Origin of the sequence: Pseudomonas sp. gcc21 (assembly GCF_012844345.1) — a bacterium.
GTDB lineage: Bacteria > Pseudomonadota > Gammaproteobacteria > Pseudomonadales > Pseudomonadaceae > Halopseudomonas.
Genome location: NZ_CP051625.1, coordinates 168,193 through 225,178, shown reverse-complemented (window position 1 = coordinate 225,178; position 56,986 = coordinate 168,193). Strand labels below are relative to the sequence as shown.

Sequence of the window (56,986 nt, the reverse complement as noted above, 5' to 3'; positions counted from 1 at the left end):
CGCTACGTGAAAACCGCAGACGACGAGCGCACCCTGCAGGCCAGCATCTTTGGCGTAGAGAAAAAGCCGCTACCTCATCTGCTGGCCACCACCAATATGATCCTGCACGGCATCGAAGTGCCCAGCCAGATCCGCCATGACAATACCCTGGCCAAGCCTCTGATCAGCTGGGGACCAAAGGATCGGGTACATTGCATCGTCGCCAACCCACCCTTTGGCGGCATGGAAGAAGACGGCATCGAGACCAACTTCCCAGCCGCCTTCCGCACCCGAGAGACTGCAGACCTGTTTCTAGTGTTGATTATGCACCTGCTGAAAGACGGTGGACGCGCTGCCGTGGTGCTGCCTGACGGATTTCTCTTCGGGGAAGGCATCAAGAGCCGCATTAAAGAAAAGCTGCTCACCGAGTGCAACCTGCACACCATCGTTCGCCTGCCCAACGGCGTGTTCAACCCTTATACCGGTATCAAAACCAACCTGTTGTTCTTTACCAAGGGCACGCCCACCAAGGACATTTGGTTCTACGAGCATCAGTATCCGAAAGGCGTCAAGAATTACAGCAAGACCCGCCCGATGCGTATCGAAGAATTCGATGTCGAAGCAGCCTGGTGGGGTAGCGAAGCCGATGGCTTTGCCGCGCGGGTGGAAAACGAATACGCCTGGAAGGTCAGCGTCGATGAGCTGCGGGCACGCAACTGGAACCTGGACTGTAAGAACCCCCATATCGGCGAGCATGTCAGCCATGACCCGGATGAACTGCTGCGCAGTTACGCCGCCCTGCAAAGCGAGATTAGCGATCTGCGTGACCAGCTTAAAGACGTGCTAGCCGAAGCGCTGGAGCGCCACGTATGACTGCATTGCTCACCGACAACCTGCTACTGCTGGCCGGTGCGCCGAATGGTATCAAGAAGCTGCGTGAGCTGATTCTTGAGCTGGCGGTGCGCGGCAAGCTGGTGCCGCAAGATCCGATTGATGAGCCGGCCAGTGAGCTGCTAAAGCGGATTGCCGAGGAAAAGGCGCGGTTGGTGGCTGAAGGGAAGATCAAGAAGCAGAAACCGCTGCCGGAGGTTGAGGAAGAACCATTTGAATTGCCAGCTGGTTGGAAGTGGAGTGCATTAGCGCAAGTGGCATTTGTTAATCCCCGTAATGCTGCAGCAGACTCACTAGAAGTCTCGTTTGTGCCTATGACTTTTATCGGCACACGCTTCGATGATCAGCATGCGCAAGAGCCTCGTCTCTGGGGTCAGGTGAAACAAGGTTTCACGCATTTTGCCGAGGGCGATATTGGTGTGGCGAAAATCACACCATGCTTTGAAAACAGCAAAGCATGCGTCTTTTCCAATCTCGTGAATGGTTTGGGCGCGGGTACGACTGAGCTGCACATTGTGCGCCCTATTAGTGGAACTCTTAACCCTCGGTATGTGTTGGCCTATCTGAAATCGCCGCAATTCTTGCTTGTTGGCGAAACCAAGATGACAGGCACTGCGGGGCAGAAACGATTGCCCAAAGGCTTTGTCGAGGCAAACCCGTTTCCAGTGCCCCCGCTCGCCGAACAACACCGCATCGTCGCCAAAGTCGATGAACTGATGGCCCTGTGCGACCGCCTGGAAGCCCAGCAGGCCGACGCCGAAAGCGCTCACGCCCAACTGGTGCAAGCGCTGCTCGACAGCCTGACCCAAGCCAGCGATGCAGTCGATTTCGCCACCAACTGGCAGCGCCTGGCCGAACACTTTAACACCCTGTTCACCACCGAACCCAGCATCGACGCCCTCAAGCAAACCCTGCTGCAACTGGCCGTGATGGGCAAACTGGTGCCGCAAGATCCTGAAGAAGATGAAGCGCGCAATTGGTTGGAGCGTATTCAGCTTGAAAAGCAGCGTCTTCTACAGAATCGGCAACGTCAAAGCGCAAAGCGAGCCGCAAACGTCGAGATTGCAATTCCTACCAAAGATGTACCTTTTTCATGGTGTTGGGTATCGCTCGCAGATATCACGCTTGGTATGGATTCTGGTTGGAGCCCAGCTTGTGAGCCAACGCCATCGCCAAGTGATAGTGTCTGGGGGGTCCTTAAAACTACAGCGGTTCAGGTGATGCAGTATCTCGATGGCGAGAACAAAGAGCTTCCCTCTCATCTTGAGCCTAGGCCGGATGCTGAAGTAAAGATCGGAGATATTCTTTTTACCCGTGCCGGCCCAACCAATAGGGTGGGAATTTCCTGCTTAGTCGAACGTACGAGACCTCGGTTGATGATCTCGGACAAGATAATTCGTTTTCATCCTGTCGAGGTCGGTGCATTTGGTCGGTACATTGCCTTGTGTCTCAACACCGGTGGTACTGCTATGTACTTGGAACTAGCAAAATCCGGTATGGCTGCCAGCCAAGTGAACATCTCTCAGGAAAAGCTGAAGCGCGCGCCCATCCCTTTCCCACCGTTGCCTGAACAACACCGCATCGTCGCCAAAGTCGAACAACTCATGGCTCTTTGTGACCAACTGAAAAGCCGCCTAACCCAGGCTCGTGAGGTCAAGCAGCAACTGACCAGCGCACTGGTCGAGCAAGCAACAGCCTGAAATACCAACCGAGAATCAAGGAGCACGGATGCACAACCCAGAACTGTCCCTCACAGGGAAACTAGATAATGGCCTAAGCAAAGGTTTCAACCTGATACTAAGCGCCCTTAAAACCGGATTTATCTGGTTGAGCGGCCTTATGATGATCGCCCTTCTACCCGTCCTCGTCTTCGAGTACGGCGACGGACTTGCCGATCTTTCAAGGATCGAGTGGGCCTTTATGGTGCTGATGGGACTGCTGATCTGGCGCCATGTACGGTACTGCCGACACTTTGGTCTCGGCTTTCTACGAGGATTCAGTCGTCTGCTGATTTACCAGGGCTTACTGATGATAGTCGAAGTGGTACTAATTGGCTTGGTCGCCAGCGTGCTGGTAGGGACACAATCAGTGGATACAGCGACCGATCACCTGCGCGAATTCATGCAGGCTTTGATGATGGACGACCCCGTATCGAAAATTCTCGGGTTCAGTCTTATCCTCTTCGCAACCTACCTGGCGGCCCCCTCCAGCCATAGACTGCCCCGCACGAAGCCGGCAACCGAGCCGAGATTTCGACCGGAAATACATTCGGCCACTCCAACCACGGAGCCAGGCCTATGAAGTCGGCTCTTGTATGCATCGCCCTGCTGCTGGCACTCGCCCTGCCACAGGTGTCCACTGCTGCCGACGACTCGACCAGGCTAGTTCAAGGTTGTAAGGAGCTCACCGCCATTTACTCCAGCCATGAGCAGCAGCGTTTGATGGCTGCTGCCACGACGAGCCTGTCTGAGGCGATGTTGGCCGGCTACTGCATGGGCGTAGTCAGCGAGTATCAGCGCAGAAGTTACTGCGGTGCAACAAACTGGCATGAATTGGCGAGCCGAGTAGCCGCACTTTCCGGCTGGGACACCGGTAACGACAACATCGATTCCGTTTTAGGCAAAGCCTGTGATCACTGATCGTTCCGGCTGGCCCGAGCAATCTGAAGTTTTCGAGCAAATATTGTGCGTCGAATTTGGACTAGCTAAGCCACTCTCACAGCACGGCAAGCTACTCGATAGCCTCAAGACCTTGGCCAACGCACTATGCCCGTCCTTCCACGGGAAGCATGACGTGCATCGGCAGATAGACCGCACCAAGCCGGTGCTCCTTGAGCTTGATTGGGCCCCGCTCGCCTACAGTACCGGGAGTCGCAATCGGGTTCGTATGAACCCAGCCCATATCACGCTGTTCCGTAACGCCATCCTGCTTCAAGGGGTGTTTGGTGAGCCAAAAATCGTAGTGGAGTTTCTCAGTTCCGATAGGCATCGGGAGGAATACGCCAACTGGGCGCGCGAGCTGTTTTTCCACCGCCAAAGCCTGGCCGGACTCGGTTTGCTGCGTCAGGAGCTGGTGAGCTTCCTGGACTTACTTCCGACTGCAGACCTCGGTACCACCCGACTGTCAAACCCTTTTGCCGACGCGTTGCCGCAAATGGGACTTGGGCCGCATAAGGGCAACCTATTGAAAGCGCTGGCCGCTCAGACTGCCGCGCTTTCAGTGGGGGACGGCATGATGATTCACTATCTCAACCGGGATCTGGAGCAAGCCCATGCCTGTGCTGCGCAGCTGGATACCGACAATCCGTTACTGCAGAAATATAGCGCGTTAATTTTGCGCGAATATCAGCAGGCAAAGGACTTCGACGACCTATTGGATTCATTTCGCTAGAACCCTTGGTTGTGGATTCCACAGATTAACACTGCGTTCCTACTTACACGGGAGCGCAGTGTCATGTACGACAACCTTATCCATTCCACCCGCAACGCCCAACCATCCCGCAACGTCGTCCTAGTCTCGATTGACTGGCGCCGGAAAGGCGATGGCAAGACCAGTCTGGGCATTGCGTCTATCGCAGCCACTTTAAAATCCGCCGGCATCCGCTATCGGTTGGTGGAGTCGACCATCAATGATCAGGCTTTCGACCTTGAGCAGTTGCAGCCTCGCATCCAGCACGCCCTGAACGAGATGGGGCCTGGCTCGCTGCTCGGTTTTGGGGCATTCGTCTGGAACGACGATGCAGTCTGCAGAATAATCAAAAATCTGCAGCTTCCGGAAGGGGCCCGTGTGGTTCTCGGCGGGCCGCAGATCAGCTATATGCCTGCTGGAAAGCTTGAAGCTGCCTATCCCGAAGCACATCTGTTCGTCCGTGGCGCCGGTGAAAGGGCCATGCTACACCTCGCCCAAGACGTGCCATTGGATCAATGCGGGGTGCACGCAGCCGGCGACCCAGATAAGGGCCTCCATGCCACACTTCCGCTCGACGGCTTGCCGTCGCCCTTCGTTGAGGGTGTGGTGCGAATTGCTCCTGAAATGCGATGGGAGACTCAACGCGGCTGCAGATTCAAATGTGGCTTCTGCCAACATCGCGACGCGGACGGACGCATGCCAACCAGAGCGTTCGACCTGGAACGCTTGCAAGCCGAGGCAGAGCTCTTTGCCCGACACGGCGTCAAACGTATCTCGGTATTGGACCCGATTTTTCATACTGAAGACTCCCACGCTATCGCTGTCCTAGATCTACTCAAACGAGCGAGGGTCACTGCGAAGATTGCCCTGCAGTGCCGCTTCGAGATGCTGACTGAGGCGTTCCTGGATGCGCTGAAAGGCCTTGATGTCACGCTGGAGTTCGGTTTGCAGACCACGAGTGCGCTCGAAAGCCGGGTCATCAATCGCCAGAACAACATGCCGAAGGTGGAACAGAAGCTGGCGATGGTTAGACAGCGTGGCCTCGACTTCGAGGTATCCCTGATCTACGGCTTACCGACCCAGACTCTGGCCAGCTTCAAGGAGTCGGTGGATTGGTGCAGACGCCAGAGATCACCTCGCATCATGGCCTGGCCTCTGATGCTGCTTCGTGGCACTCCCATGTACGAGCAAAAGGATAAATACGGTCTGCGTGAAAGCGTAGGCAAGGCTATCCCCATCGTAGTCGCCAGTAACAGCTTTTCCGAAGCAGACCACAAAGCCATGACGCAGATTGCGGAGGCCCTGTGATGACTACTGTCGCGCGCTTTATCGTATTGGAAGGTCTGGACGGTGTAGGAAAGTCCACACTAGCCAGAGTTCTGGCGTCGAGACTCGACGCCCAGTTCATGAGCACACCCGGGGACAGCTTCAAAGACATTCGCGGTCTGGCAATCGCGGCCTTCGGTGATGATCAACTGGCCAAGGCGCTGTTCTATACAGCCACCGTTTCCTGCGAAGGTCGCAAGGCGCATATGACGGTGAATCAAGGCCGCTCCGTGGTAATGGACCGCTACTGGGCTTCGACAGTCGCCTACGCAAAGGCTCGGGGCGTCGCCGCGGATCTCGACGCAATCGGGCCTCACTTGGTTTCACCTGACATCATTGTCTTGATCACCCTGGACGAAACAACCCGGCTGGCACGGCTGGCCCAACGTGGCATGACCGCCGAGGATTTAGAAACCATCAGCGAGAGCTTTAAACAGACGGTGCTGCAAGAGCTGGAGGCACGCACCACCATATCGGTAGATATAACAGATCTGAATCAGGCGAGTGCCGCCGAAAAGGTTGCCTCGGCGATAGCGAACTACTTCGCGCGTACGCTCCGCCCGGGAGGGTTACGGCCATGAATACGATCGACGAAGTAATTGCAGCGTGCCCCCATCAGCTTGAGCCGTGCTATCAGAGCAAGGCCCGGGCAATCGACCAACGACTAAGGACTGGCATCCCCTATACGGCACTAGGCGGCAAGCCCATCCGTTGTTGTAAAACCCTGCTGCGCTTCAAAATCGGACTGTCGTTTCGGCTCATTTATCAGATAACGAAAGGTGGCTACACCCCGTGCGCTCTGATCACACGTCAGCGTCTGGACCGCGAGCTGAAACGAAGACGTCCTTCTCTGCCCATGCTCGCTGACCAAAGGAAACAAAACTTATGAGCCACGTCGCCCCAGTAATTAACTCAAAGCTAGTCGGTAAAGGTTCGGAATCGCAGGTCATGGGTATCGATCTGGAACGCCTGAAGCACAAGTACACGGCGTCTCTTGGGGCCACGATGAGCGTGGCGGAATGGGACAAAGCGGAGCGGGAGTATCGACGCTTCCTCACACTTAAACAGCTATACCCTTCCGTCACGCTGGTACCGAGCAAAGAGGCACATGCCATTTGGCATGCACACATCCTTGATACCCGAGCCTATCGTCTGGACTGCCACGCCGTGTTTGGGCGCTTTATTGATCACTATCCCTACCTCGGCATATATGGCGAGGAGGACTACAACGAGTCTGAAGCGGCATTAGCCGAAACTGTCGAGCTATACGAAAAACATTTCGGGTCTTGTCCGGATTTTTGTACCTAGCCGCAATCGCCCACAGGTCTGGCGAGCGATCATCCAACCATGCCGCAAAGGCGGGCTGTTTGAATACTGGGGGCGATTCGGTTCGCCCATAATCTTTTCAGATGCCGATGACGTCACTCCATATCCGCCAGCGCCTCGTCGTATACCTCTAACGTCTTCTCGGTCCAACGCGTGACACCTTCAATCTTTATCGGCTTTGGGAATTTACCCTTCCTTTGCCAACGCCAGATCGTCGATGCATTGACCTTGTACCGCTCTGCGACCTCTTTCACCGTGAAGAACATGACCTTTTCCTGCTTTGGGTTTGTCAGCGGAGTTTGAAGGATCACAGCGCTGCCTGGGGTTGGCTAATTCAGCAAATTCGGCGTTTGAAGCTCCGACGGGAGCGCGCAGCCCGGACCTTGGCCTGAGAAGCTGACGATCAGCATTTGGAGCGCGAGATTTTTTTAGGTTGGCGAACGGATGGTCTTCGAATGACGAATCGACAGCGCCTAGAGGTGTCGGAACGGGAGGCATGCGATAGATTTGAGGATAGGGCATGTCGTCAAAGTGGACATGTTTCTGGAACACCGCTGGGAAGAATCGCTGCTTTACCTTTCCACGTACGACCTTGCGCACTAGATAGCTTTTAGGTACGCGCTGGATATAGCGCATCTGCATCTCGGCAGACTCTTTGGCGGCGGGAGCCTCAATGAGGCCTGTCGCGGCGCAACCCTCAAGAACGCTTTCTTCTGCCTCGATCGGCGAGGCGCCCATGTCTGCTTCGGACACCCAAGCTGCGGCGTCGGATTTCCGCTTCTCGATCCATGAGCCTGCGATACGATCCATCACCTCGGTTGGGATGGCTACGATCACGCTCTCCTTTTGATTCTCCGAACACCGCTCGAAGGCGATCCCTCGTGGATATTCGATCTTGAGAAACACCTCTGCGTTGTCCTGAGAGAAAAGCTCTTCCCAGAGATGAAACTAAGGCCCGTCGCGAAGGAGATTTTAGTGCTCATAACATGTTCCTACGGTGTTTCTGACGGATGCTTTGAGATGTTCCCGTGTCTGCGCGCTCTGGATCCTCGAAGACGGGGCCATTCATCAAAAACAACTCCACGCTCTGGTCATCAAGCGCCGCCGAACTCAACTTCGCGTAAACGTTCGCCACGGACGCCAAATGGCGCCGGTCGGCGTAAAGCCTCAGTATTGCCTTCGCCTTTCGCCGTACCTCGTCCGGCACCGCTACGTTCTGCGTTATGCCCGATAGAAATTCTCTCGTCTCCAGTACGGCTCTGGTCCGCTCATCTGGCATAGTCGGGGACGAGCTCCTCATCGCTCATCATCGTCGTCCACAAAAGCCACCGGCTTGGACTTCGTATTCAGATAGATGGTTTTAGGGCTTAACGAGGCCGCTTCCTCGTCAGTCCCTGGAACGTATGGCCAGGATCCATGTATTGCTTACCTCCTGAGCAGGTAAACAACCGTGAAACCCTACCGTCTTTAGTTTTGCCTACTTTGACTCGCTCAATGAACCCGAGCGCCATATCATAACTAGCGGATGCCGGCCTGGGCAGCAGGATGCTTATCGCACGACTCTCCATGCCGGGTTGAACCAGTCTGAGCGCGTCGTCAAACTGGCTCACAAGAAACCGCTGCCAATTCGCATCTCCTTCCCCACGTCATAAAGAACCTCGACTACGTAGATCGGGATATTGAGGCCCAACTCGATCATCGCGTAAAACCGCTCGCCCAGCGGAAGCACGCCTTCTTCAAAATAGCTATTGATCAGCCAGTTGGCGTGGGTGGTGAAGATCATCGTGCGGTCCTCGCTTCGAATTTTTGAAGCTGGACGAGCCTACACCAGCCATACGCCCAATTTTTTGCACACTATAGCTTGTAGCGCTATAGTATTCAGCGAGGCCTCATACTTCCTTTTACGGAGCAATCGTATGGAAGATCATGAAGCGTTCGGAACCGTCCTCAAGCGATTCAGGAAACAGCGCAAATTGGCCCAAGAAGACTTTGATACGATCAGCAGCCGGACTTACCTCAGCGCACTGGAACGGGGTCTAAAAAACCCGACCATAGACAAGGTTGGACAGCTAGCTTCGGTGCTGGACGTGCACCCGCTTTCGTTGCTTGCGGCTACGTATCTTCAAAAAGACAGTACGCTCAGCCTCGATGATCTGCTGCGTCAGGTGCGCGAGGAAATTGAAGCGCTGGGTGGGCAGCGATAGCTGCTTGTAGCGCTGGCCGACCAGCCCTCCAAACGAAGCTAATCCGGAATTAGAGCGCCCCCCGCCCCTGCCACCTCACCGTACGCTTCCCATCCTGGGGGGCGCTTGCTGCTTTGACGTTTGTTGAGAGAATCCCCTAGTACACGGTTGCTAGGCCTGACGAATCGGAACTTGGCGACTCATACTTAACCTGCCGGTTCCTGATTGATGCCCCGTATCGCCAAAGAACTATCTGCCACCGAAGTTAGACGATTAACCTTTCCGGGTCTCTACGCCGTCGGAGGTGTTCCGGGGCTTTTGCTCCAGGTCGGCTCCGGACAGTCGCGCTCCTGGATACTGCGCACCATGGTCGGAAGCAGACGCCGAGACATCGGCTTGGGCGGTTATCCCGCAGTGACTTTGGCCGGCGCTCGACTCACCGCCCGGGAGATGCGAGAGTCGATTCGTTCCGGCATTGATCCCATCGAGGCGCGCAAGGAGGCTAAGGCTGCTCTTGTCGCTAGCCAGGCCCAGAGGCGAACCTTTGTCGAGCTTGCACGCGAGGTCTACGCGGTCAAAAAACTGGAGTTTAAGAACGCAAAACACTCGGCTCAGTGGATCAACACGCTCGAAACCTATGCTTTTCCTCATTTCGGAGACCGCGCCATTGCAGAAATAACGGCAGACGATGTTCTTGGCGCCCTTCGTGACTTGTGGTTGACCAAAAACGAAACCGCCACGCGCGTCCGCCAGCGGATGGACAACGTATTCACCTACGCGATTCAGAACCGCTACTGTAGCGGTCCGAGTCCGGCATCTTGGCCCGAATCGCTGAAGGGCCGGCTCCCTGATCCCTCCAAACTGGCCAGGAAAGCCGGAGGGAAGAAACACCATCCGCGAGTTTCAATCGAGGCGGTTCCAGGCTTTTTGGACGATCTCTTGAACCGAGAATCGGTCAGCGCGCGCGCCCTCGCCTTCGCCGTTCTAACCGCAGCGCGATCGGGTGAAATCAGAGGTGCCACCTGGGACGAAATAGACTTTAAAAGTCGGGTCTGGACCGTGCCAGCCGAACGAATGAAGTCCGGTCGGCTGCACCGGGTGCCGCTATCGAGCGACGCCGTTAATGTGCTTGAATGCTGCTCACGCGCGTCGAGGTCAAAACTGATCTTCCCCGGCAAGAATGGCATGGCCTTGTCAGATAACACGCTTTCCAAACTGATTAAAGACATGCATCAGCAGTCGATCAACAAGGGCGGCAAGGGATACCTGGACAGAGAGCAACAGCGTATAGCCACGCCACATGGCACAGCTCGAAGCACGTTCAAAGATTGGTCTCGTCGCAACACCAGCTACCGCATGTCCAGCGGCGACCTCACCAGTTTCCCTGATGAATGGGCCGAGCTGGCGTTAGCTCACGTCAACGATGATGCCACTCGTGCGGCCTATGCTCGGGATGAGCTACTTGATGAGCGCCGCGTGCTGATGCAGGCGTGGGCAGATTATCTGACATCAGGCGGCGGGACGTGGTGCTGAGCACGAGCTCTTTCATCTATCCCGCCAGCGACCCAGACGGTCGGATCGCCTGAACACAGCCGATACCTACGTGGAAGTTAACATTGTGGAAACTATCGTGCCCCCAACAGGGGCGTTAATCTAAAGAAACGAGCCTCACTTTCCCGGTGGAAACTCGTCGCGTACGTCATGTGTACATCCCGTGTAAGAGTACAGCTCCGCCTCCAAAAAAACTTCAGCTCGCCCTTGCGAATTGGCATTTCACGAGGTGATTCTCCAATCACCAAGAAAGCCTACCCGGTGACGGGTTTGAGCGCAGCGTTGCGGTCCGTGGATCAGGAACGTCAGTATCCGGTCTTATCGTCAAAATAAGCCTGCCAAAGCGCGAGAATCGGTGGAGCTGGATCGCCCAGGGCCATGCCCTGCACGACCTTTTCCATCTTTGCTAGCAGCATGATTCCGCGAGGCTCAGGGTAATGCCGCAATAGCACCTCAGCCTGAGCGCGCAGCTCCGGCGGCAAATCCGGGTTCAGCGTTAACTCCTTCAGAAACTGATGGGTTTGGACCACAGCTCGGCTGCGCTCATAGGGCAATGTCATCTGTATACCTCCGAATATGAAGAGCTAACTCGAGCGCAGAACGATCAAGCCCGGAATTCCCATCTCCTGTCCCAACCTTGGGCTGGGAGCTGGTGGAGCGATGGGCTTCGCTAAAGGTCACATCCAGACAAGAAGGACTTCGAGTTACCGCATTTTAAAACACATTTGCTCCTCAAGGAATGAATACTATAGTATTCATTCCATCAAAAGGAGTTTCAATATGTTCACGTCTGACTTATGTCTTGGTAAGGCCGAAAATCACCCTGGCTGGACGTTACACGACAGGTTTTATCTAGAGGCAGCGACGCCTTTCTTCCTGATAGGCTTCCAGTTCCTCGACGGAGAAATCAGAACAATCGAGTACGTTATCGTATCGTCTGCCGTGTTATTGGCGGGTCTCTTATCGAGGCGGAATGCCTCGTCTGGGGTTGTAGACCTCCAAGTGTGCAGCCCCCCACGGATTAACGAGAGTCTGTATTGGCAGCTCGAACCCCTCGTTGCCCTCTCCGTCTCCATAGGCACGGAAAGTGGAGCTCAGTACTTTTGCTATAAGACCGTGTCGGGAAGGATTTTCGCAGATGAACCGCATGAACAATGCACCGAGCCTTACATAATGTTCACCACTGAGGCTCTCGTCCCTCCGGCCTGAACAGCCACGCGAATGGGGCTCGCGTATAGCCTTTGGATGCGAATGACCCGTGGGCAGAGCCTGACTTAGACGCTGGGAATTCGTCCAATTTCGCTTTGGTGGGCGACTCAGCCTAGAAAAGCCGGGGGTTTTTAGGACCTTCCAATTCGCAGATTGAAGCTGAACAATGATTACTAAGTTTCATTAAGATGGCAGATCCTAATATGACAGTTAGATTGGAGTTCGCAACTCAGGATCCGCAAGAGATTGAGTTGGCTAAGCGGTACTGGGCAATGGATGAAGATGGGATCTATGTCGAGCGTGTAGCCGACTTGGTGCCGTTTCGGGAGGTTAGCCAGCCTGGCGCTTTAGCTAAGTATGTTCGCCAGTTCTGTCAAGCTTACGACGAGAACCAAGTCTGCCATGTGTGCAACGGTGAGGTGCGGATCAGCGGTCGTAGCGAAGCCAAGAAGTTTCCTCAGTGCTCCTCGCGCCCCTGTGACGATTGTCAGGAGCTGCTACGCGAAGAGGAGGAAAGGCGAGTGGCTGCAAACAGAGCTGAGTTGAAAGCCCGGCTAGCGCCCCATATCGAGAGAGCTCGGAATGAGGTGATTTGCTATGGCGATCTACCAGATGACTCCGTGCTCATCCTGCAAGCGATTGAAAGCTTGATAGGCCCTAGGCTCCTAGGAGACACATTTAGTCGCGGAGATTGCGCTGACCTGACGCCCATGGGGGCAGATGACTTTATCGATCGCTTGGTTGGCCAGGGAGTGCTGGTTGACGATCCTTCAGCTGCGGGCCCCAATGTCTATTACCTCCAAGACGGGGAGCTCTGGCACAAAAAGGCCTTAACGCGTTACCTCCTGCCTCCAGACACTAACATGGGGCGCGGTGAGGAGGCATTCAGTGTCCTGCGGGATCGAGAGTTCACCGACGTTGAGGCTTTGACCAACCTTTGGTTGGACTACTCCGCTGCTGACGTTATGCACTACTTGCATTATCAGTGTTCAACGCATGGTCAAGACCTTAGCCCTGAGGCCATCGAGAAGATCGAAGGAGTAGTTCGTCACGGGTTGCGCAGGTACAGCGTTGCGCAGATGTGGTTCATAATGTGGAAGGTTTCCAAAGACGCAGCGGCTCTGGCCTCCCGCCCCTACTACAGCCGTGAGAGCGCGGCTGCGACGATTCCCACTAAGATCCGTAAGCAATTGGAAATCGCAGATCAAGGGAGTGTCCTTCGCAATGAGTGGACACGCCCAGAGCCCCATATCTCCGGCTCGCTGGGTATGGTGTTCAATTCCTTATTCGGGCTGGATGAATACTCTAAGGGGGCAGATGTGCTTGAGCTGTTTGTCAGCTTGGGTAGTCAAGGACACGAAGATGTCGAGCTCTCTGAGTTGGCTGCTACGTTCATGAAGGTCACCTTAGATGGTGAGAACTCGCTCCCAGCGTTGGAGACCTTTGCCGATATGATCCGTGCGGGGCTGTCAACGGAGGATGCGCTGTGGGAGGCGGTCAATCGTCACCCAGCCCTGTTCGAGTAATCCAAGCCTTATAATCAAATTTTGCTTTTGTGTTGACCGGTACAGGCAGGCCGAATTGCCTTGTCCCCAGTTTCGTAAACACCGCCAAGCTTCGTACAGATGCCTTTCAGCTGGGATGATATCGGTTCACTTTTGGCCGACAGCAGCCGCAAGCGTACGTCCGCGTTCAGCCAGAAGCCGTCATCCAGCGAAGGAAGCTTCGATCCTGTGGCGCTACAAAGATCAATTTAAGCCTAACAAACTACACGAATTCGGTAGCCCACCCATGGCCCGGCAGTCGGCTATAAAAATTCTTAAACAAACGTGTAAATTACAAAATTCTCGTAACTTCTGTAGGAAATTCTCGATGCGGCAACCCATTGAGCGAGCCGGATACAGCTGGCTGATCAACGCACTCAATCTTCGCTGCGCTCCGCTTGATCATGAGTGGGTCATAGGCTCGCGTCCTGCGCTCTCTCAGTCCGCCAGTGGTACGAAGGTAAGAGTCTTCCCCACGGGGGACGCCATGGAACATCACGCCGTCGACCAGATGCTCTTTGCGCTCTCATATGAAGGAGTAAATCTGGGTGTTCTGGACCGTGCCTTTCAGATTCACGCTGTCCGGCATGATCTGACTGCTGCGATCGTTGAGCAACCAGCCAACGGCTATCTCCGCCGACTTTGGTATATCTGCGAAAATGTTGCAGGCCACCAATTGCCTCTGCCCGACACCGCCCAGAACATTCCCTATGAGCACTTACTCCCGCCCGAAAGATATTTCACCGGGCCAGAGGAGATGTCGCGCAGACATCGGGTGCGGATGAATCTCTTGGGGACGCCCCAGCTCTCAGCTTTGATTACACGTTCGTGCTGGACAGACGAGAGCCTTGTTAACGCGCGAATAATCGAGCGTATGCAGGACCAGATGGCCGATTTCTCAGCCACCGAGATTGCCAGGGCGACGCAAAGCCTATTAAAGACCGAGGCTCGCAGTTCGTACGAGATTGAGCAAGAACGCCCAGCTCCTGACCGCCTCTTGCGCTTTGTGCGAGCGCTAGAGCGGGCGGGCCAAAGCCTGGTAGATGAGGAACTCCTTTTCGACATCCATCGGATCGCCCTCGGCACGGGTCGCCCCGATCCTTCCATTGGTGCGTACAGGCATTTACAGAACTGGCTCGGCCGCGGAAATCTCATCCACCTGATCCCCCCGGCGCCGGAGAAAGTTCCTGAGATGATGGAGCAGTGGTTCGAAATGCGTGAGCGCGTCATGCGCAGTGACGCACCAGCGCTAGTGAAACTTAACGCGGTCGCGCACAGCTTCATCTACATACATCCTTTCATGGATGGTAACGGCCGGTTGTCCCGTTTCATCATGCAGGTCATCCTGGCCAATGAAGGTCTCAAGCTGCAGGGCATCATCATGCCTATCTCGGCTGGCCTTCTGGTCAATCTGGACAGTTATATCGGCGCGCTCGACGCGTTATCGCGGCGGTTGCTTAGCGCTACGCAATACCATCGGAGGGACTTGGCCAACGACCCTGAACTGGATGAGGCGCATGCCCATCTGTTCGCCCACCTAGATTTCACTGAGCTGCAAGGTGAGATCAATAAGAGCGTCGCACGGGTTCTGGACGGGGTCATGCGTGACGAAATCAACAATTTCGTCCGGCGTGATAGATTTAAGGAGCGGCTGAATCGCGAGCTGGACCTGCCTAACCGAGATATTGAGCTTCTTATCGCAGTGATCTATGAAAACAGTGGACGCGTCTCAAAGCGTAAGCGGAGGGGCTTGTTCCAGCACCTGACGGATGAAAATGTTGCACTAGCAGAGAACATTTACGCTGAATTGCATGCGCCGGAGGCACCGGTATCTGCGGTGGCTCCGCTATCAGGGTTGAATTGAATCTTGAGGGGTTTGTAGACAAACTCCGAGTTTCTGTTTTTGGCCGCAAGGCCACCTCAGCACCGGCCCGTTTGGGAAAACTTCTGCGCCTGCGCATGTCAATCGCGTTTCTTGTCACCTTAACCCTGACGCTCATTGTCAGGGTCAGACTGTGCGAGTTCGGGAAGATCGATACTGTCACTTTCCCAAAAAAGCGATGAAAATCCGGCACGCTGCGCACAGCAAAACCCGGTGAACATCGGAAGCTCCGGATCGCGTTACGACACAGCGCGGAAGGCTGGCATACACCGCCAAAGCAGTAACAAGACCATATATATACGAACCATTTCCGCGCCTCGATAGCTGGCTCAAAATTTCATGCCTTGCCTGGAGCTCCCCGAAGGGGCTGGAGTATTTTGCGTTTGCCCTTTGCCGATACAGTTCGATCGTATGCTTCTAGATCCTCGATCAGCCAGCGCGTGCAACGAACACCAACAGTGCCCGGCTGCGGGAAAGGGTCATCAGGATCACCCGCCCATCGGTAAACCGAACTCCTGCTAGCCTTATACCGCTCCATCACTTCTTTCAATGTCAGAAACATAACCACTCCTCGTCAAGGGTTGAATATGTCCATGATGCCCAGAGGCGGCACTGGAGCGAGCGGTCTAATTGATCAAAAATTGAAGTTAACGTTGCTGGAGACTGATGGCGACGAACGGCTGTTTCGTTATCACGCAGCGCTCACTCCTTTGGTATGGCGTGAGCAAGTCCTGATGACAGAGTCCGGAAAATACCTGGTTGAAGGGGGCTGAAGCCCGGCAAGACAGTCACGCCGATTTCGAGGCATGTCGTCACCTTACTAACTATTTGGCGACATGTACCAAGTCGCCAATAGTGGAGCGCAAAAAAGAGCTTGAGACCATGTCGTCAATAATCTAATTGACGACATGCCTCCGAACGAAGGCTCGTAAGCGATACGACTGACGGGCGCCCCCCCTTCTCGTCAATTAACTATTTGACGACATGCCCCGAACGAAGGCTTGTAAGCGATACGACTGACGAGCGCCCCCCTTCTCGTCAATTAACTATTTGACGACATGCCCTCTTTTGCCAGCTCCCTGGGCCAAAAACGGAGAATCTGATTGGGCCTTCGGGACGGCAGTCTGCCTGCGGGGGCTCTAGTTCGTCGTAGAATGCAATCGATCGGGACGTAGACGACGGAAACGATGCGGCTAACGGTAGCCTAACGTTTCCTGCTTGATTACCGTTGAAAGCACCAGACTCCTGCACCCATGCGGGCATTGATTGGCGTCGCCCGCTTCCTTCACTTACACCGCACTGTCCAGAGTTCTTCCCACCGCGTGGTGAAGCTTGGGCTTTTCATTTCGCGCCGCATTCCCCATTGCGGAGCGCGCGGCACGCTCGACTACGAAACTACGGGCGATTCAGAGGGCCCAGATGGCGAAAGTGCTACAGCCCGCGAACCATCGATTCTCGCCGCCGCTGATCACCCCATAACAACAGGCTGACGAATAGGTAAGCGAGGATGGTGAAGGAAGACCTCTTCAAGGCCAAGATCAGATAATCCCTATCCATTGCTCTCGACTCCCTTGTTCTACCATCTCAAGTTACTGAGCTTTCCCTTTTGTCTGGGTAAAACCATCTGTTACCCACGCGTAGGCCCAAGCTATAGCATGCACGCCCCAAAAAGCCGCTGCTGAAACCCCTAGCCACACCGGTACATAGACGAAGTAGAAGAAATCAGGAGAGTCAAAAGCCACCACAAAAAAAACACCAATAGCTATTAGCGCCGGTGGGGCGGCGGCGACAAAACGTAAAATCTGCAAGATTCGCCAGTAACCTTCATTGTTAAGCCACTGTGGCTTAGTTTGTATCAACCCGATCAGATGCTTCATGAACAATCCCTTGCTTGAGGTTTGAGCCAGGCAGCGTAAAGGAACAGGTGGCAACAAGCTACCAGTCATCCGAGGATCGAGATCCGATTATGCCGACCGGCTATTCATGAGCCTACTTGAGTTGGGTGAATCGCCCTAGTTTCGTAGACACGTTGAACGGCTGTTTCGTTATCACGCAGCGCTCATTCCTTTGGATATGGAGTGAGCAAGTCCTGATGACAGCTTCCGGAAAATACCTGGTTGAAGGGGGGGCTAAAGCCCGGCAAGACAGTTACGCCGATTTCGAGGCATGTCGTCACCATACTAACTAATTGGCGACATGTACCAAGTCGCCAATAGTGGAGCGCAAAAAAGAGCTTGAGACCATGTCGTCAATAATCTAATTGACGACATGGTCTTGGACAGGGGCTCGCTAATTCTAAGCGAGCGACATGGATACGATTGACGACAAGCCCTCCATGCCGTCAATTAACTATTTGACGGCAAGCCCCCTTATGCCAGCGTCAATCGATCCGCGCACGCTGCAAGCGCAGCGCATTGAACACGACCGAGGCCGAGCTTAAGCTCATCGCTAATGCCGCGATCATGGGGGAAAGTAGTAGACCCGTGAACGGATAAAGCACACCCGCTGCGATAGGAATGCTGAGGCCGTTATACATAAAGGCGAACAGCAGGTTCTGCCGCATGTTCCGAACCGTCGCTACCGACAATGTGCGGGCGCGAAGGATTCCCATTAGGTCGCCCTTCACCAGAGTGACCTGCGCGCTGCTCATCGCTACATCCGTGCCGGTCCCCATGGCTATTCCCACGTCCGCCCTGGCCAAGGCAGGCGCGTCATTGATTCCGTCACCGGCCATTGCTACAAACTCGCCTTCACTTTGCAAACGTGATGCAAGTTGCTCCTTGTCCTGCGGTTTGACCTCACCATGTACCTCATCGATATTCAGGTCCTGGGCTACCGCACGAGCCGTGGTCAGACCATCCCCAGTCGCCATGATGACTCGAATGCCCTCAGCATGAAGGCGCGAAACTGCTTCTCTGGAGGTCGGTTTGATCGGATCTGATACGGCCAGCAGGCCTGCCAGACGGTTATCTACCGCGAGAAACATCACGCTACTACCACGCTGCCTCAGCTCTTCAGCCTTTGTCTTGAGAGGACCGACGTCCACTCCTGTGTCTTCCATCAACGCAGTGTTACCCAAGTGAAGCTGGCGACCTTCAACTTGACCGCTTACGCCGATTCCTGATGCAGACTCAAAGCTGTCAGGGGTCACCAGTGCGATGCGTCGGGAGCGTGCATGGTCCACGATTGCGTGAGCTAACGGGTGCTCGCTTCCCTGATCGAGGCTGGCGGCCAACCGAAGTACTTCGTCCTGACTGAAAGAATCGAAACCCACAGCCTGCTCGAAAACCGGCCGGCCCTCGGTCAATGTTCCGGTCTTATCCACGATAAGAGTAGTAACTTTCTTGAAGTTCTCGATGGCGGCGGCATCGCGAAATAGCACGCCGCTGTTTGCAGCCTTGCCGGTGGCAACCATAACCGACATGGGCGTGGCCAAACCGAGTGCGCACGGACAGGCAATAATCAGCACCGCTACAGCGTTGATCAAACCAAACACCCATCCCTGCTCCGGGCCAAACAGACCCCAAGCAAAAAATGTTGTTATGGCAATGGCCACCACTACAATCACAAAATAGCCGGCAACCGAGTCGGCCATGCGCTGCATCGGAGCCTTGGAACGCTGCGCGTTGGCCACCATCTGCACAATCTGCGAAAGCATGGTCTCTGATCCGACATGGGTCGCCTCGACAACCAGCGCACCGTGCACATTGAGTGTAGCGCCGATAACCGTATCGCCAGCTCGCTTGGTAACCGGAACCGGCTCGCCTGTCAGCATGGCTTCATCAACCGCACTTTCTCCTTCCACAACGAGACCATCCACCGGGACTTTTTCACCCGGGCGAACCCGTAGTTTGTCGCCCAGGTGCACATGTTCCAGTGGAACATCTTCCTCGCTACCGTCGCGGTTGATCCGCCTTGCGGTTTTCGGAGACAGTCCCAGCAGAGCTCTGATCGCCGAAGAGGTCTTCGATCTCGCGCGCAGTTCCAACATCTGTCCAAGCAGGGTTAGCGAGATAATCACGGCAGCTGCTTCGTAGTACACGCCGATCCGGCCACCAACGTTGAAAGAGGCTGGGAACAGTTCAGGTAGCACGGTCGCCACAACGCTATAGCCGTATGCTGCAGCGGTCCCTAGACCAATCAGGGTCCACATGTTGGGGCTACGCTGCCGAACCGAGGCCACCCCCCGCACGAAGAAGGGCAAACCACCCCACAGCACAACCGGCGAAGCGAGAGCGAGCTCGATCCAGTTTTGCGATTGCCCGTGGAATAGGGCTAGGCCATGGCCGAACATTGCAAGGGCTGTGACGATGACAGTGAAGGGAAGTGTCCACCAGAAACGCCGGCTGAAGTCTTCGAGCTCTGGATTACCTTCATCCTCCAGATCAGGCAAAACCGGCTCCAGTGCCATTCCGCAAATCGGACAGCTGCCTGGCCCCATCTGTCGCACCTCAGGGTGCATTGGGCAGGTATATTCGGTATGGGTGTCGCCTTTGGGAGCTGAACGCGAAGCAGGCGGTTCGGGAGCCAGATATTTCATCGGCTCGGCGTTGAAGCGAACCTGGCATTTGTGGCTGCAGAAGTTAAAACGCTTCCCTTGATAATCCGCCTGATACGGACTGTCTGGTTCTACCACCATGCCACAGACTGGATCCTGCAATCCTGACTCGTGTTCGTCACTCTCTGGATTATGCGAATGTTGATACATGCTAACTCCCTTAGGTCGGGCCTGAACGGCGTTGAATGAGCTCATTGTGCAGCGCACCTGCCAACCGCAAACTGATCCAGCTCAACGATTCGTATTGAATGGCAAGCACAAATCACTGTGCCAATCCATGCCCTAACGATGCCAACCTGAGCAGGACTGGTGCCTGTTAAACCACCGTGTCTACTCCGCTTTGCACTCGTACCAACCGAGATATCCGATATTCAAACCCTGCTGGAGAGAGAAATGCAGTTCTGCGGTAACGAGCTCTCCTGGTTTCGCTGACTCCGGTTCTCTTTCTCCATCCGAAACTACCCTCATCTCCATCCCCTCCGCAGTTAATACGAGGCCTTTCTTCAAGTTTTCGTAACCCGGGTTCTGGTCTGCTGACAGCTCCACTAACCGACCATGGATCTTGGTTACTGCTTGAGAACCTTGGCCTTGATCAGTATCGCTGATAGCGAGTATCGGAGGGCTTTCTGCGGTGTACCGGTAGCCGCAATACGGAACGTCTCCCAACACCTTTTCGACCTCAGCTTGTTCCATCGTTTGGGGATCGATTGCTGATATATCAGGCGAGTTGATGGCTTGTTGCGCCCCCATTACCTCCGGAGACGGCTCCTGCATCATCGAGTTTTCCATGCCTTCACCGGGGGCGGGATCGCCGCATCCCGTGAGAAAGACGGTGCCTAGCGTTACTGCCGAAAGGAGAAGAATGCGTCGCGTGCGGTACGGTGAAGGAACGAACATCAGTCTGCCCTCTCCAGGTCGCGAATAAGGTATTTCATTTCCGAAATTTCGCGACGCTGCGCCTCAATAATTTCATCTGCCAGCTTACGGACACGTGGGTCCGTAATTTGTGCGCGCTCGCTGGTCATGATCGCGATTGAATGGTGAGGAACCATCGCCTTCATGTACTCGACATCGCCAACGGTAGCCTGGCTACGGACAAGCCATAACGCCGCAATGAAAAGTAGAGCACTGCCCCCATAGATTGCGATGTTCACCATCTTTTTCTGATACATGTTGAGCATAAAACTCAACATTACCACCGCCATCGCTGCACCCATGACAAGGGCCATCCATGCTCTGGTTTCGCTCCAGAGTACGTGTTCAAAGGCGTACGTATTGAGATACATCACCCCATACATAATAGTCGTAGACGTGGCGATCATCGCGCCGAAACGCCAATAAGACATGTTCATATGGTTTCCTTTAGTGACCTTGACCTGCTGAATCGCCCGTGTCGAAGCGAGCGTACTCACTCGTCGTCATGCCGGGTAAGCGCATGACAAACGCGGTTATTTCCCAAAGTTCATCATCGCTGTGAGTAGACCCAAACGCAGGCATGCCACTCATACGCACGCCATGTTTTGCCAGCCAGAATACTTCATTAGACTTCCATTCCGAGACGACGTCGGGAAGATGCGGGGGTTGCGGCAGCATACCTTGAGCCCACTCGCTTTTTTCAACTCCTGGACCACCGTGGCAATGCTCGCACATTGCCTGGTAGCGTACCGCTCCACCAGCGACCATCGCATCGTTCAGTACAGGAGTCTGAACAGCCCCTGCTCTGTCGGAGACCGAGTTTTTCATCGTTGTCTCAAGTGTCCAGCGTACGATGGGCTGATGGTCTTGGGTCGCAGCGACGTTGTAGGCGCCTGAATAAGCGACCCAAACGACGACAACGAGTGATATCAGAATTATCGCTAAAAGTCCGACTGCGGCTCCTTTAGCTAGCTGTCTAGTTTTCGGCTGCATTACATCACCTCAAAGCTACGTGTAAGCAAGACCCGCCTTCTGTAACGTGACCTGATCTGAGCAGTGAGGTTTCGTTCAATATGCCGAGCTTACAGAAATGTAATGTTCGGGCAGTCCGGAATCAATCATGTCAGGTAATACCTGAGACACCGCATTTTAAGATAATCAAACCGAGTATTCTCGTTTAAGATTGTGCGTAGGTCACTATAAAGCGCTGGGCCGTTTGCCAATGAGAACCAGCTTCGCGGAGTTCTCCGGTTTCGTATTCATAATTTGTAGCCATGACATTTGATTTCGGCCTGCGACGGAAAACCATTGAAGGAAAGTACATGGTCAGCCTACCTTTAAAACAGATGGCAAAGAAGCACCTTCAATGCCCGGTTTTGTTTGGGACGTGGTTTCTCTCAACTATCAAGGATAGGTTGCTAAAATCTTTTCTCCTTGTGCGCTTACACCGATCACTTTATACGGGTGAACAATCCCTGGAACTTCCATGCCAGGCGATCCCGCCGGCATTCCAGGTACCGCAATGCCTTGCAAGTCGGAGCGTTTCGACAATTCAGTAACCTGCGCAGCCGGTACATGACCTTCAATAAACTTGCCATTCAGAGTGGCTGTGTGGCACGAAGCGAGGTGGTGAGGGACGCCCAGTTTGCGCTTGATCGCCATCATGTCCTGCTCGACATGATCAATGACCTGAAAGCCTTGTTCTTCCATATAGGAGACCCAGCTTTTACAGCAACCGCAGTTGGCGTCTCGGTGGACTTCTATGGTTGGTTGTGGCGCTGCTGCGTGGGCCGTTGCCGTCGCGAAGAGTAACGTTGCGATCGCTAGTCGAACTTTGCTGAATTTAATGTTCATGTACATGTTCCTTGCCGTCGGCATGGATGTGTTGAGTAGACTTGACTGGGGAAGATTGGTCGGCTTCGGCCGCTCCATGTTGATCGCTGGCGTGGCCAGTCTCGGCGGCATCGTCGTTATGGTGGCCCCCACGCTGAGAGGTTTCACCCCCGCCATGCTGATGGCCGCCGCTTGATGCGACCAGCGACTGATATTGATCAGCATCAAGGGCCGGAAGCTGCTGTATGAAAGCAACCATGTCCCAGATGTACTGGTCTTGCATGCTTTTGCCCCAGGCAGGCATACCGGTAGCTTTGATTCCATGCTTGATGATCCAGAACGTTTTAGCTGGATTACCTGCGAGTCCTGCGGTGGCCAGATTCGGTGGTGCCGGGTATAACCCATTACTGAGTTCGGTTGGTGCGGCTCCAGGGGACAAATGGCATGCGACGCACATGGAATCATAATTTCCTGCACCAGCGCGAATCTGTTGCTGGTCAGTGAGATCAGGTACCTTTATAGCCTGAGCACGCACTACGATTGAGCGGTCTCGCGCCGTATCGAGAAATGCATGAACCGGCGCTGAGTGTGGATCGTCAGCGCCAACATTGATCAAACCGAAGTACACAACGCCGGCCACACCAACCACAGCCACTGCACCCGCTACTGCCAACGTCCCTATTACTCTTTTCATTTGCTTTCCCTAGAACCACATCCGAACGCCAGCGACGAAGCGGGCCTCGTCAATATCTTCCCCTTCATCGCGAGCGAAGTCGGCAGTATTCCCATACGAACGACCCCAGCTAACTCCGATATAAGGGGCGAACTCACGCACAATCTCATAGCGCAGGCGCAACCCAAGTTCTGTATCGGCCAAGCCTGAGCCAGCGCCGCGCGCTGAATCGTTTTTGCCGTAGAAGTTCATCTCAGCGGTGGACTGGAGTATCAGTCGGTTGGTCAGCAGGATGTCGTACTCCCCTTCCAGTCGGGCAGCGGTCTGCCCGCCCTCGCCAATAAAGGCAGTGGCTTCTGCTTCAAACCCGTAAAGCGCCATGCCCTGTATGCCAAATGCACCCCAGGTCTGGGGCGAGCCCGGCTTGAAATCCTGCCGTACACCGGCGACCACGTCCCACCAAGGGCCAATAGAATGCCCCCAGAGCGCCTGTATCTCAGCATCCTCAGTTACGCCGTTGGTACGCTCGCCCTCCGAGCGCAGCCATAAGCGATCAACATCCCCGCCCCACCATCCCAACAGTTCCCAGCTAAGGGCACTGCCCTCATCAGCATGCTGGTATTCCAATTGATCGAAAAGCAGAAAGGCGAAGGGCTTCTTGTCATGCACCGTATGCCCCTGGATTGCCGGGAACGCCGCTTCGCGGTCAGCATCGGTAAGCGCGGGTATGAGCGGCGGGCCGGCTTTGCCGTCGACGTTATGCACAGAATCGTGGTCCATCTGGCTATGTCCCATCGAGCCGTGATCCATCGACTCCATCTGACTATGTCCCATGGAGGAATGATCCATCTGTCCATGGCTGGTTTCGCTCTGCCCGAAAGAACCAGATACAGGCGCTTGCTTGGCTGCCGGTGCGTGCATCGAATGGCCCATCGCTTGGGCATTCGCCACGTTTATGGTCATTACTGCGCTGAGCGAGACGGCCAAAGCCAGCAAAGAGGGACGCGTAATCCTATTGGTGATGATCTGCATTCCCGTTGGCCTCGTTGTCTTTATGCTGGGAGTCCACTTTGCTGTGATCCATGCCTTCATGATTCATTGAGCCGTGGTCCATTGAACCATGGCCCATAGAGCCATGATCCATCTCCTGCCTGCCAGAGCCTTGCTGGCTTTGCTGGCTTTGCTGGCCAGGATTATCGGTGGCATGTGAGGGGGCGGAAGATGATTGCTCGGGCATATCGTGCCCTTCACCAGCTGTGGCTACCGATATCTGAAAAATGCCCAGCAAGCCCAGCGCCAGAGCACTGGCGGTTAGTGTCTTACGATTCAAAGCGTTCATAGCGTCTCCTTTATTCATCTACTCGTACCTCACGGAACATGCCCATTTCCATATGAAAAAGCAGATGGCAATGGTAAGCCCAGCGGCCGAGCGCATCGGCAGTGACGCGGTAACTACGCTTCGAGCCAGGCGGCATATCGATAGTGTGCTTACGCACCATGAAATTGCCGTGCTCATCCTCGAGATCGCTCCACATGCCATGGAGGTGGATGGGGTGCGTCATCATGGTGTCATTGACCAACGTGATACGAACCCGCTCGCCGTATTTGAGGCGCAGCGGTTCGGCGTCAGAAAATTCAATGCCGTCGAAAGACCAGGAAAATTTTTCCATGTGTCCTGTGAGGTGCAGTTCGATCGTTCTACCCGGCTCGCGGCCGTCCGGGTCTGGGAAGGTGCTTTTCAGGTCGGCATAGGTCAGGGTTCGGCGTCCGTTGTCGCGTAGCCCGATACCTGGATCGTCCAACTTGTGCGTCGGCGTCATGGTCTGCATATCGACCAGCGGATTGTCCTCTTCAGAGGCTGGGTGCGATTGCATTGCTCCCATCCCAGCCATTTCTCCGTGATCCATACCAGTCATCTGCCCATGGTCCATGCCGGCCATCTTGCTGTGATCCATTCCGCCCATGTCGCCTTGCATCTGCCCATGATCCATGCCCGACATGTTGCTGTGGTCCATTGTGGCCATCTCGCCCTGCATGTCGCCATGGTCCATTCCAGCCATGCCTCCCATGCTGCCGTGGTCCATACCCATATCGGCCATGCTGATCTCGGGGCGTGGATCAGTCTCAGGTACCGGGGCACTCAACCCATCCCGAACGGCCAAGGTACCGCGGGCAAACCCTGTACGGTCCATGGACTGGGCGAAGATGGTGTACGCCTCCTCAGCGATCGGCTCGACGATCACGTCATAGGTCTCCGCCACCGCTATACGAAACTCATCAACACTGACCGGGTCCACGTACAGGCCATCAGCGGCCACTACGGTCATCTTCAACCCTGGAATACGCACGTCGAAATAACTCATCGCCGAGCCGTTGATAAAGCGCAACCGTAATTTTTCGCCGGGCTTGAACAGGCCGGTCCAATTGCCGTTGGGGGCCTGGCCATTCATGAGATAGGTGTAGGTATAGCCGCTGATATCAGCGAGATCAGTCGGACTCATTTTCATCTGCGCCCACATCTTGCGGTCAGCAACCGTAGCGCCCCAGCCCTTTTTCTTTACATCACTGATGAAATCGCCAACGGTACGTTTGTTGAAGTTGTAGTAATCCGACTGTTTCTTCAGCTTGGCCATGACTTCATCTGACGTCTCATCGGTCCAGTCAGTCAGCATTACGACATAGTCGCGGTCGTACTCGAATGGCTCCGGCTCCCTGGCATCAATCACCAAGGGCCCATAGACGCCTGCCTGTTCCTGAAAGCCAGAATGGCTGTGATACCAGTAGGTACCGTTCTGATTGACCTGAAACTTATACTCGTACATGCCATCGGGTGCGATGCCGTGAAAGCTCAAGCCGGGAACGCCGTCCATATTCGCTGGCAGGATGATGCCGTGCCAGTGAATGGAGGTGTCTTCGCTAAGCCGGTTCGCAACGCGCAACGTAACAGTGTCACCCTCACGCCAGCGCAACAGCGGGCCTGGAATAGTGCCATTGATGGTCATCGCGGTTCGCGGCTTGCCGGTGATGTTCACCGGCGTTTCGCCGATAACCAAGTCAAATTCGGTTCCCGTTAAGACCGTGGGCTGGCCGGGGCTGGTCAAAGCCCAGACAGGTGAACGCCACAACCCAAGCCCTCCAGCCAATCCGGTTGCGACTAAACCTTTGACGAAGGTCCGTCTTGAAGTCTTGTATTGCATGCCCTTATGTCCCGTCGTTATGAATTCGATTAACCCACTGCAGCGAATGATTGCCTGAAGAACGCTTAAATCTGCCATATCTCTACCCGGTGCGTGATTACATTTGCGTCAGGTTTATTGCGCTTCGGTCGGACAACGCGGCCCGTACGGGCAAAAAAAAGCGCCACTGAGGGCGCGAAACATCTCCACAAAAAGGAGTAAGAACTTGTAGAGAAGAAGGAGCCCACCCAAACAGCAGTCTCGTCAAGGAAGATACCAGACGAGTATGTCGCCCGCCTGATCGGGACATTACAATTCTGTCAGTTAGGTCCTCAGGGTAAAACTTCTCTCCTCTCCTTTAATCACAAGCATGTGCCCGCCCGACTAGCGAGGCGGCACAAACCAACCTTTACAGTGGAGAGACACACATGAATTCCAAATTTGAATCATGCATCCAGGCCTGTAGCAACTGTGCGATCGTATGCCAAACCTGCGCTGCTGCGTGCCTCGGCGAAGATGATGTGAAGATGATGGCTCGCTGCATCAAGCTCGATCTTGACTGCGCGGATATCTGCCAACTGGCCGCTAACTTCATGGCCCGAGACAGTGAGTATGCCAAGGAAGTTTGCCGAATCTGTGCTCAGATCTGCCGCGCCTGTGGCGAAGAGTGCAAAAAGCATGAAGCAGATCATTGCCAGCGCTGTGCAGAGGCTTGTATGGCCTGCGCCGAAGAATGTGAGCGGATGGCTGGTTAAGATCGCTTGGCGCGTTCGGGACAAGTACGGGCGCGCCAATCCAGGCGAAATCTGAGTATCGATGATGCGTTAAACTCAACCTCATTACATTTCTGAAAGGAAATGGCTTCCCCCGGCGGAGATCGGCACAATGAGCTATCGCTTAGGAGCTTAATTGTGAAAATTTTGGTCGCAGAAGATGAGCCGAAGACCGGCATTTACCTGAAACAGGGTCTAACTGAAGCAGGGTTCGTGGTTGACCTGGTCCCGAACGGTATCGATGCGGTCCAGCAAGCCCTTAACGAACAATATGATTTGCTAATTCTGGATGTGATGATGCCAGGTCTGGAGGGCTGGCAGGTGCTTGAGAGGGTGCGTGCCGCTGGTAGTGAGACGCCTGCGCTGTTTCTCACGGCCCGAGACCGGGTCGAAGATAGAGTCAAAGGCTTGGAGCTCGGGGCGGACGACTATCTGATTAAACCCTTTGCGTTCTCCGAATTGCTTGCTCGGGTAAGATCGCTTTTGCGCCGGGGAAATGGTGCCACCGTGCAGACGATCATGGCCATCGAGGATCTACAGGTCGACCTGCTCAAGCGCAGAGCAGAGCGCGGTGGGAAGCGCATCGACCTTACTGCCAAGGAATTTATGTTATTGGAACTCCTGCTTCGCCGACGTGGTGAAGTGCTATCCAAATCGCTCATCGCCTCGAAGGTGTGGGATATCAATTTTGACAGCGACACCAACATCATCGAGGTCGCCATTCGCCGGCTGCGGGCCAAAATTGACGACGATTACCCGGTAAAGTTGATCCATACCGTGCGGGGCATGGGCTACTTTATCGACGGTGCGGACCCCAGGTAGGCTCCTCATAGCGGATCAGGCTGCGGCTGCAGGCAACTTCATCTCAAAGGTTGTGACACCCTCAGTTGACCGGCAAACGATCGATCCTTTATGCGCTTCCACTATTGAGCTGGTGATGGCCAACCCCAGGCCGGCATTCAGGGTGCTGCCTTCTCGTCGGGCACTATCCACACGGTAGAAGCGATCGAATAGCTTATCGATATGTTCGCGCGGGATCGTTGGGCCTTGATTGCTCACGCTCAGTCCCACCCACGGGCCAGCTTGCGAGACAGTGATATTAATTGACGTATCTGTCTTCCCATAGCGAACCGCGTTCGACATCACGTTTGAGATCGCCCGGCGTAGCATAAGGTTGTCTCCCCTCACCGGCGTTGGGCCGTCGCTATGAACGACGAGTTTGATCCCTTTTTCGTCGGCGGCATACTCGTAATATTCCAGCACGCTCGAAGCAATCGCAGTCAGATCGTGATCCTCGAAATCAGGCGTAATCATGCCATTATCCGCTTTGGCGAGAAAAAGCATTTCATCAACCGTGCGCGCCATTCGACGCAGCTCTTCAAGGGTCGAGAAGAGAGTGTCCTTGTAGTCGGCATTGTCGCGATCCTTCATCAGCGCTACTTCAGTTTGCGTCAGCATGCTATTGAGCGGGGTCCGCAGCTCATGCGCGATGTCAGCGGAAAAGCCTGATAGACGCACGAAGGACTGGTCCAGTCGCTCAAGCATTGCGTTGAAGTTATCGACGAGTTCGTGCAGTTCAGTTGGTACTGACTCAGTTGAGATTCGGGTATCCAGACAATTAGCAGTGATGATGGAAGACGTTCTGGATAGCTTGGATATTGGCTTCAGCCCCCTGCGAATGAAGGCGAAGCCAAGCGCACCACTTAAAATCGCACTGACCACGAGCGTGTAAATGAACCACTGCCGGATCATTTCATAAAAATGCGTGCGATGCGTAACATCGAGTGCCAAGTGGATTGTCTCTGCGTCCCCGTCGGCCCAGCCTGCGATCCTTTTTGTAATTCCGCTGTAGCGGTTGGGTCCAACATCAATCAGCCACCGGTCGTCCTGGCTGGGGCTTATCAATGACACCATCTTTTCGGACAGGTTGTGATGGGAATAGATCACTTGGTCTCCGGCCAGGATCGCGGCAGCGAAGCCAAAAGAGGTGTCGATCAGTCGATCAATGTCCGAAACCATCGAAGGGTCCAACCCGCTCCCGCGCGTCAGGATAGCTTCCAGCGCGGAAACCTTGCGGTCAAGAAGCTGCGCATCTTGTCTGTCAAAATGAAGACGACAAAAATAGTCGAAGCTGACGGCAGCGAGACTCAGTACTGCTGTCACCACGATTATAAAAAGAAGCGCCATCCTGCCGCGTAGTGACAACCTGCTCATTGCTGCCTCTCGTTAAGTATTGAGCCAAAGGTGAAGGTACATCTTATCCTAAACCCTGCGCTGGGGTTCAGCTTGTATACGAGTAGTCTTGAGGGCCCGTGGTATCAAAGTATTTTGATGAGTTCGTCAGTAGTCCGTGTTGGCATTAATCCAATGTAATGTCTGTGTCACCTTGGTGACAGGTATAATGTGACACCATCTGCTCTGGATATTTTTTATAGGCAGACACGCATGGGCATTCGATCAAAAATTGCTGCATTTTCAATCAGTTTTGTTTCTCCGTTCGTAATGGCAGACGGCAGCAGTGATCCCGTTTATGGCTCTATGATTAAAGAGAACGAAAATAGATGGAAGGAGCATGCATTATCAACTGACCAAGTCCCCCCGGAGATTGTTCATTACCGCTATGGAATGAACCTGGATATTGAGCGTGTCATACATATCACATCGACACGTATTGGCTGCGGTGTAATGCCTGCCCAGATGACGTACAAAGATTCCAACGGGGATCTGAAAATACTTGAGTATCGTGCCTCTGGCACGAAGTGCCGAGGAAACGAAGGATGATTCAATTGGCTTTCTTCTTTAACGGGGCGTGCGCAAAAACCGAGTGCAACACCTGACCTTTCCGGTACGGTGCTGCCGCTACGTCTTACTCCGAACTCAGCGTTGAAGATCGCGCCAACATATAAATCGGCCATGCCCAAGGCTTGAGCCTGGGTAAGATTACCTGATCCCTTCGACCATCAGCAGGGAGCTGCGCCGCAATCTAGATACCAGTGATGGCCACTCGGCCGGCGTGGCTCAGCAACAGATGGAGGCCCGTCGCCAGGCTTGTCGACCGACACGAAAGCTGTTTCCCGGTAGCAAGCGCTTCGAGTTGGTGGCCTATATGACTGTGTTGCCCTCAGCTTCTGCAACCGCCTTTTTCGATGCCCTAACGATATGTCGCGCGGACCAAACTCAGCAAGTTTTACCAACGCTGCACCGGGGTCTATTGTCGCGAGCCGCGTTGTTGCTCAAATGACGGCAGCCAATGAGCGTTCGGGCGGATGTTGTGTCGCTAGGCTCAGTGCTCAGCTTTCAACTGCATCTTGGGCTAATTGCTGATTTTGCTGCGACAACTCCTGCAGCATTTTTGGCGCCTGAGCACGGGGTACGCTAGACAGCGCATAATCACTGCCATCTTCCGCCGTCGCTACTGAAGACGCGAACGCCAGAACTAGCGGGATAATTACTTTAGTTAGTTTGTTCATTTGTCACCTCATTGTTGGGAATGGCTATAGATTACCCGGCTAAGGCTGACGACAAGCTGTTGGGATCCTTACAGTTGCGTAACGTCCAGCTAGCCGGGCTACCGCACCAGCTGGCGGTAGCCATCGGCATGGTTACAATTGCTTAAGCGAAGTGATGGATGAACTCATGCCTTTCGAGGTGAATTCGAACTCAATCTCGTCACCTTCATTGAGCTGCTCAAGCTGGTCGGCCGTAGCTTTGAAGCCCATCGTCATGGGTGGCCAGTCAAGCGCCGGCACGGCCCTGTGTGCGATGGTCACGGTTCCTTTTTCCTGATTGATCTTGCGAACAGTTCCAGTTGCCTTGGCTGTCTTCGTTGTCGTATCGTTTTGCTCCATTTTCATATCACCCATGGGCATGCTCTGCTTCATTTCCATACCCTTCATCTCATCGGCGAAGGCTGCCGGAGTCAGTGCCAGGCTAAGAATGAGTGCCAGTTTCGTTTTCATTGTGAATCTCCAGTTTGTGGTTTGGCTTGCTCAATGGATCGGCGCCTCATCAAGAGATAAGCAGCCGGGAGTACAAACAGGGACAGAAGAGGTGCGGTGATCATGCCGCCAACCATTGGCGCGGCTATACGGCTCATGATTTCACTACCGGTGCCACTGCCGAGCAGGATTGGCAGCAGACCAGCAATGATGACCGCCACAGTCATGGCCTTGGGCCGAACTCGCTGCACGGCGCCCTCACGGATCGCTTCCAGTAGAGCTGGTTTATCCGTACGTCCCGCACCCTGACGCTCGGTCCAGGCATTGGTCAGGTACAGCAGCATGATGACGCCGAACTCGGCCGACACCCCTGCCAGCGCAATGAAGCCGACACCGGTAGCTATCGAAAGGTTGTAATCAAGCAGGTACAGGAACCAGACACCGCCGGTCAGGGCGAACGGGAGTGTTGCCATGATCAACAAGGCTTCGCTGAACCTGTTGAAAATCAGATAAAGCAGCACAAAAATGATCAACAGGGTGGCCGGTACGACCAGTTTCAGTTTGGCGTTGGCGCGCTCCATGAACTCGAACTGCCCCGAGTAGCTGATGCTCATGCCCGATTCAAGCGTCACCTCCTCGTCAATCCTTGTACGCAGATCATCCACCACCGCCGCCATATCCCGGTCGCGCACGTCAACGTATACCCAGCCGGTGAGTCGGGCATTTTCGCTTTTGAGCATCGGCGGGCCATCCGTCACCTTGACTTGCGCCACGGTGCCCAAGGTGATCTGACTTCCCTGCGGGGTGTAGATCGGCAGATCACGTAAATCGCTCAGCGAATCACGCCATTCGCGCGGATAACGCAGGCTGATTGGATAACGGGCCAGCCCCTCGACGGTTTCGCCGATATTGGCACCGCCGACCGCACCAGCCACGATGGACTGCACATCAGCTATGTTCAGCCCATACCGCGCAGCTGCGGCTCGATCAATGTCGACATCAATATAGCGTCCGCCGGTGATGCGGTCGGCGACAGCTGAGCTCACGCCCGGGACCGTCTTGGCGACGCGCTCAACGGATTGGGTCACCTTGTCAATCTGGGCCAGGTCCGCGCCGTATACCTTGACCCCGATCGGGCTTTTGATCCCGGTGGCCAGCATATCCATGCGGTTCCGAATGGGTGGGATCCAGAGATTGGCCAGTCCTGGAACTTTCACCGCCTGGTCCAGCTCTTTTACCAATTTTTCCGGCGTCATGCCTGGTCTCCATTGGTCTTTCGGCTTGAACTGGATGGTTGTCTCGAACATGGTCAAAGGCGCGGGATCGGTTGCGGTATCGGCACGACCTGCCTTACCAAAGACCCGCTTCACTTCCGGAACGGTTTTGATCATGCGATCAGTTTGTTGCAGAAGCTCTGACGCTTTCTGAACCGACAGACCCGGTAGCGCAGTCGGCATATAGAGCAGGTCGCCTTCATCCATTGACGGCAAAAACTCTCCACCCAAGCGAGAGATCGGCCAGAGGGCTGTAAGGAAAACGACTATAGCGACTGCTATGGTGACCTTCGGCCAACGGAGCACTGCTTCAAGGGCTGGCTGGTACGCCCGGATAAGTCCACGGTTGATGGGATTACGATGTTCATCAGGTATTTTCCCACGGATCCAGTACCCCATCAGCACCGGGACCAGGGTGACCGAGAGCCCTGCGGCTGCAGCCATGGCATAGGTTTTAGTGAATGCCAGCGGGCCAAACAATCGCCCTTCCTGAGCTTCCAGCGTGAACACCGGAATGAATGACAACGTAATGATAAGCAAGCTGAAGAACAAAGCCGGACCAACTTCGATCGCGGCATCGGTTATTACTTTCCAGTGCTCGGCGCCCTCAAGCTTCTTGTTGAGATTGTTCTTATGCCACGCTTCGATGTGTTTATGCGCGTTTTCAATCATTACGATAGCGGCGTCGACCATGGCGCCGATTGCGATCGCAATGCCACCCAAGGACATGATGTTAGCGTTGACGCCTTGTCGTTGCATGATGATAAAAGCGATCAATATACCGACCGGCAACGACACGATCGCTACCAACGATGAACGTAAATGCCAGAGGAACAAGGCACACACCAGCCCCACTACGATGAACTCTTCCAGCAGCTTATAACTAAGGTTCTTTACGGCGCTATCAATCAGCTCGCTGCGATCATAAGTGGTGATCACTTCGACCCCATCGGGCAAACTTTTCTTGAGATCTTCCAGTTTGGCCTGCACGGCGGTAATGGTTTCACGGGCATTTTTTCCGCTGCGCAGAATCACTACACCGCCCACCACTTCGCCTTCGCCGTCCAGTTCGGCAATCCCACGGCGCATTTCCGGGCCAAGCTGAATATGCGCGACGTCACCGAGTGTTACCGGCACACCATTCGTATCCAAGCGCAGTGGAATAGCGCGAAAGTCCTTTAACGAAGCGAGATAACCCGAAGCGCGGACCATAAATTCGCTTTCTCCGAGCTCTAGTACGCTCCCGCCTGTTTCTTGGTTGGCCCCGTCGATAGCCTGTATGATTTGCTGCTGCGTTATCTGACGGTTAGCCATGCGCACGGGGTCGAGCATCACCTGGTACTGCTTGACCATCCCCCCGATCGCCGCTACCTCGGCCACGTTTGGGAGAGTCTTGAGTTCATAGCGCAGGAACCAGTCTTGCAACGAGCGCAGCTGGGCTAGATCGTGCTGGCCGGTACGATCAACCAAGGCATACTGATAAACCCAGCCTGCTCCGGTGGCATCCGGGCCAAGTGCTGGAGCGGCTCCGTCGGGCAAGCGACTTTGAACCTGGCTGAGGTACTCAAGGACCCGAGAGCGCGCCCAGTAAAGGTCAGTCCCGTCCTCGAAGAGCACATAAACGTAGCTGTCGCCAAAGAATGAATAGCCCCGCACGGTCTTCGCCCCAGGTACCGATAGCATGGTTGTCGCCAGCGGGTAGGTGACCTGATTTTCAACGATCTGTGGGGCTTGACCGGCATAGGGCGTGCGGATGATGACCTGAACGTCGGACAGATCAGGCAAAGCATCAACGGCTGTGTTTTGTATTGACCATATGCCCCAGGCAACTGAAAACAGCGTGCCAAGCAATACCAGAAATCGGTTGGTTACCGACCATCGAATGATGTTAGTGATCATGGCCGCCCCCGAGTTGTTCGATCTGCTCAATAAGAAGGCCTTCGTCGCTTTCGCTAACGCCCACCCGGACGCGATCTCCTTCGGTAAGTCCTTCGAGCAAGGATTTGTCTGCGGCAGGGAACGCCATCGTCATGCCGGGCATGTTCAGTGTCTTGAACGGACCGTGGGACAAGCCGACCATATCGTCTTCCAGGCTCACGATGGTGCCCTCGGCCTCGTGTAAGGCTGCTTCTGTGGTTTGCGTCGATTGATCCTGCTGGGCAATCAACCCCCGCAGGCTAGCTTCAGAGTCAAGCAAGAATTGCCCTGAGGCCACCACTCGCTGGCCTTCTTCCAAACCGGCCAACACCTCTGTTTTGTCTTCGGTCTCACGGCCGACTCGAACCTCTACCGGGCGGAACTTGCCCTCACCTTCAGCGAGCATGACAAGCGTGCGCCGACCGGTTCGAATCAGTGCTTCGGTGGGCACAACCAGCGCCTCATCTCTATCGCGGCTCAGCGTGACGTCTGCGGTCATTCCGGGGCGTAGGCGCTGATCAGGATTGGGTAGTTCGATCCGAACCCGTACCGTTCGGCTATCCAGATTGGCTTGGGGCAATATTGCCTCAATGGAACCCTCCAGGCTGTCGCCCGGGTAGGCGGGTAGCCTGGCTTCGATGGTTTGACCAACGTGTAGGTTGGCCACCTGTGCTTCAGGTACGGCAACTTCCAGCCAGACGTTTTCCAGTCCGTTGATGCGGGCAAGGGACGCGCCGGCAGGCAGCGTCATCCCTTCGCGGACGTCAAGGGAACGGAGTACGCCACTGATGGGACTCGTTATAGTCCAGGTTGACCTGGCTTTGCCGCTGCGCTCGAGTTGCGCAATAACGTCAGACGGAACACCAGCGAGGCGAAGACGGTGGCGAGCGGCAGCGACCAGCTGCGGTTCGTTTATGCTGCGCAAAGCAAGATATTCTTCCTGCGCAGCTGCCCACTCCGGTACGAAGAGATCGGCCAATGGCGCATTTTTCGCTATCACGTCTTCCGGCGCTCGATCGTAGACCTTCTCGACGAAGCCACCGCTGCGAGCCTGCACAATGGCGACGTCACGTTCATCGAAAGCCAGAGTACCAACCGCCTCGACGGTCTGACTGATAGGTTCGCGTGTGACTGAGGTGATCCGCATTCCTAAGTTCTGCATGACCGAGGGGTCGATGGTCATCGATGCGCCATCGCCCCCTTCGTCGGCATAACGCGGCAGAAGCTCCATATCCATGAAAGGAGAAGGGCCAGGTGCGTCAAAGCGCTGTTGCGGATACATCGGATCGTACCAATAAAGAACTTCTCGCTCGTTCTGCTCGGCAGACTGAGCTCCGGCGTTGGTTGCCATTAGAGCTAGCCCGGCTAGTCCTGTATTCAGCAGCATGGGTAGGCTAATCAGCAGAGCCAGTCGCTTGATTCGAAATGTCATGGCTGGATGTCTCCATAGGCGAAATGTAAGCGGGCGTTGGTCAGAGAGCGGTCACGGGCGAGATCCACACGGCGCAAGCGCATTTCGACAAGCTCCTGCCGTGCATCAATAACGGAGATGAGCTCACCATTTCCGGACCGGTAATCCGCCATGGCCAGACGCACCTTTTCTTCAGCGAGCGGAAGCAGTGTTTCATCGAATCGAGAAAGCGCTCGATTGAGCCGTTGCAGCTCTGCGGCATCGGCTGCAAGCTCTTGGTTATACAGGCGCAGCCTTGCTTGCCGCTCGGCCTCCAGCTCCGCCAGACGGGCGCGCTCAGCGGCGATTTTCGGTTCTTGTCTGGAACCTGCGAACACCGGCAGATCGAAGCTGACACTGAGACTGACCATGTCGCCGAACCCGCCCCCCCTATGTTGATAATCCACGCCCCACCCCCAGTCGGGCCTTTTATCCGAAATGGCTTCGGCAATCTTCGCCTCAGCGCGGTCACTCAAAGGATCGAAGGCCAACAGCTCGGGGTGGCGGTCAAGATTGTGCCGGTATTGATCGAGATCACCCCGCCACACTGGCCAGCTTCCCTCCAGCGGCACGCTAGCAGCCTCGCCAATCCAGCGCTGCAGCTCCGCACGGGCAACAGCTTCGTTGCGCACCAGCACATCTTCTTGCTCGGCCAAAAGAGCCGCTTCCTGCTTTGGTAGAACGCTATCGCTCGCCATTCCGCGAGCACCAGCGATTCTTGCTTTAACGGCCTGAGATAAGAGACGATTTTCTGCATAGAGCTGGTCAAAAATGCTCAGCTTTTGCTCCGCTGCCAACGTGGCAATCCAAGCCTCAGCTGTCAGCTGACGAACCTTAAGGCGTTCGATTTTTTGCTGGGCATGCGCCAATGCCACAGTTGCTTCAGCGGTTTCTACGCGTGCCCGTCGCTTGGCCCGGTTAGGAACCTCTTGCATAACGCCGATCATTTGCATGGTCATGGGCTCAGCGCCCAATCGCAGGCTGGATTCACCTTCGACAGGGAGGCTCTGGAGACCAAGCTTCAACTTTGGGTCCGGTAGCTCACCCGCCGGGGCCACCGAACTTTGAGCGGCTTGAAGGTTTGCATTGCGCGCGGCCAATGAAGGGGCTTCCCGCTCAGCCAGACTGATGGCTTCTTCCAGAGTGAGCGCTGCCGAGGTACTGGGCACAGCCAAAAGGCCGAGCGACAAGGCAGCTGCGTAGAAACGCACCCCGAGGATTCGGTAATTCATATCTTCGATTCCGTTGATGTTCTAGCGCACGCCATCGGCATGCCTTAACCGCCCACCCCAAGGGGTCAGGCGAAACTAGGGGACACGAGCGAAATCAGCTACGGGGAGGATGCCAGACAATGTCAGGTGCGCGAGTCGGAACCTGGCCAGGAAGAGAGACAGAGGGGCGTGGGCTGAGCGCAGGCACAGTGACCTTGCCGAGCGCGAGATGAAACAGACTACTGGTTTTGCATTCCTGTCCGTTTGCGCAGACTGAGGCGGCGTCTTGTGCACAACAGTCATGTGCAGAGGTGGCCATTTCGGACGCGACGGTGGTAAAAGCAAGGCTGGACTGGTTCATGGCATGATGCGTGTCGGACGTCATGGTTTGCGCCGTCCCGGTGAAGGGAAGCGCAAGCAGCACGACAAAAACAAGAAACAAGTTCCGACACGTGATCATAGATTTATGGCTAGTAGCATGCGAAGAAGACGTAACAAATCCCCGTTCTACATATTCTCCGGTAAGTTGATACAGCTTAGATTATCAGACCTTGCTGACAGAAAAGTGAGCCTAAAATTACTTTTATGTCAGTTTCGGAAGCTGGACGACAGGGTTGCAGCTATAGGCAAGATCGCCGTAAACGTCACGCTTGTGCTGATCGCCCCGGTGTTATCAAACGCGGCAGTGCCGTTGCCACGCAGTACCTTCGTACCGTTTTCCGCGACAACTCAGCGGATAATCGTTTTATTTGCAGCTAACATCACGCCTTGAGCGCCAGAATGCGCCGGGCACCGTTGAGTACGATAAGACCCACGATCGTGCCAATAATCAGATCCGGATAGCTGGAGCCCGTCCAGGCGACCAATGCACCTGCGGTGATGACGCCCAGATTGATCAGCACGTCATTGGCTGAAAATATCCAGCTGGCTTTCATATGCACGCCGCCCTCACGATGCTTGAATATCAGCAACAGGCAAACGGTGTTAGCGATTAATGCAATGAAGCCAACGATCATCATGACCAGGGACTCAGGTTCACTGCCAAACAGGAAACGGCGCCCCACCTCCATCAACACGCCAAGGGCCAAGACCAATTGGAGCACGCCAGCAACATGAGCGGCGCGTGTTTGCAACCGCAAACTGCGGCCTACGGCATAGAGAGCAAGACCATAGACGGCTGCGTCGGCAAACATGTCCAGCGAGTCAGCAATCAGCCCAGCAGACTGGGCGATCAAGCCTACGGTCATTTCGGCTAGGAACATGATCGCATTGATGCCGAGCAACCAGCGCAGAGTGCCAGACTCTTGAGTGTCCGAGGTTGCAGAGGATATGGCAGCAGTGACCGCCCCTGAGTCGGCAGTGCTTGTTTTCTGAAGAGATGCGCCCAACCCCAGGGTCCTCAGTTTTGCCGTTATGGGCTCGACCTCCCCATCGTGCACGACCGTCAACCGTCGATTCGACAAATCAAAGGAGAGCGCTCGAATATTATGAAAACTATTCAGCGCCAAGCGGATCATTCGTTCTTCCGATGGGCAGTCCATCTTCGGCACGGCAAAGACGCTAACTGACGCATCGCCGGACACCAGCATATCGGGGCCATTTGCAGGCGTCGCCTCACAACCACATGAGTCACCACGATCTTTTCCCACAGTACGCCTCCAGTTGGATCAGAAATAGAATTGTGATAGTTAAAACTATGTAGTGGCTATAAGGTCAAGGGAGCTGGATTACCGGTTGAGATTTGGAGTAAGCACGATGCGTATTGGTCAGTTAGCAGAGGCAGCAGGTATCGCCACCCAAACGATTCGGTTTTATGAACGACAGGGCCTGCTTGACCCGCCAAGCCGACAGGACAACGGTTATCGTATCTATACCGAGCGACATGCCAAACGGCTCGCTTTCATTCGTCGCTGCCGAATCCTGAACCTATCACTGGCAGAGATTCATGACCTCCAAAGCTATCAGGCCGATCCTCACCAGCCTTGTGCAGCGGTGAACACGATGCTCGATGACCACATTGGTTACGTGCGATCGCAGATAACTGTGCTACATGAACTTGAGAGGCAGCTTGTTGCATTGAGAGGGCGTTGCTCGGATAAGCGCGAAGCAACCGATTGTGGGATCTTGGCGGGAATCAATGAAGGAAGCGATCCGGATGACAGTTGTCAACGTAGCTAAAGCAGATAGGATTGATTATTTAGTCGATATATTATTGTTTTATATAGGTTTATCAAAATCGTCCTGCACGTTGACATAGAGAACGGTATGGGAAAAGAGCCGGTCAATCCGTACACACTGCAGGCGCAGCGCATTTGAACGCGATCGGGGCCGAACTCGAGCTCATCGCTAGCGCTGCAATCATGGGCGACAGTAATAAAACCGTGAACGGGGTGAGATCATCCGCTGCGATAGAAATGCAGAGGCCGTTATATAACAAGAAGGCGAAAATCAGGAAATCCGGCGTGATATTCTCGGACCACGGCAGACGCTGGAGCGGTACGGCAGGGTTGTGAAGAATCCTAGCGAAAGCGGAGTGAATGAAAACACCTCTTCATCCAGACAAGACTCCATCCGTTGGCTCGGCGGGCGTAGCGACTGATCATCAGCTTTTGTCTGCTCAAACGCGAATCAACATCGGCCACTCCGCGCATCCATAACCATCACAGTCAGGTTAAAGAGTCCTACCACGCCTCGTCATATTACAAAATTGTAATGCTGGTGCAATCTACCCGCAATTCTGAGAGGAATACGATAAAACGTTCGTTCCAAAAAGCCTCCTAAAAGAAGAAAATCATATGAATAAAAACATCAGTCGCACGTTGATTGCCTCGTCAATACTGTTTGCCGCTCACTCCGGAGCTGTATCAGCACAAGAACATATTGCATCTGGCTTCGTAGATGGAAGCAACCTATCGGTACTGAACCGAAATTTCTATTTTAATCGAGACGACCGTCATGGTCAGTTCAGTCCGAAAGGGACAGGATATTCTGAAGCATGGGCACACGGCATCACGGTTAACTTCGAGTCAGGTTATACCGAAGGGACAGTTGGTTTTGGTTTGGATGCTTTCGCGATGTTGGGTTTGAAACTCGATACTGGCGACGGACGAAACGGCGGACGCAGCACCTTTGACGTACTTCCTGTCGACTCCCAGGGCAAAGCCGAAGACGAATACACAAAGATCGGGGCGGTAGCTAAGCTGCGCGCCTTTGACACAGTAATCAAGATAGGTGACGTTTTTCCGGCTAACCCTGTTGTCCACTACGGAGATTCACGGCTACTTCCTGAAAGTTTCAGGGGCGTTACACTGGCCAACACACATGTTGAAGGATTGACCGTACAAGGCGGTCGACTCACTGGCATGAGCCAGCCAACCAGCAGCAGTATGCATGATGATTTCGCAACATTTTATGCAGGCGCGGTCGACTCTCCATGGGTGGCTTATTTCGGAGGGGATTATATCCTCAATCCCGAATTAGGGTTCAGCCTATATACAAGCCGCCTTAAAGACGCCTGGGATCAAACGTATGTTGGTATTTCCGGTGAGCTGCCAATGTCCGAACGAATTTCGCTGTTTGGTGGCATAAATTATTACGATGCCCGCGACGAGGGCAAGAAGCTACTCGGAGAGTTTAGCAACCAGATATGGAGTGCTAGAGTCGGAATTGCGACCGGTGCCCACAGCATCGCGGTGTCCCACCAGCGCAACCATGGAGATGACGATTTCGATTATCTGCGGCAATCCGATGCAATCTTTCTCGATAACGCATCTCAGTATAATGATTTCAACGCACCAAAAGAGCAGTCGTGGATGTTTCGTTATGATCTGGACATGACTGAGTATGGCGTGCCGGGACTTTCATTCATGACCCGTTATGCCAAAGGAAGCGAGGCCGACTATTCAAATGCTAACGCGGTCTATATGAGACGGGATGCGGACGGGGACCCGCTTACTGACCAGAAGCGTTGGGAGAGAGACATCGAAGCCAAGTACATAGTGCAGTCCGGAAAACTCCATGGCCTGTCTTTTAGGGTGCGCCAGGCTACTGCACGTGCAACCGCTTTTGAATCGGATCTAGATGAAGTCAGGATTATTATAGAATACCCGCTTGATATTATCTGATCTGAAACTTGATATGGGCGCCCAAGGGGCGCATTTCATTTCAATGGCCAATCGTTTTCGCGTCGCCACATTCTCCCGATGAAGATTCCACATCTAACGTAACATGATGAATGGAAAAGGTATCTTTGAGCATTTTCTTGAGATCATTCTTGATGTCCTCACTTCGGCTCATCAGCTGGTCCTCAATCACAACGTGGGCCTCGAGTGATGTCCGGTGTTCATCTATGAGCCAGATGTGCAGGTGATGAACGCCACACACCCCTGAAACGGCCAACGACCTTGATATAACCTCCTGGGGATCTATATCTTTTGGTGTGGCAGACATGAGTATGCGTATGGCGCCGCCTATTTCTGTAAATGCTTGCCACAATATATACCCAGCTATCATTAGCGTTATCAGAGGATCTATAAATACCCAGTCGTACAGAATAATCAAAGTACCTGCGATGATGACTCCAACGGACCCCAATGCATCTGACACGTTGTGTAAAAACGCCGCCCGAATATTAATACTGGACTTTGATAATGAATAGGTCAGCATGGCCGTTATCGTGTCAACCATTAAAGCGACAGCTGCGACAATGACAACAGTCCACCCCTGAACAGGCTGCGGTTCGATAAAGCGAAAGATCGCTTCGTAAACCAGGTACAGGCCGATCACGATCAAGGTGGTGTAGTTTATAAGCGCTGCAATCAACTCTGCTCGAACATATCCGAACGTCCACTCTTCGTTGGCTGGACGCCGAGCTATCCTTCTGGCGATATAGGCGATAGCCATCGAGATCGCGTCGCTCAGGTTGTGTATCGCATCGGCAACCAGTGAGAGGCTCCCTGACAATATTCCCCCCGCTATCTGCACCACGGTTAGGATAAGATTGACGGCTACGGCCCACCAAACGCGTTTATCACCAGCCTGTTCGTTATGTAGATGTTGATGTCCCACGTTGCCTCCTGTCGCTAGTGAAATCACAGTTTGTATCGGGTGATGCACCCTGCCATTTTGCCGTGGCGATCCCGACGTTATGTCGTAGCCCCTTCGACTGCCTTGTGCTTGCGATCGTTTCGATTGAGTAGTGAACACAACATGGGCAAAACGAACAACGTTAGAAGCGCCTCCCGACGAAGCCGGGAGCGCTACTCCAAAAGCCACGAACTTCATCAACGCGGCTCGTTTATCAGACGACAGTGCTATCCTCGACACCATCCTCGATCCGAATTGCCCGTCTGACATCGCTGACGAAAATGCGCCCATCACCCCGTAGCCCGGTATGGGCCACGTCTTTCAGTACCTGAACCACCTCGTCCACGTACTGGTTATGACACACCACCTCGATTTTTACGTGCTTGACGAAATCCGCCGTGCCGTCAATCGGGTTGGCCGCGCTGGTATGGGCCTTGCTCCGCCCAAAACCACGCACCTCGGAGACACTCATACCGCTGATACCGCTCACCCGGTGCAACGCCAGGGTCACTGCTTCGAGCTTGTGGTTCTTGATATAGGCTTTGATCTCTTGCATGGAGTTATCTCCTTTCAACGGGTTTCGCCGATATCAGCTGGTTTATCAGCGAACCATTGATAAAGAGCGGGAATAACCAACAGGGTAAGAATCGTAGCTGTGACCAGTCCGCCGACCACGACGGTGGCCAGAGGCCGTTGCACTTCGCTGCCGGCGCCGCTGGCGAACAAGAGCGGAAACAGCCCAAGCGCCGTTGTCACAGCAGTCATGATCACCGCTCGCAGACGTGCACACGCCGCCCGGACACTGGCTTCAGCAACGGAAACGCCATCTCTGACCAACTCATTGAGATAGCTGACAAGCACCAGACCGTTTTCCAATGCGATACCAAAAAGCGCGATGAAACCAATTGACGCAGGTACTGACAAGCTCTGCCCCGTCAACCACAAGCCAACGATACCGCCCACCAGAGCCAACGGGATGTTGAGCATGATCAGTAAAGCGTTACGCAGCGAACCAAAGTTTGCGTAAAGCATTATGAACACCAGCGCCAGGGTAATCGGTACCACGATCATCAGACGCTTGTTGGCCTGTTGCTGAAGCTCGAACTGACCACCCCACTTGAGAAAATACCCCGGCGGCAGGTCGACCTGTTCAGCAATAGCAGCATCGGCTTCGGCAACAAAGGAGCCGATGTCCCGATCACGCACGTTCGTTTGAATGGTGATGAAACGCTGATTGTTTTCTCGGGTGATTTGCCGTGGCCCGACAACTTCTTCGATACTTGCCAGCTCCTCCAAGGGTATCCGCTGGCCGGAGGCGTTTTCGAGAATCAGCTGCCGAATGACTTCCGTCTCGTTTCGCGCCCCCTTTTTCAGACGCACATATATATCGAAACGACGAATACCCTCGAACACCTGTCCCGCTTCGCTACCACCGACCGCGACGCTCAACGTATCGTGAATATCACTCACATTGAGTCCGTAGCGGGCGATCGCAGCCCGGTCCAGCGTAATGCGCAGTTGCGGTGTGCCACCGATCTGATCGCGTTGAACATCCTGCGCTCCAGGCACTGTGCCCATCACCTGTTCGATCTCTTGTGCTTTTTCAACAAGCACATCAAGGTCATCACCAAAGAGCTTGGCTGCAAGTTCGGCCTTGGTCCCCGTCAGCAATTCATCCACAGCAGCGGCAATTGGTTGTGTGAAGTTGAACTTGGCGCCGGGGAAATCTTCAAATCTCTTGCTCATTGCGGCATAAAGACCGTCCAATGTATCCGCGCTCACCCACTCCTCCTGTGGCTTGAGAGCAACGAATATCTCGGCGTTGTTTACCGGATCGGCGTGTGCGCCAACTTCACCCCGGCCAATACGCGAGACTACCTGCGTTACCTCCGGAAAATCTTCCATCAGTTGCCGTTCAAAAACAGTGATAGTGGTTTTGGCTTTCTCCAACGAGATAGAAGGCGCCATGGTGGCGCGAATCAACAGGTCGCCCTCATTCAGACGCGGCACAAATTCCGAGCCCAGACGCGGCGCTACTGCAGCGCCCACCGCCAGAACGACGACCGCCAGCGCCAACGCGATCCAGCGGCGAGCAACCATTGCCTCTACCAGTGGTTTATAACCTTTGAGCAGAAAGCTGATGATGTCCTTGCGTGGCTTGTCCTCACGAACCTTGGGGCTCCTCATCAGGAGCGAAGCGGCTACTGGTGCGATTACTAGCGCGAAGATCAGCGATCCAAACATCGCCACCGCCACCGTGTAAGCCAGCGGTTTGAATGTCGCACCTTCCACGCCCTGTAAGGTGAATAGCGGCAGGAACACGACAATGATAATGCTGATCGCAAACAGGATCGGTCTTGCGACCGACTGACAGGCGCGCATCACGATATGCAGACGCGACTCATCAGGCCTAGCTTCGCGCAACATGCGATCAACGTTTTCAACCACCACAACCGCGCCATCCACCATCATACCGATAGCGATGGCAAGCCCACCCAGCGACATCAGGTTGGCGGATATTCCGAAAATTTTCATCGCAAGAAAGGTAAAGCCGACCGAAAATGGAATGGAGAGCGCCACCACCAGGCTTGGCCTGAGACCACCCATAAAAGCCAGCAGAACCAGGGCTACTAGAATGATGCCCTGCAACAGAGCATTGATCACCGTGGTTACGGCCGCTTTCACGAGCGTAGCCTGGTCATAATACGGCTGCACCTCGATGCCTTCAGGCAGGTTATCGTTGATTGTCGCCAACTCCTGCTTTACCGCATCGATAACGTTGGAGGTGTTGCTGCCGATCAGCTTCAACACCATGCCGACAACCACCTCGCCGTTGCCATCCTTGGTAGTCAGTCCGCGGCGAATTTCTCCGCCAATGTCCAGATCACCAAGTTGGTGCAAATAAACGGGAGTCCCGTCGATGGTCTTCACCACAATGTTGCGAAGAGACTCGAGATCTGTGGCAAGACCCACCGACCGCACAATGTATTCTTCGTCATTCTTGACGATGAACTGGGCGCCGGCATTGGCGTTGTTGGCTTCAATACGCTCCTTGATTTCCGGCAAACTGACGTCGTAGCGAAGCAGCGCGTTCGGATCGACATTCACATGAAACTGTTTCACTTCGCCGCCAATCGAAAGAACTTCGGTTACGCCCTTGACGGTCTGCAAATTGAACTTAACGATCCAGTCCTGAATCTCACGCAGCTCGGTAGTGCTGTATTGACCGCTGGTGTCCTCGAGTACATAAAACAGTATCTGCCCAAGCCCTGTAGTAATAGGCCCCATGACCGGCTCGCCAAAACCGGTGGGAATCGACTCCCGAGCGACCTGAAGCCTCTCGCCCACCAATTGCCGGGCGAAATAGATATCAGTCCCATCCTCAAAATAGATATTGACAACTGACAGCCCAAAGTTGGAAATCGAACGCACATGGTCGAGTTCTGGCAGACCATTCATTGCACTTTCAATCGGATAGGTGACGTATTTTTCCACTTCTTCGGGTGCCAACCCCTCGGTTTCCACGAACACCTGGACCAATGCCGGCGAAATATCCGGGTAGGCGTCCACCGGCAGGGTGCGATAAGCGAAGTAACCGCCAACAAGTGTCGCCAGAGCTAACACGACCACCAGCAGCCGGTTATCCAGCGCAAAACGGATGATGCTTTGCATACTGTTCTCCTGGGCTAGTGATTGTGACCGGATTCGAATTCATTCTTCTGCAGTTGCGCCTTGAGCACGAAACCGCCCTCGGTAACGTAACTTTCGCCGGCCTCCAGACCCGCCAGGATTTCTACCGATTTGTCGTCACTGCGACCAAGCTCCACAGGTCTCGGCTCCCAACGCTCGCCTTCCTGTACAAACACTGTTGGTTGACTCTCCAAATCAATGATCGCGCTCTCCGGGACTACCACGGCTGCCGGATATTCGCCAATGGAGATATCACCCTGGACGAACATGCCCGGTTTCCACGCACGATTCTCGTTGGACAGGAAAATGCGCGCCAAGCCGGTGCGTGTTAACTCATCAACCGAGGGAGCCACATAGTCGATGCGAGCCTCAACCGGCTCCGGGCCATAGCTCGTACTGAGACGAACCGGCTGACCAACCTCCACCAACGGTACTTGCTTGGGATAGAGCGCTATGTCAGCCCAGAGAGTAGACACATCCGCGACCACGAAGGCAGTGTCATCCGGTGACAAATGTTCTCCCAACGTAACGTCCCGATTGATCACCACGCCGTCGATCAGCGATGTGAGGTTGAAGCGTGCAAGCGTTTCAGAACTCTCTGCCACGGCAAGGGTTTCGCCGGCACTGACCTTGTCGCCGATCTTTGCCCGCACCTCAACGATTTTCGCCGCAAAACGCGGACTGATGTGAGCGACGGCTTCCTTGTTCAGTTGGATCTCGCCTGGCAATGACACCTGCTGGCGAATGACACCCGCGTCAGCAACGGCAATTTCACCACCGAACTCGCGTAACAGATCAGCGCTAAGGGTCAGAACCGGCTCTTCGCTCTCCTCGTGGCCTTCGTGATCATCTCCCTGATTTTCTCCAGCATGATCGTCATGCCCTGCTTCTTCTGGGGCATGGTCGCCTTCCTCCTCATCGTGCTCCTCATCGGAATGTCCTGCTTCGGCGCCGTGCTCTTCTGATTCGTGCTGATGCGAAGCTTCCTCTTCAGCATGAGCAGCTTCTGTTTCCGTTTTCGGATCGGTTGCAGCAAGTGCGCCCTGAAGCGGCAGCGCAACCAGAAGCAAACTGCCAAGTATTACATTCAATAGCTTGTTCATCGTGATTCTTCCTGTCGTGACGATTGCTCTGCACCAGCGGATCCATCCAGGTAGGGCAGACGGAATTCGGACGAAACACCGCTTGCAGTAGCGGCGCGGGTAAGAATTTGTCCGCTTCCCGTCAGAGGCTGACCCGTCAGGGTTTCAAGAGTAATAAGGGTTTGATGGAAGTCGGTGGCGGCGACAACCGCGTCGTTCTCGACGGCCAGCACTTGCTGCCGGGCCTGCACGAGTTCGAGATAGGAGAAGCGCCCTACCTTATAACCGTCCTGAATCAACATGAGAGTTTCCCGTGCTTCGGGCAGGATCTCGTTCCGCAGTACCGCGACCTGGTTACGTGTCTGTCCCAGTTGAGCGTATGCATTGCGTAGCTCGGTAAAAATTTTGACCCGTGTTGCCTCCTCTTCCAGGTCGAGTTTCGCAAGGTCCTCACGGGCGGCCTGGATATTTCCCTGATTCTGGTCATTAACGCCCAGCGGCATGGAGAATTGCAGCACCATCCCTATATCGTTGGTTTCCCGAATGTGTTTGAACCCGGCGCCGACCTCAATGTTCTGTCGGCCGCGCGCGGTAGCGAGTTCAAGCTCGGCCTCGCGTAACCTGCCCTGTGTCAGAAATCGTTGCAATTGCGGTGCTTGCTCGAGTTGAGTACGAATACGGGCAAAGTCCGGCAGCTCCACCAATGAAAAAAGTTCCGCGCCCACAATCGCGAAATCCGGCTCACTCTCTCCCCACAAACTTGCCAGCCGGCGTTTGGCATTCGCCAGCCGAACCTTGAGATTGCTAACCGCGAGCGCCGCCTGCATCGCATCTGTTCGTGCGCGACCAAGCTCGGCCCTACTTGCGCTACCGGCGTCGAAACGCTTCTTGGCGACGGCCTGAGCTGCTAGAGTCCAGTCGACAACCTGCTCGGAGAAATCTAGCAATCTCTGTATTTGCGCCACTTCCAGATAGCGGCTTGCAGCTGCCGCCAGAACATCAAGGCGAGCAAGCTCGTAATCACGCTCCACCGCCTGGCGCTGCCAACTGCCGACGTCGCGCCGCAGGCTGCGTTTATTACCCATCTCAATGACCTGGCTCAGTGCCAGGGTGGTTTCCATTGCGTCAACCCCGGAAAGTGCACCGTTGCCAAGAACATTTTCGACTTCCATGGATAGAACAGGATTGGGCCGCAGGCCCGCCTGCAAGGTTCTTGCTTCGGCGGCACGGATTTCATAGGGATAAACAGCCAGCTCGGGGCTGGACTGCAGAACACGAGCTAATGCCTCAGGCAAGGTCAGTATTGCGGTCTCGCGGTCTGCCGCCCAACCAAGGTCTGACAGCCCCATCAACATACTGTAAACAAACACAAGCCTCGCCTGACGCGGCCATCGGGCCGGCCGCAGACGACGACAAATAAGAGCGAACATATGCCACCTCACATAAGGTTGAACCACAGTTGAAATGTCGTAGGACCAGTTGTGCTGGTATTCACCGTGACGCTGCCTTGGTGAATGTCCATGATTGAACGGACGATCGAAAGACCAAGTCCTGTCCCTCCTTCGTCACGTGAGCGGCCCCTGTCCACCCGGTAAAAACGCTTGAATATCGCTTCAGTGTGCTCTTCGGGTATACCGGGGCCATCGTTTGTCACAGACAACACGATAGATTGACCTTGGCTCGTGATGAGGATCGGGATGTTGCTGTGGGGGGACGCGTGTCTGATGGCGTTCGATAATAGGTTCGATATAGCTCGCTGTACCATTAACCTGTCGCCCACGATAACGCCGTCTCCTTGGACGGTCAGCGATATTCCCTTTTCTTCCGCGATCATATTAAACAGGTCGACTACTTGTTCAGCTTCTCTTCTTAACGGAATTTTATCTGATAGATTAGCTGAATCCGACTGAAGAGCTTGCGAAAGGTAGAGCATGTCTGAAACGATCCGCGATATTCTGCCAAGCTCCTCTACACATGATTCCAACGTTTCTTTGTATTGTGATGATAATCTGTCGCGAGAAAGAGCCACCTGCGCCTTACCCATGAGATTAGTAATCGGAGATCGCAACTCGTGAGCCAGATCATCAGAAAAATCGGAAAGTTGTTGCACGCCACCCTCAAGCCTTCCCAACATGAAATTTACGCTGTTTGCTAGCTCTTTAAGCTCCACGGGCAGACCAGAGGTTATTATTCTTCCATCAAGATCATTTGTGGTAACGATGGAAGTCAATTCTCTGAAGTTACTCAGTGGAGCCAACCCTCGTCGGGCAATCCACCATGACCCGAATCCAATTAATACCAGGAACAGCGGCACCGCTAATACGGTCGAATTCAGGTAGGCGCTAAGCAATTCGGAATCATCGGAACGATTACTGAAGAGTACTAGCAGAAAATTCTCGCTGCTCCCAGCAATGCGCACAGTGCTAGTCTTTATTAGCGCCTTGATGCCGAGCTGAGCAAACCGATTTTCATATGTATCAAGTTCGGCGGTACAAGTGCTTCCAGTTAGCAACTCATTTGGCACTGAACCAACCATAAAAGTTAGTTTATTCGGCCTTTGAGCATCGCATACCAGCAGGCCTAGATCAGGGTGACCGGACACTAAATCGCCCAGCGGGTGTGAAATAGTATCTTTAACAAGCGACGGGTTAGACTCTGAAATGACATGTTCTATTTGACTTAACTTGTTCTCTAACCTGGACTCGGAAATTATTCCCAGTTGATTGCGCAGCGTCATCCAGGATTGACTGAATATCAAAATAACGAGAATTGATCCCATAATACCTACAGACAATCCAATTCGCAGAGACAAACTCAAAGGCTTGGTCATCCGCGATCCTCAAGAACATACCCCACCCCGCGCAGGGTGTGGATTAGCTTCCTGTCAAAGGGTTCGTCTATTTTGGCGCGCAACCTTCGGATAGAGACGTCAACTACGTTAGTATCACAATCGAAGTTAATGTCCCATACTAACGAAATTATTTGAGTCCTTGTCATAACGACACCGGTATTTCGCATGAGTAATTGTAATAAGGAGAACTCCTTAACAGTCAGATCGATGCGCTGCCCTGCTCGGTATGCACGATGTCTAGCGGGATCAACCTCAAGGTCTGCCACTTTCAAAAATTCGACTTCGGTCAACTTTTCACTTCGCCTCAGAAGCGATCTAATTCTTGCCAGCAATTCAGGGAATTCGAAGGGCTTAACCAGATAATCATCTGCACCCAGGTCCAATCCTTTCACCTTGTTCGACAACCTGCCGCTCGCAGTTAACATCATTACTCGCGCATCGCTAGTGCGGCGGATATCTTCCAATATCGACCAACCGTCCATGCCAGGCAAATTTACGTCCAATACCACTAAAGCATACTGCTGGTTTTTGAAAAGGTGTATTCCATCCGTTCCCGTTAAAGCGTAGTCAACTGTGTAACCAGATTCGCTTAAACCTTGCTGCAAATATTCGGCTGTCTTCAATTCGTCTTCGATGATCAGGACTCGCATCGTTGCACCTTGTTTGGCCTTTCATCTTCGTGTTCTGATGCGTGGGCGTCGCCAGCTTGTAAAAAAAGGCGCCCAAAGGCGCCTAAAACATCTCTTGTTGAAGGAGTAACTACCCAAGAGATGAAACTGAAATTATCTATTTTCGGGATCTGATTTTTCTGTCATTTTCAAGAATAACTCATCATTATTCAGGATACGCTGCTTACGCTCCTTTACTTCATTCCCCTTACGCTCATCAAGAGGCAGACCATATCCGTGACGATCAGCAAGCATCGTCCTCAATTTCAAGCTTCCATCTTCAGCCTGCACTGCTGTGCTGGCTCCGATCAAGACGAAAGCCATGCTAAATACAGTCATCATTTTGCGATATGTCATAGCGCCCTCGGCTTGGCATTGGGTATGAATTCCATGCCGCTATTATCCTGTTCAAGCCTGACGAGAGGATTAGCCTTAAATGACAATTTTGTCATTTAAGGCTAATCGCTACGTTTCTTCTGCTGCATCTGCTGCCGGAGGAGAAACCCCTATAAGAAGGCAGGGATGAGCATTGCCCCGCGTGTCAATGGACAGATAGTTCCGACACCGAGTCGGTAGGCGTTTGGTTATGTGGATTGCGGGGCGCAGAATCTACCACATTTAGGCATGAAAAGGATCAGCGGAGCTGGTGCAGCGGTACTCCTATCATCGCCCGGCGGGTTCGGGCTGCTCACTCACTCTGCTAGCGGGCCTAGCCACCCAGGCCCGCTGAGACGAAGGTAAACAATACGAATCCGCCCATAAACGCCAGGACCGACCCGCGCGAGTCGCTCGTCGTCTCGTGCGCCTCGCTAAGCATGTCTTCGACTGCCGCAACAGTGAGTAATCCTGCGGTGAAAGCAAGCCCCATCATCTTAAATGCTTCGCTCTGATCTCGAAGCACATAATAGGCGAGCATCGCCGCACTAATTACCGGAATGAAGAAAAAGGTTGAGAGCACCATCCGGCGCGCTCGCGGCACGCCTTTTTCCTTCATGTTTGCGATAGTGGCGTATCCTTCAGGTACGTCAGCCAGAACCTGCCCCAGGGCGAGTACCACAGCCATGGAAAACGCAACTGCCGAGCCTGTACCTATCAGTAGCCCATCGCTGAACAGGTCGATGGCCACAGCGATATAGATCATCCACATGCCTCGGTTGGCAGTGCTCGTCCTTCCTTGCGAGCGTTGAACACCATCCACGGCGGTTTCTATGGCGATGTAAGCGATACCGCCCAGGCCAAATGCGACTCCCACAGCCCATCCCGAGAGGGTTGCTAGGACTTCAGGCATGAGTTCAACGGAGACAACCGCCAGGACAATTCCAGAGGCGGCATGCAACGCTTTGTTCAACCGGCTGTCTGGAGTCCCGGTAAATTCTGCTAGCAGACCACCTGCTAGGTTCCCCAGCGCGGGGAGTAATGCTAGACCGATCACTGCCCATATATTATTCACGTCATCCTCGAAGTCGCATATAAATTCGGAGCAATATCGATGCCCCCGGTATTGTGACGTTTTTCCGGACGGATAGTTTTCGTTTCGGCACGCGAACCTTGTCTCGAACCATGGCGCTGAGAAAGCACACGCTCAAAATACGGTACCATGGACTCTGCTAGGTACGAGTGAGCCTTCGCTCTTCGGGTGAATGCGGTCGAAGCCACCGATGTTGTCGCAATGGCAGCATTCCGCTTGGAAGCGCTCTGGCTCGGGCCTTTTATCGAACCGCAGGTGCAGCAGTGAGAAAGTATGCAGAATATTAGAGACAGGCTCGAAGGCTACCAAGTGAGCCTTTACTTCGGCGCGGTGGTCTTGGCGGGACTTATTGCTTTATTGATACCTGGTACCGTCGCACTTGAAGGGATGGTGAACCCGGCGTTGGCATTCATGCTATTCGCGACATTTCTGCAGGTGCCCCTTGCCGACCTTAGGCGTTCGCTCACTCGTGGTCGATTTCTTGCAGCATTGTTCGCCGCAAATTTTGTGGCGATTCCGCTCCTCGTGGCTTTGATGCTCCAATTTCTGCCATCTGACCCAATGGTCCGCCTCGGCGTGCTCTTGGTGTTACTTACGCCTTGCATCGATTACGTGGTGACCTTCTCTCATTTGGGCCGTGCTGACGCACGTTTGCTACTTGCAGCAACCCCAGTGCTGCTCGTCGCGCAGTTGTTATTACTGCCTTTCTATCTCAGCTTGTTGTTATCAAATGAGGTAACAATCCTTGTAAAGCCTGGTCCGTTCATAGAAGCCTTCATCTGGCTGATCGCAGTTCCGCTGGCACTGGCAGGGCTCGTTCAGTTGTGGGCAACTCGGCGCCAAGCCGGCGCAAAGGCGCTAGTGACCCTTAGTGTGCTGCCGGTACCCGCTACTGTGTTCGTGCTGTTTGTGGTCGTAGCGACCGTGGTGCCGCAGCTTGGCGCGGCGATCGAAGCGGCTCTGCTCGTTATCCCGTTCTACCTGGCTTTTGCCGTTATTGCGCCTCTGGTCGGGTGGGCCATCGGCCTGTTGTTCCGTCTCGATGCTCCAGCAGGCCGAGCCCTTGCTTTCAGTGCAGGAACGCGAAACTCTTTGGTCATACTACCGCTAGCTCTCGCTGTACCCGGCGCCATCCCGCTTCTTCCTGCGGTCATTGTGACCCAAACACTTGTAGAACTGCTGAGCGAGCTTGTTTACGTGCGTTACATCGCGAAGTTGGGTGGTAGAGATCTGGCGGTTTCATAGCTTTTTTCGGAGATCCACTTCGGTATCTGTGGGCGCTACGGTGCGGCTTTCGCTATAGCCGTCCGATTGCGTCGCGGCGTTCTTTTCGCAGGCGGCCTCTTGCTTCGTCACGGTACCAGGTTCACAGCAGCCACTCGATGAACCTACGACACCAGCATCACGGTCAGCGCGACCGCGCCACTGTGGCCAAGCATCCCGCCCGACCTGCACGGAAGAGTGTAAGTACAATAACGCGAGCGCCACCCCGACGATCAAGTCCGGCCACAGCGATTTGGTCAGCATCACTAGCCCGGCCGCGCATAGCACGCTTAGATTGGCGACAACATCGTTTCGCGAGCACAACCAAGTCGAGCTCATATTAATGTCGTCGCTGCGGTGACTATAAAGCAGCCCTAGGCAGCTCAGGTTGGCCACGAGCGCAATAAGCCCGATCACACTCATCCAGCCCGCCTCCGGCACCACGCCCAGAAAACTTTTACGGATGGCTTCACCGATAATCAAAAGGCCGAATAATAAAAGGAAGCCACTTTTGAAAAGGGCAGCCCCCGCCCGTGCGCGGGTGCCACGGTGCAACACGAAAAGTGAGAAGGCATAAACCAACGTATCGCCGAACATATCCAGCGAATCGCCGAGCAACGCGGTCGAGTTCACGATCCAACCGGCCGTAAACTCGACAGCGAACATAACAGCGTTTATGGCCAGCACGATGTAGAGGACCCGGCCCTGCTTCTCACGCAGCTTGGCAAGCTCACTGCCTTTGCTGTCGCAGCAATCATCCATTGTCAAATCCTCTTCCAACATAACGTTTGATTAGAACGAAGGTTACATTGACTATAAGTCCAAGCGGCACGGCAACAGAGCAGAGTAGGTCGACACACTGCACGGTCTACCAGTTGGCGATGGCCACCGACACAAAGGCCGTAACATCCAGTAGTACGACAGCCTAGGGTTATCCCTTCGGCCGGGCGCTCCGCCGTCGACTACCGCCCTCTACACGGAAAGACTGTGTCATCCATGACAGCAGAATCGTTGGATCCTTATCCGGGCGTGCGCAAAGCGTCACTCCACTCTTATCAGGCCTTGAGCGCCAAAATGCGCCGGGCACCGTTGAGGACGATAAGACCCACAATCGTGCCTATAACCAGATCCGGGTAGCTGGAGCCCGTCCAGGCGACCAATGCACCTGCGGTGATGACGCCCAGATTGATCAGCACGTCATTGGCTGAAAATATCCAGCTGGCCTTCATATGCACGCCGCCCTCACGATGCTTGAATATCAGCAACAGGCAAACGGTGTTGGCGATTAATGCAATGAAGGCAGCGATCATCATGATCAGGGACTCAGGTTCACTGCCAACCAGGAAACGGCGCATTACCTCTATCAACACGCCAAGGGCCAAGACCAGTTGGAGCACGCCAGCAAAATGAGCGGCGCGTGTCTGTAACCGCAAACTGCGGCCTACGGCATAGAGAGCAAGACCATAGACGGCTGCGTCGGCAAACATGTCCAGCGAGTCAGCAATCAGCCCAGTAGACTGGGCGATCAAGCCTGCGGTCATTTCGGCTACGAACATGATCGCATTGATGCCGAGCAACCAACGTAGAGTGCCGGACTCTTGAGCGTCCGAGGTTGCAGAGGATATGGCAGCCGTGACCGTCCCTGTGTCGGCAGTGCTCGTTTCCTGAAGAGATGCACCCAGCCCCAGGGTCGTCAGTTTTGCCGTTATGGGCTCAACCTCCCCATCGTGCACGACCGTCAATCGTCGATTCGACAAATCAAAGGAGAGCGCTCGAATGTTATGAAAACTATTCAGCGCCAAGCGGATCATTCGTTCTTCCGAGGGGCAGTCCATATTCGGCACGGCAAAGACGCTAACTGACGCATCGCTGGACACCGGCGTATCGGGGGCAGTTGCAGGCGTCGCATCACAACCACACGAGTCACCACGATCTTTTCCCACGGTACGCCTCCAGTTCGAGCAGAAATAGAATTGTGATAGTTAAAACCATGTAGTAACTATAAGGTCAAGGGAGCGGGATTATCAGTTGAGATTTGGAGTAAGCGCGATGCGTATTGGTCAGTTAGCAGAGGCAGCAGGTATCGACACCCAAACGATTCGCTTCTATGAGCGGCAGGGCCTGCTTGAAGCGCCAAGCCGGCAGGACAACGGTTACCGTATCTATACCGAGCGACATGCCAAACGGCTCGCTTTCATTCGTCGCTGCCGAATCCTGAACCTGTCACTGGCAGAGATTCATGATCTCCAAAGCTATGAGGACGATCCTCACCAGCCTTGTGCAGCGGTGAACACGATGCTCGATGACCACATTGGTTATGTGCGATCGCAGATAACCGCTCTACATGAACTTGAGAGACAGCTTGTTGCACTGAGAGGGCGTTGCTCGGATAAGCGCGAAGCAACCGATTGTGGGATCTTGGCGGGAATCAATGGAGGAAGCGAACCGGCTGACAATTATCAACGCAATTAAAGTAGATAGGATTGATTATTTAGTCGGTATATTATTGTTTTATATAGGTTTACAAAAATTGGCCTGCACATTGACATAGAGAACGATATGGGAAAACCGCTGGGCTTGGAAATCCGGCGGGCACCCGGGCGGAAAAAAAGGGAAGCTCGACCGCCGAGCTTCCGATGGGAGCAAGAATAACTGCTTCGCTCATCGCGCATGCCTTTGCCTTTACTGTATGGATAAACAGTATACAAGCAAAAACAATGACGCAACGTTACCTTTTGACATTCAGCGGGTGACCTCAGACGGCCGGAACACCCTGCTCTGTCGTCAACCTGGGCCACAGCGTCTTTCCCCTTATGACGTAACTGGAAACTCTCGCCGCTGACTGACTACGGCTGAGAGCGTTGCTCGCGCTCCGCCTTCATGAACGGCCTCGGCGGCGTCCCAGATTTTCCACACAGTTCCCACAGAATCACCAGCGCGTAGTAATGGTTCTCTAGAGTTTTATCGGCCAGTCGCATCATCGGTTCGGTGCGCCAATAGCGAATCACCTGCCTGGCGCCGATTTGCTGAGGCGAATTGAGACCCTCCGCTGCGCAGAATTGTGAGAACTTGATCATTCTCGCGTGCTGCTGCCTACGGTTGGCTTTGCCACCTTTCTTGCGATAGCGCTTAGTGCTGTGGTGAACTGCTTCGACTAACGGATGCATCGAAGACCTCCCACATACGCAGCTACAACGCTGATTCGGTTATGGCCCAGCTCTTGAGAGATTATGGCTCGCGCGTCCCGGTCCGCCTCCCGATCCATTATTCGGCCTGACACCACAGGTGCTGGATACCCCGTCAATTCCTCATATCGCTGACAAGCATAAGCTGCGCGCAGGTCATGGTACCTGGCGATGCCGTGCGCTTTCAGGGTTGCACGCGCTGACTTAACCTTTCCTTCCCTAAATGTATGCCAGTCGAGTTCGGACGGCATGACCGATCTACCAGTGCCCTGAATGACTGCCGCCTCTTCCAACGCCGCAAACTGATCGTCACGGAGGACGGGCACGGTCCGAGCGCGTCCGCCCTTCGTCCCATCTATCACTCTGATGACACCTTCTTCAGCAGCCTGCCTCACTGCCTTCGCCGCATTGATTAGAGATGCTTCTTTAAGTCGTAACCCAAGAGCCTTGGCCAGGAGCGTTATTGCAGCCGCTTCGTCTTGTCCCTTGCTTCGCATGTCCTGGACCGCTGCTTGCACTTCTGAATCATCCATCCCGGAAGGAGCATGTTTGCGGACAGCAGTTCGCCTGGCAATGCCGCAGTCGACTACCGGCTTGACAGTGCGCCAGGATCTGTTGGCCAGATGCATCACGGTGTTAACCGCGCTGACCAGTCGCTGCGCATAGGTTTCAGAATA

Annotated in this window: 58 protein-coding genes and 3 pseudogenes (2 of these 61 running past the window's edge); 23 read left to right on the top strand and 38 right to left on the bottom strand. The window is 54.2% G+C overall.

Features of this window, described 5'->3' with window-relative positions:
* The 9 genes from HG264_RS01155 to HG264_RS01115 form a co-directional block, all read left to right on the top strand.
* Positions 1–852: the 3' portion of a class I SAM-dependent DNA methyltransferase gene (locus HG264_RS01155; protein WP_169405939.1), read on the top strand. The gene continues 618 nt to the left of window position 1, outside the view; 852 of the gene's 1,470 nt are visible here — the last part of the coding sequence; the start codon falls outside the window, past its left edge; it ends in the stop codon at positions 850–852.
* Entirely contained in the window at positions 849–2,570 is a 1,722-nt protein-coding gene (locus HG264_RS01150; protein ID WP_169405938.1) for a restriction endonuclease subunit S, read from the top strand. The genes HG264_RS01155 and HG264_RS01150 overlap by 4 nt, the downstream gene beginning before the upstream one ends.
* 28 nt (positions 2,571–2,598) lie before the next feature.
* Positions 2,599–3,171: a hypothetical protein gene (locus HG264_RS01145; RefSeq protein ID WP_169405937.1), complete on the top strand. Its 573-nt coding sequence runs from the start codon at positions 2,599–2,601 to the stop codon at positions 3,169–3,171.
* Positions 3,168–3,509 carry a hypothetical protein gene (locus tag HG264_RS01140; protein ID WP_169405936.1) on the top strand — a complete coding sequence of 114 codons (342 nt, stop codon included), beginning with the start codon at positions 3,168–3,170 and terminating at the stop codon, positions 3,507–3,509. The genes HG264_RS01145 and HG264_RS01140 overlap by 4 nt, the downstream gene beginning before the upstream one ends.
* 154 nt (positions 3,510–3,663) lie before the next feature.
* A complete protein-coding gene (locus HG264_RS01135) occupies positions 3,664–4,260 on the top strand; it encodes a hypothetical protein (RefSeq protein WP_169405935.1) in 597 nt (198 codons plus the stop codon).
* 63 nt (positions 4,261–4,323) lie between these two features.
* Positions 4,324–5,586 (top strand): radical SAM protein, encoded by a 1,263-nt coding sequence (locus tag HG264_RS01130; RefSeq protein WP_169405934.1) that lies wholly within the window; start codon positions 4,324–4,326, stop codon positions 5,584–5,586.
* Positions 5,586–6,185, top strand: coding sequence for an AAA family ATPase (locus HG264_RS01125; protein ID WP_169405933.1), 600 nt, complete (start codon positions 5,586–5,588; stop codon positions 6,183–6,185). The genes HG264_RS01130 and HG264_RS01125 overlap by 1 nt, the downstream gene beginning before the upstream one ends.
* Positions 6,182–6,493, top strand: coding sequence for a hypothetical protein (locus HG264_RS01120; protein ID WP_169405932.1), 312 nt, complete (start codon positions 6,182–6,184; stop codon positions 6,491–6,493). Before HG264_RS01125 ends, HG264_RS01120 begins: the two co-directional genes overlap by 4 nt.
* Positions 6,490–6,912, top strand: a complete 423-nt coding sequence (locus tag HG264_RS01115) for a hypothetical protein (protein ID WP_169405931.1) — start codon at positions 6,490–6,492, stop codon at positions 6,910–6,912. The genes HG264_RS01120 and HG264_RS01115 overlap by 4 nt, the downstream gene beginning before the upstream one ends.
* Before the next feature lie 113 nt (positions 6,913–7,025).
* Here the strand turns inward: HG264_RS01115 and HG264_RS18755 are convergent, their stop codons facing one another.
* From HG264_RS18755 to HG264_RS01100, 4 genes are all read right to left on the bottom strand, one after another.
* Entirely contained in the window at positions 7,026–7,196 is a 171-nt protein-coding gene (locus tag HG264_RS18755; RefSeq protein WP_169405930.1) for an AlpA family transcriptional regulator, read from the bottom strand.
* On the bottom strand, positions 7,117–7,836 hold the full coding sequence (locus HG264_RS01105) for a hypothetical protein (protein ID WP_169405929.1): 720 nt from the start codon (positions 7,834–7,836) through the stop codon (positions 7,117–7,119). Before HG264_RS01105 ends, HG264_RS18755 begins: the two co-directional genes overlap by 80 nt.
* Before the next feature lie 73 nt (positions 7,837–7,909).
* Positions 7,910–8,209 (bottom strand): BPSL0761 family protein, encoded by a 300-nt coding sequence (locus HG264_RS18680; protein ID WP_306085224.1) that lies wholly within the window; start codon positions 8,207–8,209, stop codon positions 7,910–7,912.
* A 327-nt stretch (positions 8,210–8,536) separates the two neighbouring features.
* Positions 8,537–8,713: a hypothetical protein gene (locus tag HG264_RS01100; RefSeq protein WP_169405928.1), complete on the bottom strand. Its 177-nt coding sequence runs from the start codon at positions 8,711–8,713 to the stop codon at positions 8,537–8,539.
* Between the two features lie 133 nt (positions 8,714–8,846).
* On the opposite strand from HG264_RS01100, the gene HG264_RS01095 reads away from it, so the two are divergent.
* Together HG264_RS01095 and HG264_RS01090 are read left to right on the top strand one after the other, a co-directional pair.
* Positions 8,847–9,134: a helix-turn-helix domain-containing protein gene (locus tag HG264_RS01095; protein ID WP_169405927.1), complete on the top strand. Its 288-nt coding sequence runs from the start codon at positions 8,847–8,849 to the stop codon at positions 9,132–9,134.
* Between the two features lie 207 nt (positions 9,135–9,341).
* Positions 9,342–10,646, top strand: coding sequence for a site-specific integrase (locus HG264_RS01090; RefSeq protein ID WP_169405926.1), 1,305 nt, complete (start codon positions 9,342–9,344; stop codon positions 10,644–10,646).
* Positions 10,647–10,969: 323 nt separating this feature from the next.
* On the opposite strand, the gene HG264_RS01085 is transcribed toward HG264_RS01090, so the two are convergent.
* A complete protein-coding gene (locus tag HG264_RS01085) occupies positions 10,970–11,224 on the bottom strand; it encodes a BPSL0761 family protein (protein WP_169405925.1) in 255 nt (84 codons plus the stop codon).
* 921 nt (positions 11,225–12,145) lie between these two features.
* On the opposite strand from HG264_RS01085, the gene HG264_RS01080 reads away from it, so the two are divergent.
* Both HG264_RS01080 and HG264_RS01075 read left to right on the top strand, forming a co-directional pair.
* The gene (locus HG264_RS01080) at positions 12,146–13,399 is read left to right on the top strand and encodes a hypothetical protein (RefSeq protein ID WP_169405924.1); all 1,254 of its coding nucleotides are present in this window, start codon (positions 12,146–12,148) and stop codon (positions 13,397–13,399) included.
* A gap of 346 nt (positions 13,400–13,745) precedes the next feature.
* Positions 13,746–15,281 carry a Fic family protein gene (locus HG264_RS01075; protein ID WP_169408970.1) on the top strand — a complete coding sequence of 512 codons (1,536 nt, stop codon included), beginning with the start codon at positions 13,746–13,748 and terminating at the stop codon, positions 15,279–15,281.
* Positions 15,282–15,636: 355 nt separating this feature from the next.
* Here the strand turns inward: HG264_RS01075 and HG264_RS18750 are convergent, their stop codons facing one another.
* Positions 15,637–15,861, bottom strand: a complete 225-nt coding sequence (locus tag HG264_RS18750; RefSeq protein WP_169405923.1) for an AlpA family transcriptional regulator — start codon at positions 15,859–15,861, stop codon at positions 15,637–15,639.
* Positions 15,862–15,886: 25 nt separating this feature from the next.
* Between HG264_RS18750 and HG264_RS01065 the strand changes: the two genes are divergently transcribed.
* Positions 15,887–16,072 (top strand): hypothetical protein, encoded by a 186-nt coding sequence (locus HG264_RS01065; protein ID WP_169405922.1) that lies wholly within the window; start codon positions 15,887–15,889, stop codon positions 16,070–16,072.
* 512 nt (positions 16,073–16,584) lie between these two features.
* On the opposite strand, the pseudogene HG264_RS01060 reads toward HG264_RS01065, so the two are convergent.
* The 11 genes and pseudogenes from HG264_RS01060 to HG264_RS01010 form a co-directional block, all read right to left on the bottom strand.
* Positions 16,585–16,686: pseudogene (locus HG264_RS01060) on the bottom strand (DUF4113 domain-containing protein); the annotation flags it as partial.
* 202 nt (positions 16,687–16,888) lie between these two features.
* Entirely contained in the window at positions 16,889–17,176 is a 288-nt protein-coding gene (locus HG264_RS01055) for a hypothetical protein (protein ID WP_169405921.1), read from the bottom strand.
* Between the two features lie 503 nt (positions 17,177–17,679).
* Positions 17,680–20,007 carry a heavy metal translocating P-type ATPase gene (locus HG264_RS01050; RefSeq protein ID WP_169405920.1) on the bottom strand — a complete coding sequence of 776 codons (2,328 nt, stop codon included), beginning with the start codon at positions 20,005–20,007 and terminating at the stop codon, positions 17,680–17,682.
* A gap of 180 nt (positions 20,008–20,187) precedes the next feature.
* The gene (locus HG264_RS01045) at positions 20,188–20,646 is read right to left on the bottom strand and encodes a hypothetical protein (RefSeq protein ID WP_169405919.1); all 459 of its coding nucleotides are present in this window, start codon (positions 20,644–20,646) and stop codon (positions 20,188–20,190) included.
* Between the two features lie 107 nt (positions 20,647–20,753).
* On the bottom strand, positions 20,754–21,209 hold the full coding sequence (locus HG264_RS01040; RefSeq protein ID WP_169405918.1) for a DUF305 domain-containing protein: 456 nt from the start codon (positions 21,207–21,209) through the stop codon (positions 20,754–20,756).
* Positions 21,210–21,219: 10 nt separating this feature from the next.
* Positions 21,220–21,765: a cytochrome c gene (locus tag HG264_RS01035; protein ID WP_169405917.1), complete on the bottom strand. Its 546-nt coding sequence runs from the start codon at positions 21,763–21,765 to the stop codon at positions 21,220–21,222.
* A 411-nt stretch (positions 21,766–22,176) separates the two neighbouring features.
* Entirely contained in the window at positions 22,177–22,632 is a 456-nt protein-coding gene (locus HG264_RS01030; protein WP_169405916.1) for a DUF411 domain-containing protein, read from the bottom strand.
* Positions 22,616–23,299, bottom strand: coding sequence for a cytochrome c (locus HG264_RS01025; RefSeq protein WP_169405915.1), 684 nt, complete (start codon positions 23,297–23,299; stop codon positions 22,616–22,618). The genes HG264_RS01030 and HG264_RS01025 overlap by 17 nt, the downstream gene beginning before the upstream one ends.
* A gap of 9 nt (positions 23,300–23,308) precedes the next feature.
* Positions 23,309–24,301 carry a copper resistance protein B gene (locus HG264_RS01020; protein WP_169408968.1) on the bottom strand — a complete coding sequence of 331 codons (993 nt, stop codon included), beginning with the start codon at positions 24,299–24,301 and terminating at the stop codon, positions 23,309–23,311.
* The gene (locus HG264_RS01015; protein ID WP_169405914.1) at positions 24,291–24,617 is read right to left on the bottom strand and encodes a hypothetical protein; all 327 of its coding nucleotides are present in this window, start codon (positions 24,615–24,617) and stop codon (positions 24,291–24,293) included. Before HG264_RS01015 ends, HG264_RS01020 begins: the two co-directional genes overlap by 11 nt.
* 10 nt (positions 24,618–24,627) lie before the next feature.
* Positions 24,628–26,475 carry a copper resistance system multicopper oxidase gene (locus HG264_RS01010; protein WP_169405913.1) on the bottom strand — a complete coding sequence of 616 codons (1,848 nt, stop codon included), beginning with the start codon at positions 26,473–26,475 and terminating at the stop codon, positions 24,628–24,630.
* 407 nt (positions 26,476–26,882) lie between these two features.
* Between HG264_RS01010 and HG264_RS01005 the strand changes: the two genes are divergently transcribed.
* Both HG264_RS01005 and HG264_RS01000 read left to right on the top strand, forming a co-directional pair.
* Positions 26,883–27,209 (top strand): four-helix bundle copper-binding protein, encoded by a 327-nt coding sequence (locus tag HG264_RS01005; protein ID WP_150298818.1) that lies wholly within the window; start codon positions 26,883–26,885, stop codon positions 27,207–27,209.
* A 156-nt stretch (positions 27,210–27,365) separates the two neighbouring features.
* Entirely contained in the window at positions 27,366–28,049 is a 684-nt protein-coding gene (locus HG264_RS01000) for a heavy metal response regulator transcription factor (protein ID WP_169405912.1), read from the top strand.
* Positions 28,050–28,064: 15 nt separating this feature from the next.
* Here the strand turns inward: HG264_RS01000 and HG264_RS00995 are convergent, their stop codons facing one another.
* Positions 28,065–29,441 (bottom strand): heavy metal sensor histidine kinase, encoded by a 1,377-nt coding sequence (locus HG264_RS00995; RefSeq protein ID WP_169405911.1) that lies wholly within the window; start codon positions 29,439–29,441, stop codon positions 28,065–28,067.
* A 231-nt stretch (positions 29,442–29,672) separates the two neighbouring features.
* On the opposite strand from HG264_RS00995, the gene HG264_RS00990 reads away from it, so the two are divergent.
* Positions 29,673–30,008, top strand: a complete 336-nt coding sequence (locus HG264_RS00990; protein WP_169405910.1) for a DUF2790 domain-containing protein — start codon at positions 29,673–29,675, stop codon at positions 30,006–30,008.
* Positions 30,009–30,133: 125 nt separating this feature from the next.
* Positions 30,134–30,336 (top strand): annotated as a pseudogene (locus HG264_RS00985) (IS30 family transposase); the annotation flags it as partial.
* 181 nt (positions 30,337–30,517) lie between these two features.
* Here the strand turns inward: HG264_RS00985 and HG264_RS00980 are convergent.
* The 5 genes from HG264_RS00980 to HG264_RS00960 all read right to left on the bottom strand — a co-directional run bounded on the left by HG264_RS00980 (position 30,518) and on the right by HG264_RS00960 (position 37,038).
* The gene (locus HG264_RS00980) at positions 30,518–30,697 is read right to left on the bottom strand and encodes a hypothetical protein (protein WP_169405909.1); all 180 of its coding nucleotides are present in this window, start codon (positions 30,695–30,697) and stop codon (positions 30,518–30,520) included.
* Positions 30,698–30,829: 132 nt separating this feature from the next.
* Positions 30,830–31,186 carry a copper-binding protein gene (locus HG264_RS00975; RefSeq protein ID WP_169405908.1) on the bottom strand — a complete coding sequence of 119 codons (357 nt, stop codon included), beginning with the start codon at positions 31,184–31,186 and terminating at the stop codon, positions 30,830–30,832.
* On the bottom strand, positions 31,183–34,338 hold the full coding sequence (locus HG264_RS00970) for an efflux RND transporter permease subunit (protein ID WP_169405907.1): 3,156 nt from the start codon (positions 34,336–34,338) through the stop codon (positions 31,183–31,185). The genes HG264_RS00975 and HG264_RS00970 overlap by 4 nt, the downstream gene beginning before the upstream one ends.
* Entirely contained in the window at positions 34,328–35,788 is a 1,461-nt protein-coding gene (locus HG264_RS00965; protein WP_169405906.1) for an efflux RND transporter periplasmic adaptor subunit, read from the bottom strand. The genes HG264_RS00970 and HG264_RS00965 overlap by 11 nt, the downstream gene beginning before the upstream one ends.
* Positions 35,785–37,038 carry a TolC family protein gene (locus HG264_RS00960; protein ID WP_169405905.1) on the bottom strand — a complete coding sequence of 418 codons (1,254 nt, stop codon included), beginning with the start codon at positions 37,036–37,038 and terminating at the stop codon, positions 35,785–35,787. Before HG264_RS00960 ends, HG264_RS00965 begins: the two co-directional genes overlap by 4 nt.
* A 343-nt stretch (positions 37,039–37,381) precedes the next feature.
* Between HG264_RS00960 and HG264_RS00955 the strand changes: the two genes are divergently transcribed.
* Positions 37,382–37,789: a hypothetical protein gene (locus HG264_RS00955; protein WP_169405904.1), complete on the top strand. Its 408-nt coding sequence runs from the start codon at positions 37,382–37,384 to the stop codon at positions 37,787–37,789.
* Here HG264_RS00955 and HG264_RS00950 read toward each other — a convergent pair.
* On the bottom strand, positions 37,779–38,606 hold the full coding sequence (locus HG264_RS00950) for a cation transporter (protein ID WP_372240252.1): 828 nt from the start codon (positions 38,604–38,606) through the stop codon (positions 37,779–37,781). The two genes, HG264_RS00955 and HG264_RS00950, sit on opposite strands and share 11 nt — an antisense overlap.
* A gap of 166 nt (positions 38,607–38,772) precedes the next feature.
* On the opposite strand from HG264_RS00950, the gene cadR (HG264_RS00945) reads away from it, so the two are divergent.
* Entirely contained in the window at positions 38,773–39,195 is a 423-nt protein-coding gene (cadR, locus tag HG264_RS00945) for a Cd(II)/Pb(II)-responsive transcriptional regulator (protein WP_169405902.1), read from the top strand.
* A gap of 39 nt (positions 39,196–39,234) precedes the next feature.
* On the opposite strand, the pseudogene HG264_RS18745 reads toward cadR (HG264_RS00945), so the two are convergent.
* Positions 39,235–39,469 (bottom strand): annotated as a pseudogene (locus tag HG264_RS18745) (hypothetical protein); the annotation flags it as partial.
* Between the two features lie 343 nt (positions 39,470–39,812).
* Between HG264_RS18745 and HG264_RS00940 the strand changes: the two are divergent.
* Positions 39,813–41,141 (top strand): OprD family porin, encoded by a 1,329-nt coding sequence (locus tag HG264_RS00940; protein WP_169405901.1) that lies wholly within the window; start codon positions 39,813–39,815, stop codon positions 41,139–41,141.
* A 40-nt stretch (positions 41,142–41,181) separates the two neighbouring features.
* On the opposite strand, the gene HG264_RS00935 is transcribed toward HG264_RS00940, so the two are convergent.
* From HG264_RS00935 to HG264_RS00895, 9 genes are all read right to left on the bottom strand, one after another.
* On the bottom strand, positions 41,182–42,084 hold the full coding sequence (locus HG264_RS00935) for a cation diffusion facilitator family transporter (protein ID WP_197674232.1): 903 nt from the start codon (positions 42,082–42,084) through the stop codon (positions 41,182–41,184).
* 232 nt (positions 42,085–42,316) lie between these two features.
* Positions 42,317–42,658 carry a P-II family nitrogen regulator gene (locus tag HG264_RS00930; RefSeq protein WP_090271440.1) on the bottom strand — a complete coding sequence of 114 codons (342 nt, stop codon included), beginning with the start codon at positions 42,656–42,658 and terminating at the stop codon, positions 42,317–42,319.
* Between the two features lie 14 nt (positions 42,659–42,672).
* On the bottom strand, positions 42,673–45,774 hold the full coding sequence (locus HG264_RS00925) for an efflux RND transporter permease subunit (protein ID WP_169405900.1): 3,102 nt from the start codon (positions 45,772–45,774) through the stop codon (positions 42,673–42,675).
* Positions 45,775–45,788: 14 nt separating this feature from the next.
* The gene (locus tag HG264_RS00920; protein WP_169405899.1) at positions 45,789–46,895 is read right to left on the bottom strand and encodes an efflux RND transporter periplasmic adaptor subunit; all 1,107 of its coding nucleotides are present in this window, start codon (positions 46,893–46,895) and stop codon (positions 45,789–45,791) included.
* Positions 46,892–48,229 (bottom strand): TolC family protein, encoded by a 1,338-nt coding sequence (locus HG264_RS00915; protein ID WP_169405898.1) that lies wholly within the window; start codon positions 48,227–48,229, stop codon positions 46,892–46,894. The genes HG264_RS00920 and HG264_RS00915 overlap by 4 nt, the downstream gene beginning before the upstream one ends.
* 83 nt (positions 48,230–48,312) lie before the next feature.
* Positions 48,313–49,704, bottom strand: coding sequence for a heavy metal sensor histidine kinase (locus HG264_RS00910; protein ID WP_169405897.1), 1,392 nt, complete (start codon positions 49,702–49,704; stop codon positions 48,313–48,315).
* The gene (locus HG264_RS00905; protein ID WP_169405896.1) at positions 49,701–50,375 is read right to left on the bottom strand and encodes a heavy metal response regulator transcription factor; all 675 of its coding nucleotides are present in this window, start codon (positions 50,373–50,375) and stop codon (positions 49,701–49,703) included. Before HG264_RS00905 ends, HG264_RS00910 begins: the two co-directional genes overlap by 4 nt.
* Before the next feature lie 132 nt (positions 50,376–50,507).
* Positions 50,508–50,750 (bottom strand): hypothetical protein, encoded by a 243-nt coding sequence (locus tag HG264_RS00900; protein WP_169405895.1) that lies wholly within the window; start codon positions 50,748–50,750, stop codon positions 50,508–50,510.
* 352 nt (positions 50,751–51,102) lie between these two features.
* A complete protein-coding gene (locus HG264_RS00895) occupies positions 51,103–51,741 on the bottom strand; it encodes a ZIP family metal transporter (protein ID WP_256663732.1) in 639 nt (212 codons plus the stop codon).
* A gap of 393 nt (positions 51,742–52,134) precedes the next feature.
* Between HG264_RS00895 and HG264_RS00890 the strand changes: the two genes are divergently transcribed.
* On the top strand, positions 52,135–53,106 hold the full coding sequence (locus tag HG264_RS00890) for an arsenic resistance protein (protein WP_169405893.1): 972 nt from the start codon (positions 52,135–52,137) through the stop codon (positions 53,104–53,106).
* On the opposite strand, the gene HG264_RS00885 is transcribed toward HG264_RS00890, so the two are convergent.
* Together HG264_RS00885 and HG264_RS00880 are read right to left on the bottom strand one after the other, a co-directional pair.
* A complete protein-coding gene (locus HG264_RS00885) occupies positions 53,101–53,886 on the bottom strand; it encodes a cation transporter (RefSeq protein ID WP_169408967.1) in 786 nt (261 codons plus the stop codon). The two genes, HG264_RS00890 and HG264_RS00885, sit on opposite strands and share 6 nt — an antisense overlap.
* 293 nt (positions 53,887–54,179) lie before the next feature.
* Entirely contained in the window at positions 54,180–55,067 is an 888-nt protein-coding gene (locus tag HG264_RS00880) for a cation transporter (RefSeq protein ID WP_169405892.1), read from the bottom strand.
* Between the two features lie 106 nt (positions 55,068–55,173).
* On the opposite strand from HG264_RS00880, the gene cadR (HG264_RS00875) reads away from it, so the two are divergent.
* Positions 55,174–55,596 (top strand): Cd(II)/Pb(II)-responsive transcriptional regulator, encoded by a 423-nt coding sequence (gene cadR, locus HG264_RS00875; RefSeq protein WP_169405891.1) that lies wholly within the window; start codon positions 55,174–55,176, stop codon positions 55,594–55,596.
* A 374-nt stretch (positions 55,597–55,970) separates the two neighbouring features.
* Here cadR (HG264_RS00875) and HG264_RS00870 read toward each other — a convergent pair whose 3' ends face one another.
* Together HG264_RS00870 and HG264_RS00865 are read right to left on the bottom strand one after the other, a co-directional pair.
* Positions 55,971–56,291: a hypothetical protein gene (locus HG264_RS00870; protein ID WP_169405890.1), complete on the bottom strand. Its 321-nt coding sequence runs from the start codon at positions 56,289–56,291 to the stop codon at positions 55,971–55,973.
* Positions 56,279–56,986: the 3' portion of an integrase domain-containing protein gene (locus HG264_RS00865; RefSeq protein ID WP_256663731.1), read on the bottom strand. The gene runs 246 nt beyond the window's last position; the window shows 708 of its 954 coding nt (coding positions 247–954); the start codon falls outside the window, past its right edge; its stop codon occupies positions 56,279–56,281. Before HG264_RS00865 ends, HG264_RS00870 begins: the two co-directional genes overlap by 13 nt.

Coding starts and splice junctions, on each gene's coding strand:
- HG264_RS01115 (WP_169405931.1), top strand. CDS start 6,490: ATGAGCCACGTCGCCCCAGTAATTAACTCAAAGCTAGTCGGTAAAGGT.
- cadR (WP_169405902.1), top strand. CDS start 38,773: ATGCGTATTGGTCAGTTAGCAGAGGCAGCAGGTATCGCCACCCAAACG.
- HG264_RS01045 (WP_169405919.1), bottom strand. CDS start 20,646: ATGGAAAACTCGATGATGCAGGAGCCGTCTCCGGAGGTAATGGGGGCG.
- HG264_RS00885 (WP_169408967.1), bottom strand. CDS start 53,886: ATGGATGATTGCTGCGACAGCAAAGGCAGTGAGCTTGCCAAGCTGCGT.
- HG264_RS01040 (WP_169405918.1), bottom strand. CDS start 21,209: ATGAACATGTCTTATTGGCGTTTCGGCGCGATGATCGCCACGTCTACG.
- HG264_RS01095 (WP_169405927.1), top strand. CDS start 8,847: ATGGAAGATCATGAAGCGTTCGGAACCGTCCTCAAGCGATTCAGGAAA.
- HG264_RS01090 (WP_169405926.1), top strand. CDS start 9,342: ATGCCCCGTATCGCCAAAGAACTATCTGCCACCGAAGTTAGACGATTA.
- HG264_RS00970 (WP_169405907.1), bottom strand. CDS start 34,338: ATGATCACTAACATCATTCGATGGTCGGTAACCAACCGATTTCTGGTA.
- HG264_RS00900 (WP_169405895.1), bottom strand. CDS start 50,750: ATGACATATCGCAAAATGATGACTGTATTTAGCATGGCTTTCGTCTTG.
- HG264_RS01055 (WP_169405921.1), bottom strand. CDS start 17,176: ATGAAGCATCTGATCGGGTTGATACAAACTAAGCCACAGTGGCTTAAC.
- HG264_RS00965 (WP_169405906.1), bottom strand. CDS start 35,788: ATGACATTTCGAATCAAGCGACTGGCTCTGCTGATTAGCCTACCCATG.
- HG264_RS01025 (WP_169405915.1), bottom strand. CDS start 23,299: ATGAAAAGAGTAATAGGGACGTTGGCAGTAGCGGGTGCAGTGGCTGTG.
- HG264_RS01120 (WP_169405932.1), top strand. CDS start 6,182: ATGAATACGATCGACGAAGTAATTGCAGCGTGCCCCCATCAGCTTGAG.
- cadR (WP_169405891.1), top strand. CDS start 55,174: ATGCGTATTGGTCAGTTAGCAGAGGCAGCAGGTATCGACACCCAAACG.
- HG264_RS01125 (WP_169405933.1), top strand. CDS start 5,586: ATGACTACTGTCGCGCGCTTTATCGTATTGGAAGGTCTGGACGGTGTA.
- HG264_RS01035 (WP_169405917.1), bottom strand. CDS start 21,765: ATGCAGCCGAAAACTAGACAGCTAGCTAAAGGAGCCGCAGTCGGACTT.
- HG264_RS00915 (WP_169405898.1), bottom strand. CDS start 48,229: ATGTTGATGGGGCTGTCAGACCTTGGTTGGGCGGCAGACCGCGAGACC.
- HG264_RS00930 (WP_090271440.1), bottom strand. CDS start 42,658: ATGCAAGAGATCAAAGCCTATATCAAGAACCACAAGCTCGAAGCAGTG.
- HG264_RS01145 (WP_169405937.1), top strand. CDS start 2,599: ATGCACAACCCAGAACTGTCCCTCACAGGGAAACTAGATAATGGCCTA.
- HG264_RS01005 (WP_150298818.1), top strand. CDS start 26,883: ATGAATTCCAAATTTGAATCATGCATCCAGGCCTGTAGCAACTGTGCG.
- HG264_RS00955 (WP_169405904.1), top strand. CDS start 37,382: ATGATGCGTGTCGGACGTCATGGTTTGCGCCGTCCCGGTGAAGGGAAG.
- HG264_RS01150 (WP_169405938.1), top strand. CDS start 849: ATGACTGCATTGCTCACCGACAACCTGCTACTGCTGGCCGGTGCGCCG.
- HG264_RS01065 (WP_169405922.1), top strand. CDS start 15,887: ATGTCCATGATGCCCAGAGGCGGCACTGGAGCGAGCGGTCTAATTGAT.
- HG264_RS00960 (WP_169405905.1), bottom strand. CDS start 37,038: ATGAATTACCGAATCCTCGGGGTGCGTTTCTACGCAGCTGCCTTGTCG.
- HG264_RS01140 (WP_169405936.1), top strand. CDS start 3,168: ATGAAGTCGGCTCTTGTATGCATCGCCCTGCTGCTGGCACTCGCCCTG.
- HG264_RS00975 (WP_169405908.1), bottom strand. CDS start 31,186: ATGAAAACGAAACTGGCACTCATTCTTAGCCTGGCACTGACTCCGGCA.
- HG264_RS00920 (WP_169405899.1), bottom strand. CDS start 46,895: ATGAACAAGCTATTGAATGTAATACTTGGCAGTTTGCTTCTGGTTGCG.
- HG264_RS18750 (WP_169405923.1), bottom strand. CDS start 15,861: ATGTTTCTGACATTGAAAGAAGTGATGGAGCGGTATAAGGCTAGCAGG.
- HG264_RS01085 (WP_169405925.1), bottom strand. CDS start 11,224: ATGACATTGCCCTATGAGCGCAGCCGAGCTGTGGTCCAAACCCATCAG.
- HG264_RS01100 (WP_169405928.1), bottom strand. CDS start 8,713: ATGATCTTCACCACCCACGCCAACTGGCTGATCAATAGCTATTTTGAA.
- HG264_RS00925 (WP_169405900.1), bottom strand. CDS start 45,774: ATGCAAAGCATCATCCGTTTTGCGCTGGATAACCGGCTGCTGGTGGTC.
- HG264_RS00940 (WP_169405901.1), top strand. CDS start 39,813: ATGAATAAAAACATCAGTCGCACGTTGATTGCCTCGTCAATACTGTTT.
- HG264_RS00980 (WP_169405909.1), bottom strand. CDS start 30,697: ATGAACAAACTAACTAAAGTAATTATCCCGCTAGTTCTGGCGTTCGCG.
- HG264_RS01080 (WP_169405924.1), top strand. CDS start 12,146: ATGGATGAAGATGGGATCTATGTCGAGCGTGTAGCCGACTTGGTGCCG.
- HG264_RS01130 (WP_169405934.1), top strand. CDS start 4,324: ATGTACGACAACCTTATCCATTCCACCCGCAACGCCCAACCATCCCGC.
- HG264_RS00995 (WP_169405911.1), bottom strand. CDS start 29,441: ATGAGCAGGTTGTCACTACGCGGCAGGATGGCGCTTCTTTTTATAATC.
- HG264_RS00870 (WP_169405890.1), bottom strand. CDS start 56,291: ATGCATCCGTTAGTCGAAGCAGTTCACCACAGCACTAAGCGCTATCGC.
- HG264_RS18680 (WP_306085224.1), bottom strand. CDS start 8,209: ATGCCAGATGAGCGGACCAGAGCCGTACTGGAGACGAGAGAATTTCTA.
- HG264_RS00950 (WP_372240252.1), bottom strand. CDS start 38,606: ATGCTGGTGTCCGGCGATGCGTCAGTTAGCGTCTTTGCCGTGCCGAAG.
- HG264_RS01010 (WP_169405913.1), bottom strand. CDS start 26,475: ATGCAATACAAGACTTCAAGACGGACCTTCGTCAAAGGTTTAGTCGCA.
- HG264_RS01075 (WP_169408970.1), top strand. CDS start 13,746: ATGCGGCAACCCATTGAGCGAGCCGGATACAGCTGGCTGATCAACGCA.
- HG264_RS00905 (WP_169405896.1), bottom strand. CDS start 50,375: ATGCGAGTCCTGATCATCGAAGACGAATTGAAGACAGCCGAATATTTG.
- HG264_RS00890 (WP_169405893.1), top strand. CDS start 52,135: ATGCAGAATATTAGAGACAGGCTCGAAGGCTACCAAGTGAGCCTTTAC.
- HG264_RS18755 (WP_169405930.1), bottom strand. CDS start 7,196: ATGTTCTTCACGGTGAAAGAGGTCGCAGAGCGGTACAAGGTCAATGCA.
- HG264_RS01030 (WP_169405916.1), bottom strand. CDS start 22,632: ATGTACATGAACATTAAATTCAGCAAAGTTCGACTAGCGATCGCAACG.
- HG264_RS00910 (WP_169405897.1), bottom strand. CDS start 49,704: ATGACCAAGCCTTTGAGTTTGTCTCTGCGAATTGGATTGTCTGTAGGT.
- HG264_RS01050 (WP_169405920.1), bottom strand. CDS start 20,007: ATGTATCAACATTCGCATAATCCAGAGAGTGACGAACACGAGTCAGGA.
- HG264_RS00990 (WP_169405910.1), top strand. CDS start 29,673: ATGGGCATTCGATCAAAAATTGCTGCATTTTCAATCAGTTTTGTTTCT.
- HG264_RS01015 (WP_169405914.1), bottom strand. CDS start 24,617: ATGAACGCTTTGAATCGTAAGACACTAACCGCCAGTGCTCTGGCGCTG.